The 55765-nt window shown below is 69.0% G+C and carries 52 protein-coding genes, 2 tRNA genes and 1 pseudogene (2 of these 55 cut by a window edge); 20 read left to right on the plus strand and 35 right to left on the minus strand.

The genetic code is table 11. The annotated features are described in order from the left end of the window. The 3 genes from BLW44_RS10945 to BLW44_RS10955 all read right to left on the minus strand — a co-directional run. Nucleotides 1-383 carry the 5' portion of a YceD family protein gene (locus tag BLW44_RS10945; RefSeq protein WP_060925837.1) on the minus strand. The gene continues 166 nt to the left of window position 1, outside the view, so only the first 383 of its 549 coding nucleotides appear in the window; its start codon is at nucleotides 381-383; its stop codon lies beyond the left edge, outside the window. An 83-nt stretch (nucleotides 384-466) separates the two neighbouring features. Beyond that, nucleotides 467-964, minus strand: coding sequence for a pantetheine-phosphate adenylyltransferase (coaD, locus tag BLW44_RS10950; protein ID WP_060925836.1), 498 nt, complete (start codon nucleotides 962-964; stop codon nucleotides 467-469). 30 nt (nucleotides 965-994) lie between these two features. Further along, on the minus strand, nucleotides 995-3169 hold the full coding sequence (locus BLW44_RS10955) for an ATP-dependent DNA helicase RecG (RefSeq protein ID WP_060925835.1): 2175 nt from the start codon (nucleotides 3167-3169) through the stop codon (nucleotides 995-997). A 61-nt stretch (nucleotides 3170-3230) separates the two neighbouring features. Between BLW44_RS10955 and rsmD the strand changes: the two genes are divergently transcribed. Further along, complete coding sequence (rsmD, locus tag BLW44_RS10960; RefSeq protein WP_060925834.1) at nucleotides 3231-3830, plus strand: 16S rRNA (guanine(966)-N(2))-methyltransferase RsmD; 600 nt, start codon at nucleotides 3231-3233, stop codon at nucleotides 3828-3830. Here rsmD and thiL read toward each other — a convergent pair. Next, a complete protein-coding gene (gene thiL / locus BLW44_RS10965) occupies nucleotides 3800-4795 on the minus strand; it encodes a thiamine-phosphate kinase (protein WP_060925833.1) in 996 nt (331 codons plus the stop codon). The two genes, rsmD and thiL, sit on opposite strands and share 31 nt — an antisense overlap. 23 nt (nucleotides 4796-4818) lie before the next feature. Here thiL and BLW44_RS10970 point away from each other — a divergent pair, with 23 nt between their 5' ends. Continuing rightward, nucleotides 4819-5319, plus strand: coding sequence for a DUF3515 family protein (locus BLW44_RS10970; RefSeq protein ID WP_060925832.1), 501 nt, complete (start codon nucleotides 4819-4821; stop codon nucleotides 5317-5319). Nucleotides 5320-5379: 60 nt separating this feature from the next. Further along, nucleotides 5380-5994 (plus strand): hypothetical protein, encoded by a 615-nt coding sequence (locus tag BLW44_RS10975; protein ID WP_060925831.1) that lies wholly within the window; start codon nucleotides 5380-5382, stop codon nucleotides 5992-5994. Between the two features lie 18 nt (nucleotides 5995-6012). On the opposite strand, the gene BLW44_RS10980 is transcribed toward BLW44_RS10975, so the two are convergent. The 6 genes from BLW44_RS10980 to leuC all read right to left on the minus strand — a co-directional run bounded on the left by BLW44_RS10980 (nucleotide 6013) and on the right by leuC (nucleotide 12398). Next, nucleotides 6013-7095: a D-alanine--D-alanine ligase family protein gene (locus BLW44_RS10980; RefSeq protein ID WP_060925830.1), complete on the minus strand. Its 1083-nt coding sequence runs from the start codon at nucleotides 7093-7095 to the stop codon at nucleotides 6013-6015. Continuing rightward, nucleotides 7001-8134: an NAD(P)H-dependent glycerol-3-phosphate dehydrogenase gene (locus BLW44_RS10985; RefSeq protein WP_060925829.1), complete on the minus strand. Its 1134-nt coding sequence runs from the start codon at nucleotides 8132-8134 to the stop codon at nucleotides 7001-7003. The genes BLW44_RS10980 and BLW44_RS10985 overlap by 95 nt, the downstream gene beginning before the upstream one ends. After that, complete coding sequence (locus BLW44_RS10990) at nucleotides 8124-8879, minus strand: lysophospholipid acyltransferase family protein (protein WP_060925828.1); 756 nt, start codon at nucleotides 8877-8879, stop codon at nucleotides 8124-8126. The genes BLW44_RS10985 and BLW44_RS10990 overlap by 11 nt, the downstream gene beginning before the upstream one ends. A 5-nt stretch (nucleotides 8880-8884) precedes the next feature. Continuing rightward, nucleotides 8885-10252 carry a UDP-N-acetylglucosamine 1-carboxyvinyltransferase gene (gene murA / locus BLW44_RS10995; RefSeq protein WP_060925827.1) on the minus strand — a complete coding sequence of 456 codons (1368 nt, stop codon included), beginning with the start codon at nucleotides 10250-10252 and terminating at the stop codon, nucleotides 8885-8887. 65 nt (nucleotides 10253-10317) lie between these two features. Further along, nucleotides 10318-10914, minus strand: a complete 597-nt coding sequence (gene leuD, locus BLW44_RS11000) for a 3-isopropylmalate dehydratase small subunit (RefSeq protein ID WP_060925826.1) — start codon at nucleotides 10912-10914, stop codon at nucleotides 10318-10320. After that, on the minus strand, nucleotides 10914-12398 hold the full coding sequence (gene leuC / locus BLW44_RS11005; RefSeq protein WP_060925825.1) for a 3-isopropylmalate dehydratase large subunit: 1485 nt from the start codon (nucleotides 12396-12398) through the stop codon (nucleotides 10914-10916). The genes leuD and leuC overlap by 1 nt, the downstream gene beginning before the upstream one ends. A 187-nt stretch (nucleotides 12399-12585) precedes the next feature. Here leuC and BLW44_RS11010 point away from each other — a divergent pair. After that, a pseudogene (locus BLW44_RS11010) lies at nucleotides 12586-13880 on the plus strand (O-acetylhomoserine aminocarboxypropyltransferase/cysteine synthase family protein). Then, nucleotides 13877-15190: an LLM class flavin-dependent oxidoreductase gene (locus tag BLW44_RS11015; protein WP_060925823.1), complete on the plus strand. Its 1314-nt coding sequence runs from the start codon at nucleotides 13877-13879 to the stop codon at nucleotides 15188-15190. The pseudogene BLW44_RS11010 and the gene BLW44_RS11015 overlap by 4 nt, the downstream one beginning before the upstream one ends. 19 nt (nucleotides 15191-15209) lie before the next feature. Here the strand turns inward: BLW44_RS11015 and BLW44_RS11020 are convergent, their stop codons facing one another. Further along, entirely contained in the window at nucleotides 15210-15707 is a 498-nt protein-coding gene (locus BLW44_RS11020; protein WP_060925822.1) for a DUF427 domain-containing protein, read from the minus strand. A 36-nt stretch (nucleotides 15708-15743) separates the two neighbouring features. Between BLW44_RS11020 and BLW44_RS11025 the strand changes: the two genes are divergently transcribed. Next, complete coding sequence (locus tag BLW44_RS11025) at nucleotides 15744-16337, plus strand: LON peptidase substrate-binding domain-containing protein (protein ID WP_060925821.1); 594 nt, start codon at nucleotides 15744-15746, stop codon at nucleotides 16335-16337. 28 nt (nucleotides 16338-16365) lie between these two features. Here the strand turns inward: BLW44_RS11025 and BLW44_RS11030 are convergent, their stop codons facing one another. Then, on the minus strand, nucleotides 16366-17370 hold the full coding sequence (locus tag BLW44_RS11030) for a TerC/Alx family metal homeostasis membrane protein (RefSeq protein ID WP_060925820.1): 1005 nt from the start codon (nucleotides 17368-17370) through the stop codon (nucleotides 16366-16368). A 280-nt stretch (nucleotides 17371-17650) separates the two neighbouring features. On the opposite strand from BLW44_RS11030, the gene BLW44_RS11035 reads away from it, so the two are divergent. The 5 genes from BLW44_RS11035 to BLW44_RS11055 all read left to right on the plus strand — a co-directional run bounded on the left by BLW44_RS11035 (nucleotide 17651) and on the right by BLW44_RS11055 (nucleotide 22542). Then, a complete protein-coding gene (locus BLW44_RS11035) occupies nucleotides 17651-18208 on the plus strand; it encodes an RNA polymerase sigma factor (protein ID WP_060925819.1) in 558 nt (185 codons plus the stop codon). Continuing rightward, nucleotides 18205-19314, plus strand: a complete 1110-nt coding sequence (locus BLW44_RS11040; RefSeq protein ID WP_060925818.1) for a DUF4349 domain-containing protein — start codon at nucleotides 18205-18207, stop codon at nucleotides 19312-19314. Before BLW44_RS11035 ends, BLW44_RS11040 begins: the two co-directional genes overlap by 4 nt. 111 nt (nucleotides 19315-19425) lie before the next feature. After that, entirely contained in the window at nucleotides 19426-19974 is a 549-nt protein-coding gene (locus tag BLW44_RS11045; protein ID WP_060925817.1) for an ArsR/SmtB family transcription factor, read from the plus strand. Continuing rightward, nucleotides 19971-21209, plus strand: a complete 1239-nt coding sequence (locus tag BLW44_RS11050; RefSeq protein WP_060925816.1) for an MFS transporter — start codon at nucleotides 19971-19973, stop codon at nucleotides 21207-21209. The genes BLW44_RS11045 and BLW44_RS11050 overlap by 4 nt, the downstream gene beginning before the upstream one ends. A 10-nt stretch (nucleotides 21210-21219) precedes the next feature. Beyond that, nucleotides 21220-22542: an acyltransferase family protein gene (locus BLW44_RS11055; RefSeq protein WP_082724451.1), complete on the plus strand. Its 1323-nt coding sequence runs from the start codon at nucleotides 21220-21222 to the stop codon at nucleotides 22540-22542. A gap of 70 nt (nucleotides 22543-22612) precedes the next feature. On the opposite strand, the gene BLW44_RS11060 is transcribed toward BLW44_RS11055, so the two are convergent. Next, nucleotides 22613-22685, minus strand: a tRNA-Glu gene (locus tag BLW44_RS11060). A 152-nt stretch (nucleotides 22686-22837) separates the two neighbouring features. On the opposite strand from BLW44_RS11060, the gene BLW44_RS11065 reads away from it, so the two are divergent. Further along, a complete protein-coding gene (locus BLW44_RS11065) occupies nucleotides 22838-23476 on the plus strand; it encodes an MBL fold metallo-hydrolase (protein ID WP_060925814.1) in 639 nt (212 codons plus the stop codon). Nucleotides 23477-23478: 2 nt separating this feature from the next. Continuing rightward, complete coding sequence (locus tag BLW44_RS11070; RefSeq protein WP_060925813.1) at nucleotides 23479-24363, plus strand: aminoglycoside phosphotransferase family protein; 885 nt, start codon at nucleotides 23479-23481, stop codon at nucleotides 24361-24363. Here the strand turns inward: BLW44_RS11070 and pepN are convergent. After that, nucleotides 24354-26837, minus strand: coding sequence for an aminopeptidase N (pepN, locus tag BLW44_RS11075; protein ID WP_060925812.1), 2484 nt, complete (start codon nucleotides 26835-26837; stop codon nucleotides 24354-24356). The two genes, BLW44_RS11070 and pepN, sit on opposite strands and share 10 nt — an antisense overlap. 93 nt (nucleotides 26838-26930) lie before the next feature. Between pepN and BLW44_RS11080 the strand changes: the two genes are divergently transcribed. Together BLW44_RS11080 and BLW44_RS11085 are read left to right on the plus strand one after the other, a co-directional pair. After that, a complete protein-coding gene (locus BLW44_RS11080) occupies nucleotides 26931-27377 on the plus strand; it encodes a MarR family winged helix-turn-helix transcriptional regulator (protein WP_060925811.1) in 447 nt (148 codons plus the stop codon). A gap of 36 nt (nucleotides 27378-27413) precedes the next feature. Further along, a complete protein-coding gene (locus BLW44_RS11085; RefSeq protein ID WP_060925810.1) occupies nucleotides 27414-28271 on the plus strand; it encodes a 3-hydroxyacyl-CoA dehydrogenase in 858 nt (285 codons plus the stop codon). A gap of 4 nt (nucleotides 28272-28275) precedes the next feature. Here BLW44_RS11085 and BLW44_RS11090 read toward each other — a convergent pair whose 3' ends face one another. Both BLW44_RS11090 and BLW44_RS11095 read right to left on the minus strand, forming a co-directional pair. Next, a complete protein-coding gene (locus BLW44_RS11090) occupies nucleotides 28276-29235 on the minus strand; it encodes a DNA topoisomerase IB (RefSeq protein WP_060925809.1) in 960 nt (319 codons plus the stop codon). Nucleotides 29236-29348: 113 nt separating this feature from the next. Next, complete coding sequence (locus tag BLW44_RS11095) at nucleotides 29349-30623, minus strand: MFS transporter (protein ID WP_060925808.1); 1275 nt, start codon at nucleotides 30621-30623, stop codon at nucleotides 29349-29351. 102 nt (nucleotides 30624-30725) lie between these two features. Between BLW44_RS11095 and BLW44_RS11100 the strand changes: the two genes are divergently transcribed. Beyond that, a complete protein-coding gene (locus tag BLW44_RS11100) occupies nucleotides 30726-31667 on the plus strand; it encodes a hypothetical protein (RefSeq protein WP_060925807.1) in 942 nt (313 codons plus the stop codon). 35 nt (nucleotides 31668-31702) lie between these two features. Here BLW44_RS11100 and BLW44_RS11105 read toward each other — a convergent pair whose 3' ends face one another. From BLW44_RS11105 to gltX, 3 genes are all read right to left on the minus strand, one after another. Further along, nucleotides 31703-32203: a GNAT family N-acetyltransferase gene (locus BLW44_RS11105; protein WP_060925806.1), complete on the minus strand. Its 501-nt coding sequence runs from the start codon at nucleotides 32201-32203 to the stop codon at nucleotides 31703-31705. Nucleotides 32204-32319: 116 nt separating this feature from the next. Then, a tRNA-Gln gene (locus BLW44_RS11110) sits at nucleotides 32320-32391 on the minus strand. Nucleotides 32392-32583: 192 nt separating this feature from the next. Next, on the minus strand, nucleotides 32584-34089 hold the full coding sequence (gltX, locus tag BLW44_RS11115) for a glutamate--tRNA ligase (RefSeq protein ID WP_060925805.1): 1506 nt from the start codon (nucleotides 34087-34089) through the stop codon (nucleotides 32584-32586). Between the two features lie 173 nt (nucleotides 34090-34262). On the opposite strand from gltX, the gene BLW44_RS11120 reads away from it, so the two are divergent. Continuing rightward, nucleotides 34263-35507 (plus strand): acyl-CoA dehydrogenase family protein, encoded by a 1245-nt coding sequence (locus tag BLW44_RS11120; RefSeq protein WP_074731763.1) that lies wholly within the window; start codon nucleotides 34263-34265, stop codon nucleotides 35505-35507. Here the strand turns inward: BLW44_RS11120 and BLW44_RS11125 are convergent. From BLW44_RS11125 to BLW44_RS11150, 6 genes are all read right to left on the minus strand, one after another. Next, nucleotides 35462-36259: a class I SAM-dependent methyltransferase gene (locus tag BLW44_RS11125; protein ID WP_060925804.1), complete on the minus strand. Its 798-nt coding sequence runs from the start codon at nucleotides 36257-36259 to the stop codon at nucleotides 35462-35464. The genes BLW44_RS11120 and BLW44_RS11125 overlap by 46 nt on opposite strands. Further along, the gene (locus BLW44_RS11130; protein WP_060925803.1) at nucleotides 36256-37512 is read right to left on the minus strand and encodes an MFS transporter; all 1257 of its coding nucleotides are present in this window, start codon (nucleotides 37510-37512) and stop codon (nucleotides 36256-36258) included. The genes BLW44_RS11125 and BLW44_RS11130 overlap by 4 nt, the downstream gene beginning before the upstream one ends. After that, entirely contained in the window at nucleotides 37509-38285 is a 777-nt protein-coding gene (locus BLW44_RS11135; RefSeq protein ID WP_060925802.1) for a fumarylacetoacetate hydrolase family protein, read from the minus strand. The genes BLW44_RS11130 and BLW44_RS11135 overlap by 4 nt, the downstream gene beginning before the upstream one ends. Nucleotides 38286-38392: 107 nt before the next feature. Then, nucleotides 38393-39493 carry a branched-chain amino acid aminotransferase gene (locus BLW44_RS11140; protein ID WP_060926029.1) on the minus strand — a complete coding sequence of 367 codons (1101 nt, stop codon included), beginning with the start codon at nucleotides 39491-39493 and terminating at the stop codon, nucleotides 38393-38395. Between the two features lie 81 nt (nucleotides 39494-39574). Next, nucleotides 39575-40618: a 3-isopropylmalate dehydrogenase gene (locus BLW44_RS11145; RefSeq protein WP_060925801.1), complete on the minus strand. Its 1044-nt coding sequence runs from the start codon at nucleotides 40616-40618 to the stop codon at nucleotides 39575-39577. Between the two features lie 74 nt (nucleotides 40619-40692). Continuing rightward, entirely contained in the window at nucleotides 40693-42228 is a 1536-nt protein-coding gene (locus BLW44_RS11150) for an MFS transporter (RefSeq protein ID WP_060925800.1), read from the minus strand. Between the two features lie 113 nt (nucleotides 42229-42341). On the opposite strand from BLW44_RS11150, the gene BLW44_RS11155 reads away from it, so the two are divergent. After that, nucleotides 42342-42887 carry a TetR/AcrR family transcriptional regulator gene (locus BLW44_RS11155; protein ID WP_060925799.1) on the plus strand — a complete coding sequence of 182 codons (546 nt, stop codon included), beginning with the start codon at nucleotides 42342-42344 and terminating at the stop codon, nucleotides 42885-42887. Nucleotides 42888-42971: 84 nt separating this feature from the next. Here the strand turns inward: BLW44_RS11155 and serA are convergent, their stop codons facing one another. From serA to BLW44_RS11170, 3 genes are all read right to left on the minus strand, one after another. Further along, complete coding sequence (gene serA / locus BLW44_RS11160) at nucleotides 42972-44576, minus strand: phosphoglycerate dehydrogenase (RefSeq protein WP_060925798.1); 1605 nt, start codon at nucleotides 44574-44576, stop codon at nucleotides 42972-42974. Nucleotides 44577-44701: 125 nt separating this feature from the next. After that, nucleotides 44702-45022: a hypothetical protein gene (locus BLW44_RS11165; protein WP_060925797.1), complete on the minus strand. Its 321-nt coding sequence runs from the start codon at nucleotides 45020-45022 to the stop codon at nucleotides 44702-44704. Nucleotides 45023-45033: 11 nt separating this feature from the next. Further along, on the minus strand, nucleotides 45034-45564 hold the full coding sequence (locus tag BLW44_RS11170) for a hypothetical protein (protein ID WP_074731765.1): 531 nt from the start codon (nucleotides 45562-45564) through the stop codon (nucleotides 45034-45036). Nucleotides 45565-45641: 77 nt separating this feature from the next. Here BLW44_RS11170 and BLW44_RS11175 point away from each other — a divergent pair, with 77 nt between their 5' ends. Next, a complete protein-coding gene (locus BLW44_RS11175) occupies nucleotides 45642-46562 on the plus strand; it encodes a hypothetical protein (RefSeq protein WP_060926027.1) in 921 nt (306 codons plus the stop codon). A 125-nt stretch (nucleotides 46563-46687) separates the two neighbouring features. Here the strand turns inward: BLW44_RS11175 and BLW44_RS11180 are convergent, their stop codons facing one another. The 7 genes from BLW44_RS11180 to BLW44_RS11210 all read right to left on the minus strand — a co-directional run bounded on the left by BLW44_RS11180 (nucleotide 46688) and on the right by BLW44_RS11210 (nucleotide 54441). After that, a complete protein-coding gene (locus tag BLW44_RS11180) occupies nucleotides 46688-47431 on the minus strand; it encodes a copper homeostasis protein CutC (protein ID WP_060925796.1) in 744 nt (247 codons plus the stop codon). Continuing rightward, the gene (locus BLW44_RS11185) at nucleotides 47428-48774 is read right to left on the minus strand and encodes an alpha-L-fucosidase (protein WP_245647342.1); all 1347 of its coding nucleotides are present in this window, start codon (nucleotides 48772-48774) and stop codon (nucleotides 47428-47430) included. Before BLW44_RS11185 ends, BLW44_RS11180 begins: the two co-directional genes overlap by 4 nt. Then, nucleotides 48774-50315, minus strand: coding sequence for a M81 family metallopeptidase (locus BLW44_RS11190; protein ID WP_305848749.1), 1542 nt, complete (start codon nucleotides 50313-50315; stop codon nucleotides 48774-48776). Before BLW44_RS11190 ends, BLW44_RS11185 begins: the two co-directional genes overlap by 1 nt. 62 nt (nucleotides 50316-50377) lie before the next feature. Continuing rightward, a complete protein-coding gene (locus BLW44_RS11195) occupies nucleotides 50378-51331 on the minus strand; it encodes an ROK family protein (protein WP_060925794.1) in 954 nt (317 codons plus the stop codon). Nucleotides 51332-51333: 2 nt separating this feature from the next. Then, nucleotides 51334-52245, minus strand: coding sequence for a carbohydrate ABC transporter permease (locus tag BLW44_RS11200; protein ID WP_060925793.1), 912 nt, complete (start codon nucleotides 52243-52245; stop codon nucleotides 51334-51336). Next, on the minus strand, nucleotides 52235-53140 hold the full coding sequence (locus tag BLW44_RS11205; RefSeq protein ID WP_060925792.1) for a carbohydrate ABC transporter permease: 906 nt from the start codon (nucleotides 53138-53140) through the stop codon (nucleotides 52235-52237). The genes BLW44_RS11200 and BLW44_RS11205 overlap by 11 nt, the downstream gene beginning before the upstream one ends. 44 nt (nucleotides 53141-53184) lie before the next feature. After that, complete coding sequence (locus tag BLW44_RS11210) at nucleotides 53185-54441, minus strand: ABC transporter substrate-binding protein (protein WP_060925791.1); 1257 nt, start codon at nucleotides 54439-54441, stop codon at nucleotides 53185-53187. Nucleotides 54442-54642: 201 nt separating this feature from the next. On the opposite strand from BLW44_RS11210, the gene BLW44_RS11215 reads away from it, so the two are divergent. Then, a protein-coding gene (locus BLW44_RS11215; RefSeq protein ID WP_060925790.1) for an ROK family transcriptional regulator crosses the window boundary here: on the plus strand, nucleotides 54643-55765 show its 5' portion. Its footprint extends 23 nt past the window's final position; 1123 of the gene's 1146 nt are visible here — the first part of the coding sequence; its start codon is at nucleotides 54643-54645; the stop codon falls past the right edge of the window.

Below are 55765 nucleotides of genomic sequence, written 5' to 3' on the forward strand. Positions count from 1 at the left end.
CACACCGGCTGAAATGGAAGCGACAATACGGCCGCATCCCTGACTAGAGTTTCAAGATCCACGTGGTCGTCTTGAACCTCGAAGTCAGTTTCTTCCTCACCAGGATACGCGAAAAGCTCCTGGAACTCGACTTCGACGGGCCGAGCGATGTCGATGAGGCATCGACCGCACACTCCGGAGTACTCGGCGTCGACGGTTCCGGACACGAGGATGCCCTCGTGGACCGACTCCAGACGGACGTCCAGGTCGAGCTCCGAGCCCGCCTCGTACGAGACGATCCCTTCTCCCCACGCGTCTTTCAGGGTCACCGAGAACTCGTGCTCGCGCATCTCGCCCGGCTTGCGGACGATGTCGCGGGCAGGAAGGACGAAAGGACCATTCATTCGGGAACGCACCCCGCAATGGTACCGGCTCTGCGGCGCAGGAGGCTGGTTCCGGGCTGAGCGCGACGCGCCGAGCGTGCCGGTCAGATCCCTCGGGCGCCGGTGTCGAGGAAGGCGGCGACGGCCGGCGGGACGAAGGGCGAGACATCGCCCCCGAGGCTCGCGACCTGACGCACCAGGGAGCTGGAGACCAGCGCGTGCGCGGGATCGGGCAGGAGGAAGACGGTCTCGATGTCCGCGAGGTGACGGTTGACGATCGCCATCGGCGATTCGTAGGCGACGTCGATCTGCGAACGGATGCCCTTGACCAGCACCCCGGCACCCACGTCCCGCGCATAGTCGACCAGGAGGCCCATGCTCCACGATCCGACGATGACGTTGCCGTCCATGCCCTCGTCGGCGATCGACTGCTCGATCAGCGACATGCGGGCCGCGATCGGCAGCATCGCCTCCTTGCCGGGATTGTGCACCACGAGCACGTGCAGCTCGTCGTACAGCTTGGCCGCACGACGGATCACGTCGAGGTGGCCCAGGGTCGGCGGGTCGAAGGAACCCGGGACGACGGCGATCCGGCTGCTCATGTCACCAGCCTAAGGCACACGCCGAGAGGGTCAGTTCTTCGCCAGGGCAGCGCGGTCATCATCGCTCACCCGTCGCTCGATGGCCGCCCTGAGGCCCGGGTTCGACTCGAGATCGGGATCGGCGGCGAGGATGCTCTCGGCGAGCTCGCGTGCCCTGACGATGAGACCGGAGTCCTTGACGACCCGGAGGAGCTTGAGCGACGAGCGCACGCCGGCCTGCGCGGCCCCCAGCACGTCGCCTTCGCCGCGCAGCTCGAGGTCGACCTCGGCCAGCGCGAAGCCGTCGAGCGTCGCAGCGACCGCCTCCACGCGTTCCCTTGCCACGGAACCGGCCTCGGCCTCGGTCACGAGAAGACAGAGACCAGGGACCCCACCTCGACCGACTCGCCCACGCAGCTGATGCAGCTGCGAGACGCCGAACCGGTCGGCGTCGAGCACGATCATCGTCGACGCGTTCGGGACGTCCACACCGACCTCGATCACCGTAGTGGCCAGCAGCAGATCGATCTCGCCGCGGGAGAACGCCTGCATGACCGCATCCTTCTCATCTGACGGCATCTTGCCGTGCAGGACGGCTCGACGCAGGCCGCCGAGCTTCGGATGCGTCGCGAGCGCCTCATCGAGCTGCACGACACCCCATCGGGGACCGGACGCCCCCTCCGGCTGCAGGAGCGTCGCCTCCCCCGCCTCAGCGGTCTTCTTGGTCGTGTCGATCGCCGCGCAGACCGCGAAGACCTGGCGCCCCTGCGCGATCTCCTCCGCTGCGCGCTCCCACACGCGGTTGAACCAACCGGGGTGCTCGGCGAGAGGGGCGACGAACGACTCGATCCCCGCGCGTCCCCGGGGCATCGTGCGGATGACCGAGGTGTCGAGGTCGCCGAACACCGTCATGGCGACTGTGCGTGGGATGGGTGTCGCCGTGAGCACGAGCGCATGCGGACTCGACCCCTTGGCCCGCAGCGCCTCGCGCTGCTCGACCCCGAATCGATGCTGCTCGTCGACCACCACGAGTCCGAGGTCTGCGAAGGTCGTCTTCTCGCCCAGGAGCGCGTGCGTGCCGACGACGATCAGCGCCTGACCCGATGCGACCCGCAGCGCGGCCTTGCGACGCTCGGCCGCTGGCATCTGCCCCGTCAGCAGCGTCGGCATGACGAGCGGCGCCAGCTGCGGGCCGAGCATCTTCGCGATCGAGCGCAGGTGCTGGCCCGCCAAGACCTCGGTCGGCGCGATCAGCGCCGCCTGTCCTCCGGACTCCGCCACCTGAAGCATCGCGCGCAGCGCGACCAGCGTCTTCCCCGAGCCGACCTCGCCTTGAACGAGCCGATTCATCGGCCACGCGCCGATCAGGTCCTTCGCGACCTGATCTCCGACCGTCTGCTGGTCGGGCGTGAGCTCGTAGGGCAGCGAGGCGTCGAATCGCTCGAGGAGTCCGCCCGGCTTCGCGGGGCGCGGCGTCGCCGCAAGTGCGCGCACGGCGTCGCGCTGCTGCAGGAGAGCGGTCTGCAGAGTCAGCGCCTCATGCATCCGGAGGGTGCGCACTGCGGGGTCGATGTCGTTGCGGGTCTTGGGCCGATGGATCTGATCGAGCGCCTCCCGCGCCGTCAGCAGCTCCTCGCGGGCCCGCACCTCCGCAGCCAGCGGCTCCGGCACCTCCCCGAGGTCGTCGAGCACGCGCGTGATGAACTTCGCGATCTGCCAGGTCTGCAGGGTCGACGTCGCCGGGTAGATCGGGATGAGCACGGCAGCGCGAGCATCCGCCCGCCGACGGGCCGCGTCCTCGTCATCGAACAGCTCGTACTCCGGATGCGCGAACTGCGTCATCCCGTTGAACTCGCCGACCTTGCCGGAGAAGACCCCCCGCCGACCGACCGCAAGGTCCTCGGAGCGCCACTTCGCCGCTCCGAGGTTCTTCGCGAAGAAGGTGAGCGACATCTTGCCGATGCCGTCGCCGATCACGACGTCCACCATCGCGCCGCGACGATTGCGCATCGCCCTGGCGCTGGAGGAGAGCACCTCGGCGACGATCGTCACGGTCTCGCCGAGGGGAAGTTCGCGGATGGGGGTGAGCTCGCCCGGATCGGCGTACCGGCGCGGGTAGTGCGAGACCAGATCGCCGACGCTCTTCATGCCGAACGCGCGATCGAGAGACTTCGCGGGGGTGGCGCCCAGCGCCTCCTCGAGCGGCGAATCCAGCGTGAGCGACATGCTCCGAGTCTAGAAGGCGGCGCCGACACGGCGAGCTGCGGCGCTGTCGTATCGTGAACGTGTGACGAGGATCATCGCAGGACAGGCGCGCGGCGCACGACTGGACGTGCCATCAGCCGGAACCCGGCCCACCAGCGACCGCGTGCGGGAGTCCCTCTTCGGAGCGCTCGAGTCCGCCGACGCGATCGTCGGCGGACGCGTGCTCGACCTGTACGCCGGCTCCGGCGCACTCGGACTCGAGACCCTGAGTCGTGGGGCGTCTGCGGCTGATCTCGTCGAGCAGGGTCGCGCGGCCGCAGACATCGTGCGCAGGAACGCGGCGACCGTCGCGAAGGCCGGCGCTCCCGCGGCGCGGGTGCATCAGAGTGCGGTACGGGCGTTCCTACAGCGGGCCACCGGTCCGTACGACCTCGTGTTCTCGGACCCGCCGTACGACCTCGACGATGCCGCGATGACCGCGGATCTCGTCGCGCTCGCGCCGCTCCTCGCACCGGACGCGCTCGTCGTGATCGAACGGGCGCGTCGCTCCACCCCTCCCGACCTCGCCGCGGCCGGCCTGGTGCTCGTCCGCGAGCGCAACTACGGCGACACCACGCTGTGGTGGGCGGAGCCCGAGGATAGGGATGACCTTCAGCCGGACGCCGAGTCCCAGTCGCGATAGGGATCCCACCCCGAGGCCTCGACCGGAGCGCCGTCGACGAGCAGAGCATCCTCTCCTCGTGCCACGACCTCGCCGATGGCGCGGAAGCCGGCGGGAGGGATGCCGGGCGGGAAGGTCGCGAGGAGCGCATGGTCCTCTCCCCCGCCCAGGGCGCGTTCGACGTTCTCCCCCAGAGCGCCGCCGTCGAGCGCGATCGTCACCTCGGATGCCGCGGCCAGTCGCCGCGCGTCGAGGGCGAGTCCGTCCGAGATGTCCATCATCGCGGTGGCCCCGGCGATCGCGGCGAACGGACCGAGGCCGATCGGCGGCGACGGCCGCAGCTGCGCGTCGAGTGCCGCCCTCTCGCCCGCGCCCAGCGCAGCCCGATCGATCGGAACAGGCGTGTCGCCGTCCCGGAACCGTCCGAACAGCACCGACAGCCCGAGCGCGGCGTGGCCGAGCTCGCCGGCCACGGCCACCACGTCTCCCACTCGCGCGCCGGACCGCGTCACCGCCTGACGGCCCTCGAGGTCGCCGAGTGCGGTCACGGCCACGGTCAGCACATCGGAGACGGTGAGGTCACCTCCGACGACGGCACACCCCGGCGCCAGTGCCGCGCAGGCCTCCCGGAAGCCGTCGGCCAGGCTCTCCACGAAGGACAGGCGCAGATCCCGCGGCACGGCGAGGGCGACGAGCAGTGCGGTGGGGCGAGCTCCCATCGCCGCGATGTCGGCGAGGTTGACCGCGGCGGACTTCCAGCCGAGGTCGAATCCCGACGACCACGCCATGCGGAAGTCCGGTCCGTGCACGAGGGTGTCGGTCGTCGCGACCACCGACCCCGACGGAGCGGCGATCACGGCGGCGTCGTCCCCCGGTCCGATCACGGTGTGCGCACCGCGCGCCGTGCGGTTCAGGATCGCTCGCAGGATCTCACCCTCGGAGAGGTCGCCGAGGCGCGGATCGTCGTCGCGAGGTCGGGAGTGCATGCAGTCAAAGGTAGCCTGGAAGCATGCCCCGCTTCCGCCTCCTCGCCGTCGCCGCGGGCGCTCTGACCCTCGCCGCAGCCCTCGCGGGCTGCTCGACGACCGTGCACCTCGAACCTGCCGACGACGCCAATGATCCCGCGTGCGCCGAGGTGTCCGTGCTGCTGCCCGACTCCGTCGTGGACCTCGACCGGGTCTGGACGGATGCCCAGGCGACCGGCGCCTGGGGCGACCCGACCGTCGTCCTGCGGTGCGGCGTCGAACCTCCGGCTCCCTCGACCGAGGTGTGCACCACGATCGGCGGGGTCGACTGGCTCGTCCTCGATCAGGAGGAGGAGCGCCAGCGGCTCGTGACGTACGGCCGCGAGCCCGCGATCGAGGTCGTCATCCGACGCGGTGAGGAGATCGACTTCCGCACGGTCGTCGAGAAGCTCTCGACCAGCATCCAGTCCGGACTGGCGCCCGCCACGGCGCACTGCACCGATCGAGTGCCGACGGCGACCGAGCCTCCGACCGAAGAGGGCTGAGAGAGCACGGACAGGGCTGTCGGCTCGACCCGCTTCGCGAAGCCCCTCTAGACTCGCGGCATGAACCGCACCCCCGCAGGCAGAGCGTCCATCGTCGCAGCGATCCTGGTCGGAGCGGGAGCGCTGCTCAGCAGCATCCTCGGCTACTTCTTCCTGCTGTGGGGAGTGCCGAACGTCCCGCGGCTGTTCATCCTGCAGGATCCGATCGGCTTCGCTCTGCGTCCGAACGCTCTCCCGCTCGCCGTCGTGGCGATGCTGCTGGCCCTCGTCGTCCTGATCGGACTCACCTGGCTCTTCGTCCGACTCGTCGTGCGAGGCGCGCTGCCGGGGCGCGGATCCGCCGTCTTCTTCGGCACCTGGGGTGCCGTGGTCGTCGCATCCTGCATCGCCGGGCTGGTGCGGGCGCCGCTGGCCGTCGCTGCGCTGGGCATCCCGGCAGAGCAGTCCGAGATCCTCATGATCCAGACGTTCCAGGCCGTGACCGCGAGCGCCTCGTGGGGACTCACCTGGGGATGGCTGACCGCCCTCGTCGCGACGCTGATCCACCGCTCGGCGCCGGCCGCGATCGGATACGGCGCCGCGAGCGGTGCATCTGCCGATTCGGCACCGGACGCGACGACGTACCCGCCGCAGCAGGCGTCAGCGGACACGACGTACCCGCCGCACGCCGGCTGACGATCGCCTGGCACTCGATCAGCGCCGAAGCCCCGCTTCGATCAGCTCCGAGATCAGGTCGCCGTAGCTGAGACCGGACGCGACCCAGCACTTCGGGAACATGGAGATCGGCGTGAAGCCCGGCATCGTGTTCAGCTCGTTGACGACGAGCTCCCCGCTCGGTGTGAGGAACATGTCGACCCTCGCGAGACCACGACCGTCGACCGCCTCGAACGCGCGGATGCCCGCATCCTGGATCGCCGCGACCTCGTGCTGCTCGAGCTCCGCAGGGCACACGACGTCCACGCCGTCGCCACCGAGGTACTTGCCCTCGAAGTCGTAGAAGCCGCGCGAGGTGAGCACGATCTCGCCGGGCAGGGACGCCCGGACGCCGTCGACGCCCTCGAGCACCGCGACCTCGATCTCCCGGCCGGAGACGCCGACCTCGATCAGCACCTTGTCGTCTTCGGCGAAGGCGATCGCGAGAGCCGCATCGAGCTCCTCGGGCTTCTCGACCTTCGACACCCCGACACTCGACCCCGCACGGGCCGGCTTGACGAACAGGGGCAGGCCGAGCTCGGCCGCGGAGGCGCGGACCGCCTCGGCATCCTGGCTCCACTGGCGAGCACGCACGGTGATCCACGGCGCGACCGCGATGCCCGCCGCCTGCAGGGCGATCTTCATGAAGTGCTTGTCCATGCAGAGGGCGGAATCGAGCACCCCGCCGCCGGCGTAGGGGACCTCGAGCGTGTCGAAGTACCCCTGGATCGTGCCGTCCTCGCCATGGGGTCCGTGCAGGATCGGCAGCACGATGTCGATCTCGCCGAGGCCGTCCGTCGTCCCGTCTGGACGCACGACGCGCAGCGTCCGGTCTCCACCCGGCTCCGGCCACAGCACCCTGGTGCCGTTGTCGGCGACCTCGGGCAGGTGGGCGGCGTCGAGCGGGAACTTCGCGGGATCGTCGTCCTCGAGGACGAATGCCCCCTCGCGCGTGATCCCGACGGGGATCACCGCATAGCGGTCGCGATCAATCGCGCCCAGGACCCCGCCCGCCGTTGCGGAACTGATCGAATGCTCGCTGGAGCGCCCTCCGAAGAGCACCACCACCGTCTGCTTGTCCATGGTTGGTCCTCTCACCCTGCGGGGTGTCGTCGTCCGTCGTCAGGTGGGGTGCGATGTCGCGCGGGTTCATCTTGCCGTCGAGCACCATCTTCACCTGCTCGACGATGGGCATGTGCACCTCGGACTCGCGCGCGAGCTGCAGGACGGGGGCCACGGACGCGAGGCCCTCGGCGGTCTGCTGCATCTGCTTGACGACGTCCTGGAAGCTGTACCCCTGACCGAGCAGGCGCCCGGCGGTGTTGTTGCGGCTGAGCGGTGACTGGCAGGTCGCGATCAGGTCGCCGAGTCCTGCGAGCCCCTGGAGGGTCTCGGGGTGCGCGCCGTTGGCCACGGCGAAGTCCGTCATCTCCACGAGCCCTCTGGTGATGATCGATGCCTTGGTGTTCTCGCCGTACCCGACGCCGTCGACGATGCCGATCGCCACGGCGATGAGGTTCTTCAGCACTCCGCCGAACTCCGTGCCGATCACATCGGTGTTCACGAACGTGCGGAAGTAGCTGTTGCGCGCAGCACGCGCCACCTCTTCGGCGGTCTCCCGGCTGCGTGAGGAGATGACGGCTGCCGTCGGCTGCTCGCGGGCGATCTCGAGCGCGAGGTTGGGCCCTGAGGCGACGGCGATCCGGTCGGGATCGCAGCGCAGCTCCTGCTCGATCACCTGACTCATGCGGAGGCCGCTGGTGCGCTCGACGCCCTTCATCAGGCTGACGATCTTGGCCTCGTTGTCGGCGAGCAGCGGACGCAGAGCCTTGAGGTTCTCGCGGAGCGACTGGCTCGGCACGGACAGGTAGACCTGGTCGACGTCGCGCAGCGCGATCGCCAGCTCGTGCGTCGCCGCCATCGTGCGCGGCAGGTTGATGCCCGGCAGATAGCGGGAGTTGCGCTTGGCTTCATCGATCTCGTGCGCGAGCTCGGCGCGGCGGGCCCACATGGTGACCTGGGCGCCGCCGTCGGCGAGGATCTTGCCGAAGGTCGTGCCCCAGCTGCCGGCACCGATGACCGCGACGCGAGGGCCCGCGGGTTCGTTGCGCTTAGGAGTCAAGGCGACCCGTCTCCTTCTGTCCGTGTGCGGACGGATTCCAGCGCTCCGCCGGAGCCTTCTCGTCGCGCAGGTCCTCGAGCAGAGCGGTGATCGCTTTCATCAGTCGGTCGGTGGCCTCATTCAGCGCCGACGCCTCGCCCGCGCGACCGCGGAGATCCGACACATCGACGGGATCTCCGATGACGACGTCCACTGGCTTGCGCAGCGGCCACAGGCTCAGGCCCTTCTGGTAGCGACCCATGATCTCCTGCGTGCCCCAGTGCGCCATCGGGATCAGCGGGATGCCGTCTGCCAACGCGAGGCGGACCGCGCCGGACTTGCCGCGCATCGGCCACATGTCCGGATCCCTGGTCAGCGTCCCTTCCGGGTACACGATCACGCCGCGCCCGTGCTTCACCAGCTCCGCCGACTGCATGAGGGTCTGCTTGGCTGCGGATGCCGACGAGGAGCGCGCGACGGGGACCATGCCGGTGCTGCGGAGGATCCACCCGAGCACGGGCACCCTGAACAGGCTCTCCTTGGCCATGAAGCGCGGCGCCCGGCCGATGCGCCACACCGCGAGGGCGACCACGAGCGGGTCGAACTCGGAGTAGTGGTTCGGTGCGAGCACGAAGGCACCTTCACGCGGCAGCTTCTCGCTGCCCCTGATGCGGAGCTTCGCGAGCAGCGAGATCAGCGGAACGGCGATCGCCGCGACCGGCCAGAACGCGCTGGGCCGCGTGGTCTCCGTCGAACGGGAACCCATCGCGCTCACCCGAGGACGTCGAAGTCGGCACCCACGGCGTCGAGCTTGGCGAGGAACTTCTCGTAGCCCCTGCTGAGGATGTCGACACCCGACACCTTCGACTCGCCCTCGGCGGTCAGCGCCGCGATCACGTGGCTGTAGCCACCGCGCAGGTCGGGCACGACGATGTCGGCGGCGTGCAGCGGGGTGGGACCGGTGATGACGGCAGCCTGCTCGAGATCGCGGCGTGGGACGCGGCGCGGTCCGTCCTGCAGACCGCGCGGGTGCACGACGATGTCTGCGCCCATCTTCACGAGCGCCTCGGTGAACCCCAGGCGGTTCTCGTAGACGGTCTCGTGGACCACGGACCGGCCGTTGGCCTGCGTCAGCGCCACGACGAGCGGCTGCTGCCAGTCGGTCATGAATCCGGGGTGCACGTCGGTCTCGACGACGACGGGCTTGAGCTCGCCGTCGCGGCGGAAGAGGATGCCGTCCTCCTGGATGTCGAACCAGCCGCCGGCCTTGCGGAAGATGTTGAGGAACGTGAGCATCTCCTGCTGCTTCGCTCCGCCGACGAAGATCTCGCCGTCGGTGGCCAGCGCGGCGGACGCCCAGGATGCGGCCTCGTTGCGGTCGAAGATCGAACGGTGGTCGTAGCCGCGCAGCTTCTCGACACCCTCGATGAGGATGACGCGGTTCGGCTCGTAGCTGATGATGGCGCCCATCTTCTGCAGCACCGCGATCAGATCCATGATCTCGGGCTCGATGGCCGCGTTGCGCAGCTCGGTGGTGCCCTCTGCGCGCACGGCCGTCAGCAGCACCTGCTCGGTCGCGCCCACGCTCGGGTACGGCAGGTGGATGTTGGCGCCGTGCAGACGAGCGCCGCCGGTGGAGAGGCGGATGCCGCTCGGCAGCTTCTCGACGATCGCCCCGAACTTGCGCAGCGCGTCGAGGTGGAAGTCGATGGGACGGTCGCCGATGCGGCAGCCGCCGAGGTCGGGAATGAAGGCCTGTCCCAGGCGATGCAGCAGCGGACCGCAGAACAGGATCGGGATGCGGGAGGCACCGGCGTGGGCGTCGATCTCCTCGAAGTGAGCGGACTCGACGTCGCTCGGGTCGAAGACGAGAGCGCCGGGCTCGTCGCCGTCCGACACGCGCACGCCGTGCACCTCGAGCAGCGACCGCACGACCGCGACATCACTGATGGCCGGCACGTCACGCAGGACGCTGACCGTCTCGCCGAGCAGCGAGGCCACCATCGCCTTGGTCGCGAGGTTCTTCGCGCCCTTGACGTCGACGCGCCCGCGCAGCGGGCGTCCGCCTCGAATGGCGAGGACGTCTCCGGTGAGAGGGGGAACTCCGTCCGGGAGAGCGTCGCGCACAGGTGTCGTCATTCGGAGCCTCACTTCATTCAACGGATCTCGGGGCGGGGTCGCCCTCGGCTCCCCCACCCCGTCGTTCACTGAACAGGAAGGGTACGGGGCCGCCACGACTCGCGACGGGCCTCGAACTGCGCGATCTTGTCTTCGTTGCGCAGCGTGAGCCCGATGTCATCGAGCCCTTCGAGGAGCCGCCATCTAGTGTAATCGTCGATCCCGATGTCGGCCTGGACGTCGCCGATCGAGGCGGTTCGCGCCTCGAGGTCGACCGTGATCGAAACCCCGGGATTCCGGTCGATCTCGGCCCAGATGCGCTCCAGATCCTCGTCCGACACCGTCGCGGCGAGCAGGCCCTGCTTGCCCGAGTTGCCCCGGAAGATGTCTGCGAAGCGGGGGCTGAGGACGACCGAGAAGCCGAAGTCGCGAAGTGCCCAGACCGCGTGCTCGCGGCTCGATCCGGTGCCGAAGTCCGGGCCGGCGACGAGGACGGACGCGCCCTGGAACGCCGGCTGGTTCAGCACGAAGTCGGGATCCTGCCGCCAGCCGTGGAACAGCGCATCCTCGAAACCGGTCTTCGTGACCCGCTTGAGGAACACGGCGGGGATGATCTGATCGGTGTCGACGTTCGAGCGCTTGAGGGGAGCTGCGATGCCGGTGTGGGTGCGGAACTTCTCCATCAGACGGCTCCGTTCGTCGCGGCGGCGGGGACGGTCGCAGAGACCGCCTCGACCAGGTCGCCGGGGCTGGACAGGGTGCCGCGGATCGCTGTCGCTGCGGCGACGAGCGGCGACACGAGGTGCGTGCGGCCGCCCTTGCCCTGTCGGCCTTCGAAGTTGCGGTTCGAGGTCGAGGCGCACCGCTCACCGGGGGCGAGCTGGTCGGGGTTCATACCCAGGCACATGGAGCATCCGGCGAAGCGCCATTCGGCGCCGAAGTCCTTGATGACCTGGTCCAGGCCCTCCGCCTCCGCCTCGAGCCTCACTCTGGCGGAGCCGGGCACCACCATGACGCGGACGCCGTCCGCCTTCTTCTTGCCCTTGATGATCGAGGCGAAGGCACGCAGGTCCTCGATGCGGCTGTTGGTGCAGGAGCCCATGAACACCGCGTCGACCGGAACCTCCTTCAAGGGGGTGCCGGGAGTGAGGTCCATGTACTCCAGCGCGCGCTCGGCCGCGATGCGCTCACTGGCGTCGGCGATGTCAGCCGGGTCGGGCACCGAGGCGGACAGCGAGCTGCCCTGGCCGGGGTTCGTCCCCCACGTCACGAAAGGCTCGAGTTCGTCGGCGTCGATGAAGACCTCCGCGTCGAACACGGCGCCCTCGTCGGTGGGGAGAGTGCGCCAGTAGGCGACCGCGTCGTCCCAGTCCTGCCCCTTCGGCGCGTGCGGGCGGCCCTTGAGGTACTCGAAGGTGGTCTCGTCCGGGGCGACCATGCCCGCGCGCGCACCGGCCTCGATCGACATGTTGCAGATCGTCATCCGGCCCTCCATCGACAGGGCGCGGATCGCGCTGCCGCGGAACTCCAGGACGTATCCCTGGCCGCCTCCGGTGGTGATCTTCGCGATCACCGCCAGGATGATGTCCTTCGCGGTGACCCCGGGGCGCAGCGTGCCCTCGACGGTGATCGCCATCGTCTTGAAGGGCTTCAGGGGCAGCGTCTGGGTGGCCATGACGTGCTCGACCTCGCTGGTGCCGATGCCGAATGCCATCGCCCCGAACGCGCCGTGAGTGGAAGTGTGCGAATCGCCGCAGACCACGGTGATGCCCGGCATCGTCAGACCGAGCTGCGGGCCCACCACGTGCACGATGCCCTGCTCGGCATCGCCGAGCGAATGCAGGCGCACCCCGAACTCCTCGGCGTTGCGCCGGAGGGTCTCGATCTGCGTCCGGCTGGTCAGGTCGGCGATCGGCTTGTCGATGTCCCAGGTCGGGGTGTTGTGATCTTCCGTCGCGATGGTCAGGTCGAGCCGGCGCAGCGGACGGCCCTCGGAACGCAGGCCGTCGAAGGCCTGCGGGCTGGTGACCTCATGCACGAGGTGCAGATCGATGTAGATCAGGTCCGGCTCGCCGTTCTCGCCCTTCACGACGAGATGGTCGTCCCAGACCTTCTCGGCGAGGGTGCGGGGCCGTGCGGGAACAGAGTCTGCTGTGAGGGTGTTCATTGCGTATCTCCTGAAGCTGGCGGTTCGGCCCACCGTGGACTCCGCGACGAGGAGGGGCTCAGAACGAGGTCTCGTCGCGGCCGCTAAGAAGGAGCACGATCCGCATGACGTCAGATTACCACCGCTTCAGCGGGCCGAGTCGCCGCGTGACACGCTGAGGTCGTCCGCATCCTCGAGAGGTTCCCGAATGACCGTCGACTCCCCCGGTTTCGCCACCACAGCGGTGCACGCCGCCCGGAATCAGGGCTCCGCGTCGTCGCGAGCGACCCCGATCTACCTCACGGCCGGCTTCGAGTTCGACGACTTCGACCACGCGGCCGAGCACTTCGGCACCGGAGCGGGGTTCGGCTACACCCGCACTGGCAACCCCACGGTGCGCGCGGTGGAGCGACAGCTCGCCGCACTCGAATCCGCTGCGGATGCCGTCCTCGTCGCGAGCGGTCAGGCCGCAGTCGTCACGGCGTTGCTGACCGTGGCGGGAGCGGGAGATCACATCGTCTCCTCCGCCCACATCTACGAGGGACACGCGGCCTCCTCCTCGACAACCTCGCGCGCCTCGGCATCGAGACGACGTTCATCGACGACATCGCCGACCCGGATGCCTGGCGGCAGGCGATCCGCCCTGACACCAGGGCGCTGTTCGGCGAGTCGATCGCCAACGCCCGCAACGACATCCTCGACATCGCCGCGGTGAGCGCGGTCGCCGACGAGTTCGCGCTTCCGCTCATCGTCGACAACACATTGGCGACGCCCTTCCTGCTGCGCCCGCTCGAGCATGGCGCCGCGATGGTCGTGCACTCCGCCTCGAAGTTCCTGGCGGGGCACGGCTCGGTGCTCGGCGGTGTGATCGCCGACGACGGACGATTCGACGCGGCCAGGGCAGGTCACAATGCGCCTCACCTCGTGCTCCCCGGCCGCGGCGGCGTGGCGAGCGTGGCGGCGAGACACGGCGGAGCAGCACGCATCGCCTACGCCCGGGAGTCCGTCGCGCCGCGCTTCGGCGCCTCCCCCTCGCCGCTCAATGCCTTCCTCATCGGCCAGGGCGCCGAGACGCTCGGCCTGCGCGTCGAGCGCCAGTCGCGCAATGCGCTCGAGGTCGCTCGGTGGCTCTCTGCGCAGGACGCGGTGGAGAGCGTCGACTACGTGGGCCTCGAGAGCCATCCCGACCATCGCCTCGCGGCGACCTACCTCCACGGCGGGTACGGCTCGATCTTCACCTTCACCCTCCGCGGGGGTCTCGACGCCGCCCGTGACTTCGTCGAGGGGGTCGAGGTCTTCACACACATGACGCACATCGGGGACGTCCGCTCGCTGGTGCTGCATCCGGGGACCACCAGCCACTCGCATCGCTCGCCGGAAGAGCGCGCTGTGCTCGGAATCAGCCCCGGCACACTGCGCCTGTCGATCGGGATCGAAGACGTCGCCGACCTCATCGGCGATCTCAGCCGTGTGCTGGAACGCGCACGGGAGGCCGTCGCATGAGCAGGCCGCAGCACTTCGGCTGGTTCCTCGCCCGAGGCTTCGGCCCGCAGGGCTGGGGCTATCCCTCACTGGACTGGGACTACGACTGGACCCGGCCCGAGATCTATCAGGAGGCCGCCCGCACTCTGGAGCAGGCCGGCTTCGACCTCGTCATCATCGAGGACGCCCCCTCCCTCGGATCCGCCGACACGATCGACCTGCGCGTGCGGCACGCCTTCGGGGGCCCGAAGCACGACCCGCTGCTGCTCGCGCCCTATCTCTTCCAGGCGACCCGTCACCTCGGGGTGGTGCCGACGGTCAACCCTGCGGCCTACCTCCCCTATACAGCGGCGCGACAGTTCTCCACGCTGCAGCATCTGAGCGGCCACCGGCTCGGGCTCAATGTGGTGACCGACACCGGAAGCGCGAGGCACTTCTCCGACTCTGCGCAGCTCGGGCACGACGCCGCCTACGACCGCGCAGAAGAGTGGCTCACCGGCATCCGCTCGCTCTGGCGCAGCTGGGAGGAGGGCACGCTCGTCCGCGACCCCGACACGGGCGTCTTCGCCGACGGGTCCAAGCTGCAACCCGTGCGGCACCGCGGCGCCCACTTCGCGTTCGACGGCCCCCTGAACGCCATCCCCTTCACAGACGGCGAACCTGCGATCGTCTCCCCTGGTGGCTCAGGACGCGGACTCGGCTTCGCGGGTGCGCACTCCGACGTCCAGCTCGCGCTCGCCCCTCTGGATGAGGCATCGGTACGTGCGTACCGAGCGAAGATCCAAGACGCCGCGATCGCCGCCGGTCGCTCCCCTGCCGATATCAAGATCCTCTTCGCCATCCAGCCCGTGATCACCTCATCGGCAGAGGAAGCGGATCGGATCGTCGCCGCATCCGCGCATCCCGACGACGCCGCCCTCGTGCAGATCGCCCGGAAGCAGTCCAGCGATCTGGAGACCGATCTGACCTCGCTCGATCTCGATCGGCCGCTCGACATCACGATCTTCGGCGATCATGTGTCGCGCGGCAGCATCCAGCGTCTGATCGGTGATCGCGGCGAGGACGTCCCTCTGCGCGCGCACCTCACAGCCCTCGCCCGAACCGGTCGCATCACCGACCGCTCCGGGTTCGTCGGCACGGCGGAGGAGTTGGCCGACCTGATCGAGGAGCTCGGGGACTGGGGCAACGACGGCGTGCTGCTGTGGGGCGACTTCCACCCCGTGACCCTGCACCGGACTCTCGACGAGCTCGTTCCCGTCCTGCGACGCCGCGGGATACTCCGCCGTGAGTACGACGAGGGCGGCCTGCAGGCCAATCTCCGCGCGTTCTGAACGAGGCGAGAATCGCGGGCTACCAGCCCATCGAACCGGGGACGCCCTTGAACGGCCCGGCGACCGACGACGTGACCCAGCCGCCGTAGAACCCGCCGGGCTGCGGAACGACGACCTCATCGCCGACAGTGCACTCGTCCATCGGCCCTGCGTACACCGCCACTCGGTCGGCCAGCATCTCGAATCCCAGTGACGGCTGGGGGTAGTTCCATGCCGCTCCGGCGGCGACGATCCCCCCGCCTCGTACGTCGAGGTACCGTGCGGCGCCCTTGAACTCGCAGAACGACGAACCTGGCGCATCCGAGAGCGCTCCGTCGACGAAGTCCGCGATCGGAAGGTAGTACACCGGAGGATGACTCGTCTCGAGCACCCGCACCGCGTCCGTGGTGTCAGCGACGATCTCTCCGCCGAGACGGATGGTGAGGCGTTCGGGCACCCGCTCGACCCTCGGCGGCCGTGGGTAGTCCCAGACGGATTCCTGGCCGGCAGCGGGAACTTCGGGGGCAGGTCTGCGCATCTGTTCACTGTACGTCGCGCGGTGTTGACTGGGGTCATGACCGCAACTCCGATGTTCCCGCTCGGTTCGGTGCTGTTCCCGTACACTCCACTGCTGCTGCGCGTCTTCGAGCCCCGCTACCTCACGATGATCGGGCGTCTCCTCGACGAGGACGACCCGGAGTTCGGCGTCGTGCTCATCGAGCGCGGTCACGAGGTCGGAGGCGGCGACCGGCGCAGTGGAGTCGGGGCGATGGCGCGTCTCGTGAGCGTGTCTCCCGACGCCGAGGTGCTGCACATCGTCGCGGTCGGCACGTCGCGCTTCACCATCGACGAGTGGGTCGACGATGCGCCCTATCCCCGCGCCGAGGCCACCCCGCTCCCCGATCTGACCTGGAACGAGGCGCTCAGCCCGCTGCGTACCGAGGCGGAGGCGATCGTCCGGCGCGTCCTCGCGCGTGCGGACTCCCCGTGGGACGCCGACACTGAGCTGTCCGACGATCCGCTCGCCGCTGCGTGGCAGCTCGCCGCGATCGCACCGCTCGGCGAGTACGACCGCTACACGCTCCTGCGGTCGACCAGCGTCGGCGCCCTGCTCGGCCAGGTCATCGACCTCACTCTCGAGGCCGAGTCCCTGTGGTCGGCAGGCTGATGTCAGTCGACTGAGAGCGCGCCGGCCTTCACTCGACCGTCGGACCGACCCGCTGTGCGCGCTTCTCCCGCGACGACGCGATCAGGCTCGCGATCGTCGCGACGCCCATCGACACGACGATGACGCCGAGCGACACCATGTTGTCGATGTCCGGCACCCACTCGACGTGCTGGCCGCCGTTGATGAACGGCAGCTCGTTCTCGTGCAGGGCGTGCAGGATCAGCTTCACACCGATGAAGCCGAGGATCACCGCGATGCCGTAGTGGAGGTAGCGGAGGCGATCGAGCAGGTCGCCGAGCAGGAAGTACAGCTGGCGGAGACCCATCAGCGCGAAGATGTTCGCGGCGAACACGAGGAATCCGTTGGTGGTGATCTCGAAGATCGCGGGGATCGAGTCGATCGCGAAGATCAGGTCGGTGACGCCGATCGTGATGAACACGATCACCATGGGCGTCCACATGCGCTTGCCGTCGACGGTCGTGCGGAGCTTCGACCCGTCGTACTCCTCGCTGATGTCGATGCGACGACGGAGAAGTCGCACCACGAAGTTCTCGCGCTGCACCTCTCCCTCGTGATCGCCGTCCGGCATCGCCTGGCGGATCGCCGTCCAGATGAGGAAGGCTCCGAAGATGTAGAAGATCGGGGAGAAGTGCTCGACGATCGTGACGCCGACGAGGATGAAGGCGCCGCGGAGGATCAGGGCGATGATGATGCCGACCATGAGCACCTGCTGCTGCAGCCGCCGGGGCACAGCGAACTGAGCCATGATCAGCACGAAGACGAACAGGTTGTCGATCGAGAGGCTGTACTCGAGCGCCCATCCTGTGATGAAGTCGCCCGCGTTGCGCCAGCCGGCCACGTTCCCCAGGAGGACCGCGAAGAGCAGGGCGAGCCCCACGTAGAACACGACCCAGAGCGTGGACTCCTTCGTGGACGGGATGTGCGGGCGGAGGCGGATGAGCAGCAGGTCGCCGATCAGGATGATCGTGAGGACGACCATCGAGGTGATCTCGAACCAGACAGGGATTTCCAAGGGTGCACTGCACCTTTCGGGAGGGGTCGGAAGAACGCCGAAAGTCTCTCCCACGCACTGAGTGCGCCGCACGACCGGAGCAGCGATGTCGATGCTCGTGATGACGGTGGATGCGCTTGCGGGATACTCCCTCTCGCGACACCGATTCTAGCGGAGCCGAGCCGCCGCGGTCGTCATCCGGCGAACGCCGACGACGGCGCAGGCTCAGACGACGCACTGATCTGAGACGATGGGGCATCCCTCGACACTTCCCAGGTGAGAGACACCGAACGGAATCAGGATGGCCGTGCAGACGAGTGATCAGAGATGGGCGGCTCAGGCCGCGGCCGGTGACCAGAGCGCCTTCAGGGAGCTCTACCGGGCGCACGTGCGCCCGGTCTACTGGATCGCCCACGGCATCCTCGGCTCGGCCGCGGATGCTGAGGACGTGACCCAGGAGACGTTCGTCACCGCGTGGCGGAAGCTGACCGGGTTCGAACTGCAGGGCGAGTCGATCCTGCCCTGGCTCGCGACGATCTGCCGTTTCCAGGCCGCGAATCGCCTGCGTCAGCGTCGGCGGGATCTGGCACACACGACGGATGCCGCAGAGGAGACCCTCGCCTCGACGATCAGCGTCGAGGAGCAGGTCATCACCGAGGCCCTGGCAGCGCGGATCGCTGAGGAGGTGGGCACGCTCAGCGAACTCGATCAGGAAATCTTCCGCCTGTGCGCCGCCGAGGGCTATGCCTATCAGGCGGCCGCCGACGAGCTCGGCGTGAGTCACGCGATCGTCCGGAACCGTCTCTCCCGAGTGCGCACCCGACTGCGCGGTGCCGTGAAGGAAGCGAGCGAGACATGAACGATCACAGCACGACAGACGACCTTCCCGAACTCTCCGACGCCGCGGTGTCGCGCATCGAGAGCGCGGTGTTCGCCGAGATCGACGCCGAGCGTCCACGCCCCGCGCCGGTCGCGGGGACCGCGCGCTCGCGCCGCCGCCGGTGGCTCACCGGGGCAGGGATCGCCGCGGCGTTCGTCGTCGGGGTGCTCGTGACACCGCCGATCCTCACCGCGGTCGACGGCGGCGGCGCGATGAGCACGGCCGAGAGCGGAGGCATGCCGGCGAATGGAGTCGCTCAGGACTCCGGTGGCGGGTCGGCGGACCAGAGCGCACCGGGGGCGATCACCGATTCCACGGAATCCGGAGCTGTCGCGGGCGACGTGGGCGACAGCGAGCGCGAGATCATCGCGACGGCAGCAGCCACCGTGCAGGTCGAGGACATCTCCGATGCCGCGTCCGAGATCGGCGCGCTCGCGGCCGCACATGACGGCTACGTCGAGAGCACCGAGATCGGCAAGGACCTCGCGGTCGACGACACGTCGGCACCCGCTCCCTCGAACTCCGGTTACGGCTGGATCAGCATCCGGGTGCCGTCGGCCGACCTCACCGAGGTCATCGACCGACTCTCCGACACGGGTGAGGTGCTCTCCTCGTCCGTGTCCCAGCAGGACGTCACGTCGACGGCGATCGATCTGCGCGCCAGGGTCGAGGCGACGAAGGCATCCGTCACGCGACTCACGGAGCTGATGTCGCAGACCGGCACCGTCGCGGAGCTCATCGAGGCGGAGGTCGCCCTCACCGATCGCCAGGCCCAGCTCGAGTCGTACGAGCAGCAGCTCGCGGCCCTCGAAGACCAGGTGGCGATGTCGAGCCTGCGGGTCGAGCTGACGCGTGCTGCGGCACCGAGCAGTGCCGACCCCGCGGGCTTCGGCGATGGACTGCTCGCGGGGTGGAACGGGCTCGTGGTGTCGCTGAACGCCGTGGTCATCGCGGTCGGATTCCTGCTGCCCTGGATCGTGCTGGCGGGGGTGGTCCTGCTCGTGGTGTGGACGATCCGTCGGTCACGGCGCATGCGCCGCGCGCGGTCGCAGCGTGTGACGACGGAGACCGCGGCGAACGACTGATCGGCCGACCAGCGACGTGCTGCCCATCAGGTGGTGGGCAGTACTTCGTTGTGTTTCCGGGGTATACAAGAAGTCTTGTGGGACTCGGCGCACGACCTTACGGTTGCTGCCATGGAAGACATCTCGGTGATCACGGCCATCAGCCACCCGCTGCGCCGACGCATCTACGACCACCTGCTGCTGTACGGGACGACGCAGGTCACGGCGCTCGCCCGCGCACTGGAGAGTCAGGTCGGCAGCGTCAGTCACCATCTGCGGATGCTGGAGCGCGCCGGCCTCGTCCAGCGCGAGGCGGATCCCGCCGGGGACCGCCGCACGAGCTGGTGGCGCATCGCCCGGCGCGGGCTCACCTGGTCGGTGGACGACTTCTCGGACTCCCCCGCTGACGCGATGCTGGCCAGAGAAGCGCAGCGCCAGGGCATCCGGATGCAGATCGAGCGGCTCCAGCGCTGGCAGCGGCGCCACGACGACCCCGCCTTCGCCGAGTACGACGCCTCGAACACCGAGACGATGGCCTGGGCGACCCCCGATGAGCTGCGCGACCTGTCCGCGCGGGTGCTCGCCGCACTGACGGACTGGCGCGACAGTGTCGATCTCGACGACGGGCAGGAGCGCACCCCGGTCTTCTTCTTCGCCCACGCGTTCCCGACTGCGCCATGAACATCACGCACGAATCTGTGCTGGTCGAGGAGCCTCCGCCCTTCCGACGTGACCGCCGTGTGCATGCCTGGATCGCGGTCAAGGCGGCATCGGACGCAGGCGATGCCGTGTGGACGATCGCGCTGGCCTGGACCGCGGTGCAGATCGCCACTCCCGCCGTCGCAGGACTCGTCGTCGCCGCCGGCACTGTGCCTCGCGCCGTGGTGCTGCTGTTCGGCGGCGTGATCGCCGACCGCTCGGACGCACGCCGAGTGATGATGCTCTTCACGATCCTCCGCGTCGGCGTTCTCGGGGCGGTCTCGCTCTGGGTGCTCGCGACGCCTCCCACCCTTGCGTTGCTCCTCTTCGCCGCGATCGCCTTCGGTGTCTGCGATGCGTTCTACGAGCCCTCCGCCGGCACGGTCGCCAGGCAGCTCGTCCGCACGAGCGACCTGCCCTCATACGGTGCGCTGGCGCAGACGGCGTCTCGCCTGGGCACCATGATGGGAGCCGCACTCGGCGGCGTCCTCGTCGCAGTCACCGGGATCGCCGGGAGCGCAGCCGTCAATGCCGTGACGTTCACCATCGTGTTCGCCTTCGTCGCGCTCTGGCTCCGACCGCGGTTCCTGCTCCGTCGCGCGGACCGTGAGTCCACCCTCCGCGGCATCGCACGCGGCTTCGGGCACCTGCGGACCCACCCCACGACGCGCACCCTGGTCCTCGCCCTGTCCGGCCTCAACCTCGCCGTCGGACCCGCCGTCGGCATCGGGCTCGTCCTGCGCGCTCAGGACGAGGGCTGGGGTGCGCCCGCCGTCGGACTGTTCGAGGCGCTGCTCGGGGCAGGAGCGGCGCTCGGCGCCGTGTCCGTGGCCCGATGGCGGCCCCGCCTCGAGGCGCGAGCGGGCTTCGGGGCCTTGGTCGTGCAGGGGGCGGGAATCGCCGCGCTCGGCTGGGGACCGGTGTGGACGGTGGCGGCTTCCGCGTTCGTCATCGGCGTCACCGCCGGCTACGCCTCCGTGCTTCTCAGTGCGATCTTCTCGGCGACGGTCGACACGGCGTTCCTCGGCCGGATGGGGTCGATCACGCGTCTCGGGGACGACTGCCTGATGCCCCTCGCGATGGCGGGGTTCGGGATGCTCGCCTCGGCGACCGCCGTGTGGGTGCCCTTCGCCGTCTTCGGTACCGCCATGATGGCGCTGATGATCGTGCCGCTGAGCAGTCCGGAGTTCCGGCGTCTGAGCCTGGCTCGCCGCTAGAGTCGTCGGCATGAGCAGCGCTGCCACCAGTTCCCCGTCCCGCGTGGTCCCGGTCGACCGCGACCTGACGCTCGATCTGGCGAGGGTGTCGTGCGTGATCCTCGTCGTCTTCGTGCACATCCTCTTCACGGGTGTCGGTCGCGCCGCAGACGGCTCGCTCCTGATCGAGCGCACCGTGGAGGCGCAGACGTGGTTCACCGCGGCATCCTGGATCGCCAACATCATGCCGCTCTTCTTCGTCGTCGGCGGGTACGCCGCCCGTGCAGGGTGGCGATCGGCCGTCGCGAGGGGCGACTCCGCAGACGACTTCGTGCGGGTCCGTCTCGTGCGGCTGGCTCGTCCGGCTCTCCCCCTCTTCGCCTTCCTCGCGATCGCTCTCGGCGCCACCCGCCTGATCGGCGTCGATCCTGCGCTCGTCGACACCGTGGCCATCGGGGTCGGCTCGCCGCTCTGGTTCCTCGCGGCCTACATGATCGTGCAGGCGCTGGCGCCCGCGATGATGCGCTGGCACGAGCGGTTCGGCGGGCGGGTCCTGCTGGTGCTGCTGGGCGGTGCGGTGGCGGTCGACTTCCTGCGGTTCACGGTCATCGGCGGGATGCTCGACATCCAGCCCGTCGTCGGCACGGGGTACGGACTCGGCCAGGAGCTCTTCGGCATCCCCAACATCGTCTTCGTGTGGCTGTTCGCTCAGCAGCTCGGGTTCTTCCTCTACGACGGCTGGTTCGCAACACGGCGCTGGTGGCAGCTCGGCCTGCTGATCGCCGCCGGCTACGCCGCGCTGTGGGGCCTGGTGTCGCTCGGCGGGTACTCCTGGAACATGCTCGGCAACCAATGGCCGCCGACGACCGCGATGGTGCTTCTCGCGGTGGTGCAGGCGGCGGGCCTCACGCTGCTGCACGCACCGCTCACCCGGCTGATGCGGAGCAGGATCGCGCAGGGCACCGTCTTCCTGATCGGGTCCCGCCTGATGACCGTCTACCTATGGCACCTCCCGGTCATCATGGTGCTCACGGGCATCCAGCTCGTCCTGCCGCTGCCGCTGCCCGCCCCGGGGAGCGCCGTGTGGTGGTGGACGCGACCGGTGTTCCTCGTCGTCGTCCTCGGCGTCGTCTGGCTGCTCTCGCTCTGGCTGGTCCGGTTCGAGAAGAGCCCGGCACTCGGGATCGCGCGTTTCTCCACGGGTGCCGCGACGACGGTCGCAGTCCTGCTCTTCGTCACGCCGGTCATCGCCATCACGGCGTACGGACTGGACTTCCCGCTCGCGGCGATCGCGCTGGCAGGCACGGCTGCCGCCGTCTGGCTGACCGGGTCCGTTCATCGAGCGCGCGTGTGACGCGGCGGGATCCCACCTGTCTCGGGAACGACGAAGGCCCCCGGAGAACCGGGGGCCTTCGCGTGTTGTGTGACCCCAGCGGGATTCGAACCCGCGTTACCGCCGTGAGAGGGCAGCGTACTAGGCCGCTATACGATGGGGCCGTCTGGGGGAACGTTTCCGTCCCGCGACAACTGTTCAAGTATGCCATGACGATTCTCACGTCGGCAAATCGAGCGGAGCAGTGCTCGATTCCCGGGCGTGGCGCGCCGCAGTGAGGTTTGCCAGCGGGGCCGCGAAGGAGTTGACTCGTGCCATGCGAGTCACGAAGTTCGAACATGCCGCTCTGCGCATCCAGCAGGGCGAGGACGTCCTGCTGGTCGACCCGGGGTCGTTCACCGCGCCCCTCGACGATCTGTCCGGCCTCGTCGCCGTGGTGCTCACCCACGAGCACCCCGACCATTGGACGCCGGAGCACCTGGATCGGATCCTGCGCGCGGCACCCGGAACGCCTGTCTACGGCCCGGCGGGAGTCGCTCGAGCCGCAGACGGGTACGAGATCTCCGTCGTCGCCCCCGGCGACGTCGTGACCGCTGGCGGATTCACCCTCCGCTTCTTCGGCGGCACCCACGAGGTCATCCACTCCTCGCTCCCGGTGATCGACAATGTGGGCCTCCTGGTGAACGACGAGTTCTACTACCCCGGCGACTCCTACGCGGTCCCCGAGGGCGTCGAGGTCGGCACGCTCGCCGCTCCGCTCGGGGCCCCCTGGCTCAAGATCGGCGAGGCCATGGACTACGTCCTCGCGGTGAAGCCCCGCCGCGCCTTCGGCACTCACGACATGACGCTCTCGGTCGCGGGCAAGACCATGCACCGGCAGCGACTCCAGTGGGCGACCGAGCAGGGCGGCGGCGAGTTCGTCGTGCTGGAGCCCGGCGAGTCGCTCGACGTCTGAGCGTGCCGGACTCCCCCGCCGCCGAGCATCGGGCCACTGCCGACGACATCCGGCGGATGCTGCAGGAGGCCGCGCCGGAGTGGGCCGGACTCCCCCTCGCGCGCTTCGCGGAGGGCTGGGACAACGCGCTGTGGCGCCTCGGACCGGACCTGCTCGTCCGACTGCCGCGCCGGGCGGTGGCAGTGCCCCTCATCGCGAACGAACAGCGCGCCCTCCCGGCGATAGAACCCGCGCTGGCGGCCATCGGCATACGCACCCCGGTCCCGGTGCTCGTGGGGCACCCGACCGCCGACTTCCCCTGGCCGTGGTCTGTGGTGCCCTGGATCGAGGGCTCGACCGCGCTCGGGCTCCCCCGCTCCGAGAACTCGCTCTGGGCCCCTCAGCTCGCCGAAGCGCTGCGCCGCGTGCACATCGACGCGCCGAGGGACGTCGCCGACAATCCCGTGCGAGGACGCGCGCTCCGCACGCGGGACGAGGCGATGCGAGACCGTCTGCAGACGCTCGCACAGCACTCGTCCCTCCACCAGGCCTGGTCGGCGGGACTCTCCGCCCCGCGAGCCGACGAACGCGTGTGGATCCACGGCGACCTCCACCCCGGCAACCTGCTGGTCGAGGACGGACGGCTCGCGGCGCTCATCGACTTCGGCGACGTCACGGCCGGCGACCCGGCGTACGACCTGGCCTCATCCTGGATGCTGTTCGATGCCGCGGGCCGCAAGGCGTTCCGCGCGGCGACCGACAAGCGCTACGACGACGCGACGTGGGTGCGCGCTCGCGCCTGGGCCGCGTACATCGCCTCGGTGCTGCTGACACAGAGCGACGACCGACCCGACTATCGAGCGGTCGGGGCGAGCACCGCTGAGGCGATCGAGGCGGATCAGTCCTGAGTTGCCTGCACGCGGAGATCGCGGGCGAGGTGATCGCGCTGCTCCACGACGATGCGGCGCAGGGCCGCCGGCGCCGACTCGTTCTCGGCGATCCAGGCATCGACGAGCGTGAGGTCCGACGACGCGGGGAAGAGGCCGACGACCAGACGCTGAGCCAGCTCGATACTCCGCGTCGTCCACGCATCCCGGATGCGTGCGAAGTACTCCCCGTCGAAGCCGTCGACGAGGTCGCGCCGGCCTCCGGCCCTGAACCCGCCGATCTCCGCATCCAGATGATCGTTGCTGAGAGAGGTGTCGTTCCACGCACGGTCCCACGCTTCCGCTCGCACGGAGGCCTCTGGGCGCGAGGCGAGGGCACGGCGTGCTGCAGTCCGGCCGCTCCCTGTGTCATCGCGCTCCTGCTCGGCGACGATATCGTCCGCTCCGGCATGCCCGGTCGTGACGAGAGCCGTGAGCAGCTGCCAGCGGAGGTCGGGATCGATCACGAGGCCCTCGGGCACCTGGCCGTCGAGCAGAGCACGCACGTCGTCCGCGCGCACGTCGTCGAACGCCGAGGCGGTGGCGAGAGCCCGGGCCCACGACAGCTGGGCGTCGCTGCCGGCATCCGCGGCCTGCAGCGCAGTCCATGCGGTCTCCACCCACGCCCGCTGCTCCTCCTGCCGTCGGGTCGCGCTCACGTAGTGACGGATCGAGAACAGCGCATTCGCGAGGATGCCGACCAGCAGCCCGATGTTCGTCTCACCCGGCGCGTGGGTGCGGACGATGGAGGTGTAGCGCGTCGCCGAGAGCTCGCCGTCGCGGGTCGCGTTCCACAGCGATGACCACACGACCGCTCGCGCCAGCGGATCCTCGATCGAGGACAGCGACTGCTCGACGGTCGTCAAGGACGCCTCATCCAGGCGCACCTTCGCATAGGTGAGGTCGTCGTCGTTGAGGAGCACGAGGTCGGCATCCGGCAGCTCCAGCGAGGTCCGCTCGTCGACGATGTCGAGCGCGATCTGGTCACGCCGGACGACCCGGTCGTCGACCCGGTCGTAGAGTCCGATGCGCAGCCGGTGCGGTCGCGGGTCGCTCTGCACGAGGACGCTGCGGCCCTCCTCGTCCTTCTCGAGTCGGATCGTCGACAACCCCGTCGTCTGCAGCCATGCCTCGGACCACTCGGACATGTCGCGGCCCGACACGGCGCTCAGCTCCACCAGGAAGTCGTCGAGCGTCGTGTTGCCGAACGCGTTCTGCGCGAAGTAGCGCCTCGCGCCCTCGAAGAAGGCCTCGTCACCGACGAAGGCGACGAGCTGCTTGAGCACCGCCGCGCCCTTCGCGTAGGTGATGCCGTCGAAGTTCAGCTTGGCGGCCTCGAGGTCGGTGATGTCGGCGACGATCGGATGCGTCGTGGGCAGCTGGTCCTGCTGATACGCCCACGCCTTGCGGTTGGCGGCGAACTTCACCCACGCGTCGTGGAAGCGCGTGGCCACTGCAGATGCGTGCGATCCCATGTAGTCGGCGAACGACTCCTTGAGCCACAGGTCGTCCCACCACTTCATGGTGACGAGGTCACCGAACCACATGTGCGCCATCTCGTGCAGGATCGTGTTCGCGCGCGCGGCACGCTGCGCGTCGGTGGCGGCGCCGCGCGACAGGTAGGCCTCGGTGAAGGTCACGAGACCGGGGTTCTCCATCGCTCCGAGGTTGTACTCCGGGACGAAGATCTGGTCGTACTTGCCCCACGGGTAGGGGTAGGCGAACGCGTCGGTGAAGAAATCCAGTCCCTGACGCGTGACCTCGAGGATCTCATCCGATTCGAGGTGCTGTGCGAGAGACTGCCGGACGAGCACGCCGAGGGCGATGTGCTGATCGTCGCGGCTCCACTCCCCCGCGACCCGCTGGTACGGGCCTGCAGCGACAGCGGTGATGTAGCTCGAGATCGGGAGCGTGGGCGCGAACTCGACGCGCTGGACGCCCACCCCGGCGTCGACCTTCGCCGCCGACTGGTTCGAGAGCACCTCCCACCCCGCTGGCGCATCGATCACGAACGTGTAGGACGCCTTCATGTCAGGCTGCTCGAAGCACGCCATGACCCGGCGCGAGTCGGCCGGTTCGTACTGCGTATACAGGTAGGTGCGCTCGTCGGCCGGGTCATGGAAGCGGTGCAGCCCCTCGCCGGATCGGCTGTACGAGCCGACGCCCTCGACGCGCACCACGTTCTCCGCTGCGAGTCCCTGAAGTACGATGCGGGCACCGTCGTAGACGACCTCCTGCTCGGCGCCGTTGACGATCACACGGTCGACGCTCTCTCCGATGAAGTCGAGCCAGGTCCCGTCCTGAGTGGACCCGAACTCCAGGGTCGTGACGGTCGGGAAGCCGCTGCGTGCCCGCTCGGGCGCACCCGTGAGATCGAGCTCGACGCGGATGCTGCGGACGGAGACGGCGGCGGATCGCGCGGCGGTCTCCTCCCGGGAGAGGTTGGCTGTGTCCATGCCTCCATCCTTCCATCTGTCGCCTCCGTCGCCGAGGCGACCTGCCCGCTCACCTTTGTTGCGTAACGCAACGTTCGGGCGTAGAGTTGCGCTATGCAACAGAGCGAACGGTCCGCCTCCCGGAGCGACGACGGCGCCCTCGTGCTGCGGTCGCTCCTCGCCATCACCCGCCGCGGCCTCGTGGACGCCCGCGCCGGTGACACGCAGCTCTCCTTCACCGACCAGTCGATCGTCATGGCGATCGCCGAGGAGCCGGGCATCCGCTCCACCGACATCGCGAGGATGTTCCGCTTGAACCGCTCCACGGTGTCGCGGCAGCTGTCCTCGCTCATCGGCCTTGGGCTCGTCCAGGAGCTGCCTGCGGCATCGGGTCGCGGCCGGCCCCTCGCACTGACCACGGAGGGCGATACGGCGTTCCGTACGACGCTGCGCACACTGCAGCAGGCGATCGACACGCACCTGTCGGAGTGGACGGACGCCGAGGTCGCGCGTTTCGCGCACGACCTCCACCGGTTCGATCGCGGCTCCGCAGAATCCTGACCACGGCCCACGAGGCCTCCAGAGGAAGAAGAGAAAATGAAGAACATCACTGTTCTCGGCACCGGCGTGCTCGGTTCGCAGATCGCGTTCCAGACCGCCTTCCACGGATTCGACGTCGTCGCCTACGACATCGACCAGCCGGCGCTCGACCGCGCGGCCGAGCGGTTCGAGCGTCTCGCCGCCCGGTATGTCGCCGACGGCGTCGCGAACGCGGCCGACGGCGGCGCGGAGGCGGCCATCGGGCGCATCCGCCTGACGACCGACCTCGCAGACGCGGCCCGCGACGCACAGCTCATCATCGAGGCGGTGCCCGAGAGCCTCGAGCTCAAGCAGGGCATCTATCGCACCCTCGCAGACGTCGCGCCCGCGACCACGATCTTCGCGACGAACTCGTCGACCCTGCTGCCGAGCGCCCTCGCCGATTCGACCGGGCGCCCCGACAGGTTCCTCGCTCTGCACTTCGCGAACGAGATCTGGTCGCACAACACCGCCGAGGTCATGGGGACTCCCGCCACCGACCCCGCCGTGTACGACACGGTGGTCGAGTTCGCCTCGCAGATCGGCATGGTGCCGATCCAGATCAAGAAGGAGAAGGCCGGCTACCTGCTCAACTCGCTGCTCGTGCCGTTCCTCGAAGCGGGTGCAGGGCTCCTCGTCGACGGGATCGCCGAGCCCGAGGCGATCGACGCCACCTGGCGGATCGGCACCGGGGCCCCTGCCGGCCCGTTCGAGATCTACGACATCGTCGGGCTGGAGACCGCGTACAACATCTCTCGCATGGGCGGCGAGCAGCAGCAGCGCTTCGCAGCTCTCCTCAAGGACGAGTACATCGACAAGGGCAAGCTCGGCGTCGCCACGGGCGAGGGCTTCTACACGTACCCGCGCGAGAGCTGATCCGTCATCCCTTGATGAGCTTGCGGATCGCCGTCTCCGGCGAGACCGAGAGATCCAGGAGACGCCCGCGGGCGTAGAGGCGGAACACCCGGGGGTCGATGTAGCTCCCCCGCGCGACCGCGAGGGTGTTGCCGAGCGCCGACGCCGTGGCCTGCACGGCGAGGCGCTCGGCACGGCGTCGCTCGGTCTGCGTCTCGAGCCGACCGATTCGCGCGAGTGCATCGGCCGCGAGGATCGTGCCGTGCAGGGTCCGGAAGTCCTTCGCCGTGAAGGATGCGCCGGCGACTGTGCGCAGGTAGTCGTTGACCTCGCTCGAGGTCAGACGCACGCGCCGCCTGCCCTTGCGGTAGGCGAGCAGAGGGGCGCGGGGCGACCCGACGGCGAACTCGGACAGCGCCTCCGCGAGCGGAGCGTCGGTGATCTCGATGGATGCCAGCTGCTTGCTCTTCGCTGGGAAGCTCAGGGCGACGGTGCTGCCGTCGACCCGCACATCCCGGCGACGGAGCGTGCTGAGCCCCCTGCTGCCGTGCTTCACGAGGTAGCGCTCCGACCCGATGCGCAGCGCCGCATCGTCGAGCAGTCGGAAGGAGACCGCCAGGGCCCGCTCCCTCGTGAGGCCTGGCTCGCCGATCGCGCGGGTCACCTTGGCGCGCGCGGCAGGCAGAGCGGCTGCCAGATCGAGGGCGCGCGCGAACTTCCGCTGGTCTCTGCCCGTGCGCCACAGCGGGTGGTACAGGTACTGCCGGCGCCCCGCATCGTCGGTGCCCACCGCCTGGATGTGCGCGAGCGGGTCGGCGGCGATCCATACGTCCTTCCACGCCGGCGGGATCGCCAGATCCCGGATGCGTTCACGATCCGCCTCCGAGACGGGACTGTTCCCTGCGTCGACGTAGCGGAATCCCGATCCTGATCGCAGCCGCCGGATCCCCGGCGTCTCCCCCGGGACGACTCGTGTGAGCGCCATCCTCGTCCTCTCCCTGCCTCGCGTGGTGAATCGTCGACAACGATGCCGTCGACGGTCGATCGCGTGAAGGGCATGGCTTTGCAGCCGTCCTCCTGCTAGATGGCGACGCGGTCTCAGCGCGGATCGACGAGCGGCGCCGGCGTGTCGATCACGCCGTTCGCCACGGGGCTGAGCACCCGCTCGAGGACGATCGCGATCACCCCGACCGCGACGCTGCCCGCCACCATCGCGGAGACGAACCAGATCGTCAGACCCTCGCCGAGCATCACGCCGGCCACGAGCGGCCCGGTGATCGCTCCACCCTGGAACGCCGCCGAGTTGACCGCGTTGTAGCGTCCTCGGGTCCGATCGCTCGCGAGATCGTTGTAGATCGCCGGAACCGTGGGCTGCAGCATGGTCTCGCCGAACGCGAACACGCCCATGTACGCGATCACCCCGATCGCCGCCGCGAGCGATGCCGGGAGGAGCCCGGTGAGACCGAGGATCACCCAGGACACCGCCCAGATGAGGGCCATCACCTGCATCACCCGCGTGCGTCTACGCCCCGCGATGAGACGAAGCACCGTGAACTGCAGCAGCACGATGACCGCGGTGTTGACCGCGAACGCGATGCCGACGACCTGCGTCGATACACCCGAGACCTGGCGTGCGAACGCGGGGAATCCCGCCTCCAGCTGCCCGTACCCGATGAAGACCGCGAGGAACGTGAGGAGGGTGAGCCAGCGCACCGCGGGCTGTCGGAGGATCGCTCGATATGACCCGCCCCCGTCGTCGGCGGGAGCGTCAGCGTCCGCCTGCGTGCGGACGTGACGCAGGGGGCCGAGCAGCAGAGCCATCGGGATCAGGCTCGTGGCCGCGTCGATCAGGAAGATCGTCGTGAACGTGCCAGGGTCGTGCACGTCGACGAAGAAACCCCCGATGATGCCTCCGACACCGATGCCGAGGTTGACCAGGGCGAAGTTCACGCCGAAGTACTGCTGACGCACCTCACCGTCAACGACGCTCGCGATGAGCGCGTTGAAGCCGGGCCACGACACCCCGAAGTTGACGCCGATGAGCATCACGGCCACCGCAGCCACAGCGGGGTGCGTGGCGAACGCGAGGAGGGTGCATCCCGCGATCATCGACAGCAGACCGATCAGCAGCACCCGCCGCGCGCCGTACCGGTCTATCAGCGTGCCGCCAGGGCCCGTGACGAGCAGCCCGGTGATCGCGATGAGGCTCATCAGAGCGCCGGAGAGCCCGAGGTCGAAGCCCCGCACCTCGTGCAGATAGATGATCGTGAAGGGCAGCGTCATTCCGCGACCGAAGGTCTGCACGACCACCGTCGACAGCAGCCAGCGCCCCTCTCGTGGGAGCGCTCGCCAGAAGGTGCGGATGCCGGTCATCCGTCGATTCTGGCGCAGACCGCCGACATCGGCATGGATCCGCGCCTCGCGCGGCCCGTGCCGGATTGTCCGGTGGGCCGATGGTCTGCCATCCTCTTGATTATGACGATGTCACTCGAGGAGTTCCGCGCGTCCCTGTCGAGCGCGGAGCGGCGCGGCGCGCTGGGATTGCCCCTGACCGACGTCGAGGCCCAGCAGGTCGCGGACGACTCCTCCTCCACGCAGAGCTGGTACTCCTACTGGCTCTCGACGCAGCCGACTCCGCCGCCGCCCGCCGGTCCGGACTACGACGCACCGCCGCCGCCGGCCGGTCCGGCCTACGACGCACCGCCGCCCGCATATGCGGCGTCGGAGCAGGCCCATCCGGCGGCTTCGGCCTCCGACGCTCAGGAGACCGCAGTGCTCCCCGAGGGCGTCAGCGCCCCCGCGACCGCCCCGGCGGATCCGGCATACGCTGCGACGGCGGCCTACCCCGGATACGAGGGGCAGCCGGGCGCGTTCGCCGCGTATCCCGACCCCGGCGCAGCAGTGGGTGGCGAGGCTCCTCGCAAGAAGCGTGTCGGTCTGTGGGTGACGCTCTCGATCGTGGGCGCTCTGCTGCTCATCGCTGCGATCGTCGTCGTGTTCGCCTTCGCCACGGCGCGACACTGGACGAAGACCGATGTCCCGGAGCAGCCGGAGACCTTCCACAGCGAGGAGTACGAGACCGGTCGCTACGACGTCACCATGGACAAGGTGAACCCGTGCACGGTCAATCAGGACTGGACAGACTGCACGAACCTCATGGTCGCGACATACACGGCGGCCTGCGCCGACGTGGAGCTGACCGAGACGGCGAGCCTGCTCTGCACCGACTACAGCGATGCGATCGCCGAGATGAAGGCGCAGGACGGCGACGGCTACTACGTGGCCACCCTCGGCACCTACGGCACTCTGCACCAGACACCGGAGATCGACACCAGGCAGGTCTCGAACGACGACTACAAGCCCGCCGTCACGCACGAGGCCGTGTGCTACCTGGAGTTCATCGGGGAGTGCGAGTAAGGGAGCGCATCGCCCCGTCGCACGAGCGCGAGACGTCAGCGGCCCGCCCGGGGCTGCCCGCCCTCGCCGCTCAGCGAGCGGGTCATCATGATCTCCACGCGCCCGTCCGGCAGCGTCACGCTCGTCCCGTCGGGGACGAAACCGAGCCTCGTGTACGCCGCGACGCCCCGAGCATTGCTGTCGATCACACCGAGGTGGACAGCGTCTGCTCCGCGCGCGACGACGAACTCGGCGCACGCCTCGACGAGCGCGTCCACCACACCCTGACCGCGGTGCGCGGGTGACACCCAGACGCCGTTGATCGACCACCGGCCGTCGATCTCATAGACGCCCCCGATGCCCACATCCGCGTCATCGATGCTCGCGATGAAGGCCCCGGGGTGCGACGCCCGACCACGCCAGACATCCTCTCCGAACGTGCTCTCCCGCTCCCAGCTCGAGCCGAACATCGCGGGCGACTCTGCAAGGGATGCGAGGCGAAGCTCGCGGTAGCGATTCCAGAGCGACGGGCGTCTAGACGTGATCGTGACCTGCATGCTCGCAGCCTGCCAGACTTCCAGCGATTCGAGTCGATGCCGGGCCGCGAAGCCTTCGCTGATCGTTCGACTCCAGAAACGACGAAACCCCCGCCTGAGCGGGGGTCTTCGTCTTGCTGGGGTACCTGGACTCGAACCAAGAACAACGGAACCAGAAACCGCCGTGTTGCCAATTACACCATACCCCAAGGGCGAAACCGGAGTCTCGCACCGAGAGTCAAGCCTACCTGAGCCGCGCCGCTAATGCCAAAACGCCGTGCCCCGGCCGGGCGAGTCGCTCTCCGATCCCCGGGAAGCGAGCTTGCGACGCAGCTCGACAAGCGTCCTGACACGCGAGAGGGAGGGCGTCCGATGGACGCCCTCCCTCTCGTTCAGTCACCTCACGCGGCGAGGAACTCCGAGAGCGCCCGGAGACGGCGCAGCGACTCGTCCTTGCCGAGCAGCTCCATCGACTCGAACAGCGGCGGCGAGACCCGGCGCCCGGTGATCGCGACGCGCGGCGGACCGTAGGCGATGCGCGGCTTGAGCTCCAGCTTCTCGACGAGCGCTTCGGCGAGGGCCTCCTGGATCTTCTCCGGGGTGAACTCCGTCACCGGCTCGAGCGCCGCAGCGCACGCATCCAGCACCTCGGCGGCGTTCGCCGGCAGTCCCTTGAGGGCGTCGGCGTCGTACGAGACGTCGTCGGTGAACAGGAAGCCGACCATGCCCGGCACCTCGCCCAGCAGCTGGACGCGCTCCTGCACCAGCGGCGCGACCCGAAACGCCAGCACGAGCTGCTCATGCGTGGGCTCGTCGAACAGACCGGCCGCAGCGAGGTACGGGATGGTCCGCTCGGCGAAGTCCTTCTCGGCGAGCCTGCGGATGTGGTCGCCGTTGATGGACTCGGCCTTCTTCTGATCGAAGCGGGCCGGGTTCGGGTTGACGTCGACGATGTCGAACGCCTCGGTGAACTCCTCGAGCGAGAAGACGTCGCGATCGTGGCCGATCGACCAGCCGAGCAGCGCCAGGTAGTTCAGCAGGCCCTCGTGGATGAAGCCTCGGTCGCGGTGCAGGAACAGGTCGGCCTGCGGGTCGCGCTTGGAGAGCTTCTTGTTGCCGGTCTCCCCCAGCACCAGCGGCATGTGCGCGAAACGCGGCACGAACGTCGTGACGCCCGCGTCGATCAATGCGGCGTACAGCGCGAGCTGACGCGCGGTCGACGGCATGAGGTCTTCACCGCGCAGTACGTGGGTGATGCCCATCAGAGCGTCGTCCACCGGGTTGACGAAAGTGTAGAGCGGGATGCCGTTCGGACGCACGACCACGAAGTCCGGGAAGGAACCGGCGGGGAAGGTGACCTCGCCGCGGATCAGGTCGACGTAGGTGAGGTCTTCGTCGGGCACTCGGAGTCGGAGCGCGGGCTGGCGGCCCTCCGCGCGGAAGGCCTCCTTCTGCTCGTCGCTGAGAGTGCGATCGAAGTTGTCGTAGCCGAGCTGCTTCGCACGGCCGTTCGCCTCGTTGCGGGCGTCGATCTCCTCGGCGTTCGAGTAGCTCTCGTAGAGAGCGCCGGTCGCGAGGAGCTTGTCGATCACGCCGCGGTAGATGTCGTGCCGCTCGGACTGGCGGTACGGGGCGTGCGGGCCACCGACCTCTACTCCCTCGTCCCAGTCGATCTTGAGCCAGGTGAGCGCGTCGACCAACTGGCGGAAGCTCTCCTCGCTGTCCCTGGCGGCGTCGGTGTCCTCGATGCGGAACACCATCTTCCCGCCCGTGTGGCGGGCGTAGGCCCAGTTGAAGAGCGCGGTGCGGACCATGCCGACATGCGGCAGCCCGGTCGGCGAGGGGCAGAAGCGGACGCGGACGTCGGCACCGGCGGCGGTCGTGGTGAGGGGGTGAGGAGTAGCCATAGCCCTTCGATTCTAGTTGTCGGGTGCTGCCGCGACCTGCCCGCTCCTCGGCGCTCATCCACCGGGCACCAGGGGTCACCGTGGGTAACAGTCACTCACCTTGGGAAACAACCGCGGCTCAACGGCATCCTGCTCCTATCGTTGCCGCATCGACCGAACAGAAGGGTGATGACATGACCATCACGGATGCAGGAACGACCGGCCTCACCGACCGCTGGCGAGAAGCAGCGCGACCTGAGACCAGCCTCGAGTGGCTCGACCGCGCGCAGGAGGTGGCGGACATCCTCGCCGTCGACGCCGTCGAGCGCGACCGCGCGAACAAGACACCGCACGCCGAGGTGCAGCTGCTGAAGGACTCCGGCCTGGTCACGCTGCTGGGTCCCCGCGCGTACGGCGGCGCCGGCGAGACGTGGGACACGGCGTACAAGGTCATCAGGACTGTCGCCCGCGGCGACGGATCGATCGGGCAGGTCCTGGGCTACCACTATCTCTGGGCGTGGGCCGCACGTCTCGTGGCGACGGAGGAGCAGATCGCGGCCGTCGAGGAGCTGTACACCTCGAATGCCTTCGTCTTCGGCGGGGCGGTCAATCCGCGCGATTCCGACCTCGTGATCCGGGAGGACGGGGATGAGCTCGTCTTCTCCGGACGCAAGTCGTTCTCCACCGGCGGCCAGATCTCGGATCTCACCGTGCTCGAAGGCGTCCTCGAGGGCACGGACACGCACATCTTCGCGATCGTCCCCACCGCACAGGACGGCATCGTGTTCGCGGACGACTGGGACAGCCTCGGCCAGCGCCTGACCGAGTCCGGCTCGGTGGAGATCCGCGACGTCCGTGTCCCGTGGGCCGCAGCAGCGGGCTTCGTCGACAGGGTCTTCCAGCCGCTCACCTACAACACCCTCAACGTGCCGGCGATCCAGCTCGTGTTCGCGAACTTCTATCTCGGCATCGCGCAGGGCGCGCTCGAGACGGCCTCCGCCTACACGCGCACCACCACACGCCCCTGGCCGTACGGCGGCGACGACAAGCAGCACGCGACCGACGAGTGGTACCTGCTGGCGGGGTATGGGGAGCTGGCCTCTCGGCTCTGGGCGGATGAAGCGCTTCTGGATGCCGTCGGCGCCGAGATCAGCGCGGTGCTGCATGCCCCGAGGGAAGAGCTGACCGCTCGCCGTCGCGGCGAGATCGCCGTGCGCGTCGCGGCGGGAAAGCTGCGTATCGTCGACGACGGGCTGACGGTCGCCACGAAGGTCTACGAGCTCACGGGTGCACGGGCGTCGGCGAGCTCGGTCGGCCTCGACATCTTCTGGCGCAACCTGCGCACGCACAGCCTGCACGATCCGATCGCGTACAAGAAGCGCGAGGTCGGCGACTACGTGCTGCGCAACGAGGTGCCGGAGCCGACCTGGTACACCTGAGCGACGGCGACCGCGGCGGAGTGCTGCAGCGGAAGCCGACCGTCCGTCGACCTCTCCGCACACACGAGATCGAACGCGGCGCGGAAGGATGAGCGGTCGGAGTCACCGAGCGAGCGGAACGTCTGTCCCGCCGCTCCGACCCCGCCTTCGGCCGACGCCCAGAGCTCGACGGGTCTCGCATGCCAGGTCCAGGTGACCTCCACGACTTGGGGTCGCGGCCAGCCGCCGTCGGCCAGCATCCGCCCGAATCCCTCCACCGAGCGCTCGAAGTCCCGTTCGGGCGGGAGCCGCTCCCCCGTCGCGGGGGCGACTCCCGCCCGTTCGGACACCTCGCGCCACAGCCAGCTGGGCGAGTCGGTCCAGATCGTCGCCGCCACCCGTTCTCTCGACACACGCAGCAGCTCGCGCGCCGCGCCTCGGGGATCGCTCACGTGATTGAGGACGAAGTTCGCCACGACCGCATCGAAGGCTCCCGCAGCGAACGGCAGCGACGGCAGTGAGCCGTCGTGGACGGGGATCAGTGGATGCTCCCGCTGCGCGATCTCCCGCATGGTCGGCTCCGGCTCGCATCCGCTCGTCTCCCAGCCGTCCTGGGCGAGCGCAGCGGTGAGCAGCCCTGTGCCCGACCCCACATCGAGCAGTGTCCGGTCTGCAGGTGCGCCGAGTGCGTCGCGCAGTGCATCCGCAGTGCCGACGCAGAGCGAGGCGTAGGAGTCCGCATAGGCACGCCCCGTACCCGCCCAGTCCTTCATCGCTTCGCGCGCCCGAGCGGCGAGAGCGCGACGATCGCCAGGACGATCACCGACGCGGCGATGCCCAGCCCCGCGTACTGGAAGTTCGAGAGCACGACTCCGGCGAGCACGGCACCGGCTGCTGCCGACAGACTCATCAGGGAGTCGCTGCGCCCCTGTCTGCGCGTGCGGACCTCGGGCGCACTCGATTCGGTGAGCAGTGCCGCGCCCGCGACCGTCGCCGCGCTCCAGCCGAGTCCGAGCAGGATGAGGGCGACCATGACGCCCCACTCCCGGTCGTTCGCGAAGACGGCGAAGGCGAGTGCACCGCCCAGCAGCACCTGCCCGAGCAGGACGACGCGCAGTCTGCCCCACCGGTCGGCCAGGATGCCGAAGAGCGGCGACAACGCGTACATGCCGCCGACGTGCAGGGCGATCGTGATGCCGACGAGCGCCGAGACATCGGCCGGGGTCGGCGCCATCCCGTGCGCGCCGTGCGCCATGTGCGCGAGGTGCACGGGGGTCATGGCCATGACCGATGCCATCACGACGTGCGATCCGGCGACCGCGAAGATCGCGTACCGTGCGATGACCGGTCGGTCGGCCATCGCCGCCCCGGTCGCCGCGACCGCTTCCTTGGCCAGCCGCTGCGCCGCCAGCAGCGGGTCGGGGCGCAGGGCGACGAGATACAGCACGAGGGCCGCGCACTGGGCGACGAAGGAGAATGCGTACGAGCCGGTCTGCGGCGGCATGCCGATCGCGGCTCCGACCAGCTCACCGGGCCCGAGGAGCAGTGGTCCTGCCACTCCGCCGATCGTGGTCGCCCAGACGACGATCGAGAGATCTCGTCCGCGGTGCTGCGCCGCCGCGAGATCGGTGGCGGCGAAACGGGACTGGAGGTTTCCGGCGTTCCCGGCGCCGATCATCAGGATCCCGACGAGCAGCAGCGGGAACACCCGGAGGGATGCCGCGAGGATCACCACCGCAATCCCCACCAGTGCGAAGAGGTTGCCGAGTGTGAGGGCGCGGCGACGGCCCACCCTCGCCGCCAGGCGGGCCAGCGGGATGGCGCAGAGCGCCGCGCCGAGAGTCACGGATGCGGTCGCGAGGCCCGACAGGGCATCGTTGCCCGAGATGTCGGCCGCCAGCAGCGCGCCGAGCGACACGGTCGCCCCGAAGGCGATGCCGCCGAGCACCTGGCCCAGCGAGAGCACCAACACGGTCCTGCGCTGCACCGCCGCCTGCTGAGCCGCCGTCAGGGCGACGACGCTCATGATGCGCGCACGGCGTCACGCACGCTGTTGCGCAGGATCCCCAGCCCGGTGATCTCGACCTCGACCGTATCGCCGGCGACGAACGTGCCGACGCCCGCAGGCGTGCCCGTGAGGATGACATCTCCGGGGAGCAGGGTGAACACCGCCGAGGCGTACTCGATGATCGACTCGACGGAGTGGATCATGTCCGTGAGCGGCGCCTGCTGACGCACCTCGCCGTTCACCCGCGCCTGGATCGTGGCCTCGGCTGGATCGAAATCGGTGCTGATGGTCGGGCCGAGCGGGCAGAAGGTGTCGAACCCCTTCGCGCGAGCCCACTGACCGTCCTTGCGCTGCAGATCGCGAGCGGTGACGTCGTTCGCGATCGTGTAGCCGAGCACGTGGTCGAGCGCATCCGCGGCCTTCACGTTCTTCGCCACCTTGCCGATCACCACCGCGAGCTCGCCCTCGTACTCGGTCTGCTCCGAGATCGTCGGGCGCACGATCGCGTCGCCGGGCCCGATCACCGCCGTGTTCGGCTTGAGGAACAGCAGCGGCTCCTCGGGCGCCGCTCCCCCCATCTCGGCGGCATGGTCGTGATAGTTCTTGCCGACGCAGACGATCTTGGACCGCGGGATCACCGGGGCGAGGATCACGGCGTCCGCGATCGGGACGCGATCACCCGTGGGCTCGTAGCCGGCGAAGAGCGGGTCGCCCGAGAGGACGACGAGGTCGGTGTCGTCGACGATCCCGAAGAGGATGGCGTCGTCATGGCTGAATCGGGCGATCTTCATGGCATCCAGCCTAGCCAGCGTCCCGGACGACGAGACCCCGCCGTGCGGAGCGCACGGCGGGGTCTCGGTGGTTCGGCTCTGACGCTCGACGAGCTCAGGCGTCGAGCTCAGGCGTCGAGGCGCAGCAGCCAGCCGTGCTTGCCTTCGCGGCGGCCGTACTGGATGTCCGTGAGCTCTTCACGCAGCGACAGCGCGAGCTCCCCCAACGGCTGCGGCTCGTCGAAGCCCTCTCCCACGAGCGCGCCGATCGGGGTGACGACGGCGGCGGTGCCGCAGGCGAAGACCTCGACGATGTCACCGGATGCCACGCCCTCGCGCCATTCGTCGATCGAGATCGGACGCTTCTCGACCGTGTAGCCGCGGTCTTCGGCAAGCTGCAGCAGCGAGTCCCGCGTGATGCCCTCGAGGATGCTGTCGGATTCCGGGGTGACCACGCGGCCGTCCTTGAAGACGAACACGACGTTCATGCCGCCGAGCTCCTCGACGTTGCGCTGCTCGTTGAGGAACACGACCTGGTCGCAGCCCCGGGCGCTGGCCTCGCTCTGAGCGAGGAGGCTCGAGGCGTAGTTGCCGCCGGTCTTCGCCTTGCCCGTGCCGCCCTTGCCGGCTCGGGCATAGTCCTCGGAGAGCCAGATGCGCACCGGCTTCACTCCCCCGGTGAAGTACGCGCCGGCCGGACTCGCGATGACGTAGTAGGCGACCTTCTGCGCGGCCCGGACGCCGAGGAAGGCCTCCTTCGCGAACATGAACGGGCGCAGGTACAGGCTCTGGTCGGCACCGGAGGGCACCCAGCGTGCGTCGACTGCGACGATCTCGCGCAGCGACTGGATGAAGTACTCCGTCGGCAGCTCCGGCAGCGCGAGACGGCGGGCGCTGGCCTGCAGGCGCGCGGCGTTGCGGTCGGGACGGAAGGTGTGGATCGAGCCGTCGGCGTGGCGGTAGGCCTTGATCCCCTCGAAGATCTCCTGGGCGTAGTGCAGCACGGAGGCTGCCGGGTCGAGCGGGATCGGTCCATAGGGCTGTACACGCGGACGGTGCCAGCCGCCCTTGGTCGACCAGCAGATGTCGACCATGTGGTCCGTGAAGACCACGCCGAAGCCGGGGTTCTCATGCACCTCGGCGACGCGAGCGTTCGTCGCGGCGTTCAGGTTCTTGGTCACGGCGAACTCCAGTGGAGCCACGGTGGTCTCGGCGTCGATGGTCGTCATCTCGTCATCCATTCCTCATGCGGCGCGCATCCTCGCGCCGTCTCAGCCTACGCCTGTCGCCCTGAGCAGAGCGGTGAGAGCTCAGAGCAGGGCGGTGATGGCGGAGCCGATCTCCGCCGTCGTACGCGCGCCCGCACGGGCGGCGATGTCGGACTCGACGGCGGCGCTCACGCGAGCGGCCTCCGCACCGAATCCGAGGTGGTCGAGCAGCAGGGCCACCGACAGGATCGCCGCGGTGGGATCGGCCTTCTGCTGACCGGCGATGTCCGGAGCCGAGCCGTGCACCGGCTCGAACATCGAGGGGAAGGTGCCGTCGGGGTTGATGTTGCCCGAGGCTGCGAGTCCGATGCCACCCGTCACCGCGCCGGCCAGGTCCGTGAGGATGTCGCCGAACAGGTTGTCGGTGACGATCACGTCGAAGCGCGACGGGTCGGTGACGAGGAAGATCGTGGCGGCATCGACGTGCAGGTAGTCGACGGCGACGTCAGGATGCTCGGCGGCGACCTCGTCGACGATGCGCTGCCAGATCGCCCCCGCGTGCACGAGCACGTTGGTCTTGTGCACCAGCGTCACCTTCTTGCCGCGCCGCTCCGCGAGATCGAAGGCGTAGCGTACGACGCGCTCCACTCCGAAAGCCGTGTTCACCGACGTCTCGTTCGCGACCTCGTGCGGGGTTCCCTTGCGGATGGCTCCGCCGTTGCCGACGTACGGTCCCTCTGTCCCTTCGCGCACCACGACGAAGTCGATGTCCCCGGGGTTCGCGAGCGGACCGGGAGCGCCGGCGAACAGCTTCGACGGGCGGAGGTTGACGTAGTGGTCGAGCGTGAAGCGGAGCTTCAGCAGCAGGCCGCGCTCGATGTTCGCGTCCTTCAGCCGCGGGTCCCCCGGTGTGCCGCCGACCGCGCCCAGCAGGATCGCGTCGTGCGCGGCGATCGCCTGCAGGTCGTCGTCGGTGAGCGTGTCGCCGGTCTCCAGGTACCGGGCGGCTCCCAGCGAGAAGCGGGTCTTGTCGAAGGTGACGTCCGCGTCCGCGGTGACCGCGTCGAGGACCTTCTCGGCTTCGGCGACGACCTCGGGACCGATCCCGTCACCGGGGATCAGGGCCAGCTTCACGACACGCGACATGACACTCCTTGCATCGGGATGGACCGGCCGCGCTCGCACGGATGCCGAGCGCGCCGGTCCTCCCAGCGTACTGGTCAGTGCGTGGGGGTCTTGCGCAGTGTGACGGCCGCGATCACGCCCGCGAGGACGACCAAAGCCGCACCGATCAGGGAGGTGACCAGCACACCGGATCCGAACGCCGCTGACGCCGCATGCCAGAGCACGTCGCCGATCTCGGTGGGAAGATCTTGAGCGGCCGTGTAGGCACCGGCGAGGGTCTCCTTCGCCGCGTGGGCGGCCTCCGCGGGGATGCCATCCGGCACCACGAGCGCCCCGCGATAGAACGCCGTGATGAGTCCGCCGAGCACTGCGGTGCCGAGGACGGCTCCGAGCTCGTAAGCCGTCTCGGACACGGCACTCGCCGCTCCCGCCTTCTCGGCCGGGGCACTGGAGAGGATGAGCTCGTTGGAGATCGTCTCCGCCGCCCCGATGCCGATGCCCAGCACGACGAACGCGACGATCAGCGGCGCGACGCCGTGATCGGAGGTCGTGAAGGCGACCAGCAGGTACCCGGCCACCGAGAACACCAGCGCGGCAGGGACCAGCACGTGCGGACGCACTCGCCGGGAGATCGGCACGACCGAGAGGCCCGCGACGATCATCGCCAGCATCCCGGGGACGAGCGCCACACCCGCGGTCATCGGCGACAGGCCGAGGACCAGCTGCAAGTGCTGCGAGACGAAGTAGAGGAAGCCGACGAGGGCGACGACGCTGAGGAGGTTGACGAGGATCGCTCCGGAGAAGGACCCTCGGCGGAACAGCGCCATGTCGAGCATCGGCACCTCCGCGACGAGCTGGCGGCGCACGAACAGCGTGCCCATCACGATGCCGAGCAGCGCCCACGCTCCCGCGCTGAGGCTCGGGCCGTCGACCGCGAGGGACTTGATCGCATAGACGACCGGGATCATCGCGGCCATCGACAGGACGATGCTGACGAGGTCGATGCGGCCGGGGTTCGGGTCCCGACTCTCCGGCACCAGCAGCGGTGCGGCGACGAGCAGCGGGATGAGCACCGGCACGGCGACGAGGAAGACGGCACCCCAGGCGAAGTGCTCGAGGAGGAAGCCGCCGACGATCGGACCGAGGGCGGATCCAGCCGAGAAGGCCGACGCCCACACGGCGATCGCCAGTCGACGCTGATCGCGGTTTCGGAAGATCGACCGCAGCAGCGAGAGGGTGGACGGCATGAGCATCGCACCGAAGAGCCCGAGCAGCGCCCTCGCCGCGATGAGGAGTGCGGCCGAGGGTGCGAAGGCGGCGAGGGCGGAGGCGGCGGCGAAGCCGGTCGCGCCGATCAGCAGCATCCGGCGACGGCCGAATCGGTCGCCGAGGGTTCCCATGGTGACGAGCAGCCCCGCGAGCACGAGCGGGTACACGTCGATGATCCACAGCTGCTCGGCCCCGGTGGGGGCCAGCGCGATGGAGATCTCGGGCAGCGCGAAGCTCAGCACCGTGTTGTCCACCGACACGAGCAGCACCGGCAGCATGAGGACGACGAGCGCCGCCCAGCCTCGGGGCCCGACGCGGGGCGCATCCGTCTCTGTCGTCGGAATCGACGCAGTACGGGTCATGGGAACACCTCTCAGAAGAATGGCGGCTCACATTACTAAACCGTCCAGCTGGTATAGTAACAGAGTCGTCACACGGCCGCGATACTGTGATGCGAGACGAACAGAGGACCCCGATGCCCCGACCTCCCCTGGCCCGAGAACGCGTTCTCGATGCCTTCGAGAACATCGTCATCAACGACGGCGAGAGAGCGGCGACACTGGATGCCACGGCAAAGGCCGCCGGTGTCTCCAAGGGCGGACTCCTCTATCATTTCGGATCCAAGGACGACCTGGCCGCCGGCATCCTGGAGCGCCTGGATGCGCTGACCACGATCGACCTCGAGCGCATGGCCGCAGACGATGACGGCCCCGTCGCCTATTACATCCGCACCTCGGTCATGGAGGACGATGCTCTGGATCGTGCCCTCATCGCCACTTCCCGGCTCGCGCAGGGCGGATCACTCGCCGCCGGTGAGGCGCTGCGCACAGTCCGGCACCGCTGGGAGGAGATGATCCGTCCCCACGTGCGCGACCGGGCCAGTCTCGATCTCGTCATGCTGCTCAGCGACGGGCTCTACTTCAACAACTCGCTCGACGTGAACGGGGAGCAGCGCCTCGTCCCGCACCGGCAGGAGCTGGCAGAGCTCATCGCGCTGGTGCTGCGCGCGACCGCCCCCTGACCTCGGCTCGGCGTCCGCCCCGAATGACGAAGCGGGAGGGACGACCCGATGGTCGCCCCTCCCGCTTTCCGGTTCGAGAGCCGGTCAGACCTCGGTGATCTCGATCTGGCGGAACAGGTCGGCGTCGATCGAACCGCGAAGGTCGTCGAGCAGCTCGTCCGGCACCGGGGAGTCGAGCGTCAGCACGCTGAGCGCCTGGTCACCGGCACCGAGACGCGAGATCTGCATGCCGGCGATGTTGATGCCGGCCTCGCCGAACTTCTGACCGTAGACCGCGACGATGCCGGGCCGATCGGTGTAGAGCATCACGACGTGGTGCTTCTCGATGGGCAGCTCGAGCGCGTGGTCGTTGATCGCGACGAGCTTCTCGGCCTGCTTCGGCCCCGTGAGAGTGCCGGAGACCGACAGCTGCGTACCGTCGGAGAGGGCGCCGGCCAGCGTGATCACGTTGCGGTACTCTTCGCTGACGTCGTCCTTGAGCAGACGGACGGCGATGCCTCGCTGGTCGGCGAGCAGCGGGGCGTTCACGTACGAGACCGTCTCGCTGACGATGTTCGTGAAGACGCCCTTGAGTGCGGCGAGCTTCAGCACGCTCACGTCGTAGTCGTTGAGCTCGCCGTGCACCTCGACGTCGAGGCTGGTGAGCGGCGACGTCGCGAGCGCGGCGAAGATCTGGCCGAGCTTCTCGACGAGCGAGATGCCCGGGCGCACGTACGGGTCGATGACGCCACCGGCGACGTTGACGGCATCCGGAACCAGGTCTCCTCCGAGAGCGAGGCGCACGGAGCGGGCGACGGACACACCGGCCTTCTCCTGCGCCTCCTCGGTGCTCGCACCGAGGTGCGGCGTCACGACGACGTTCGGGAGGTCGAGCAGCGGACGAGCGGTGCCGCCCTCGGCGGGGGGCTCGGTCGTGAACACGTCGAGCCCGGCGCCGGCGATCTCTCCGGCGACGAGAGCCGCATGAAGCGCCTCTTCGTCGATCAGGCCACCGCGCGCGACGTTGACGACGAAGGCGGTCGGCTTCATGGCCGCGAACTGCTCGGCACCGATCATGCCGGTCGTCTCCGGCGTCTTGGGCATGTGGATCGTGAGGAAGTCCGCCTCGGCCACGAGCTCGTCGAGCGAGAGCAGCTGCACACCGAGCTGCTGAGCGCGAGCAGAGGTGACGTAGGGGTCGTAGGCGACGACACGCATGTCGAAGGCGGCGAGGCGCGCTGCGACCAGGGCGCCGATGCGTCCGAGTCCGACGATCCCGACGGTCTTCTCGAAGAGCTCGGCACCGGTGAAGGAGCTGCGCTTCCACTGCCCGGCGGCGAGGGAGGCGTGCGCGGCGGGGATCCGACGAGCGAGGCTGAGGATGTGACCGACCGTGAGCTCGGCGGCCGAGACGATGTTGGAGGTCGGTGCGTTCACGACCATGACGCCGGCCGCGGTGGCCGCCTTGATGTCGACGTTGTCGAGCCCGACGCCCGCACGGGCGACGACCTTGAGCTTCGGCGCGTGCGTCAGCGCCTCCTCGTCGATGTGCGTCGCCGAGCGGATGAGCACCGCGTCGGCATCCGCGAGCGAGGCGAAGAGCGCCTCGCGGTCGGTGCCGTCGACGTGACGCACGTCGAAATCGGGACCGAGGGCCTCGATCGTGGCGGGAGAGAGAACTTCGGCGATGAGCACGACGGGCTTCGGCACAGGGATCCTTCGGGGCAGCGCGACAGGGGGCCGATGCGCCGCACACCGTGGGGGCGCGATCACCTCAACTGTACCCGAGCGCTCCCGCTGCTCCGCGCCGTGTGACGCCGCGGAGCGCGGAATCGCTAGGACGCCGCCGGGCTCAGGCTGTATGCGAGCAGACTCAGCCAGAACACCGCGACAACGCCGAGGCCCGTAAGGAGCACGAGTGCGAGCTCTCCTGCGGATCGTCGCCTTCCGATCAGATAGGCGAAGACGAACACGATCGCGGGGAAGACGACGCCGAAGATTAGCGTGGCCCAGCCAGCACCGCTCAGTCCGACCTGCCCCATGGTTATCAGGTGCGCCACGGCGTTCCAGATCGCGTAGGCGTAGAAGAGGCCCGCCAATCCGAGGACGACTCCGGTGAGCCATCGAGGCGACGCCGCCGAAGCTGACTGTGACATCTGCGCCTCACTCATAGTCCGATCGCCCCCACTGTAACGAAGGGCCAGGGCACGAGGAGCACGACCCCGAGGAGGAGCGCGGAGACCCGGATCCAGCCGGCCTTGCCGCGCGTAAGCACCCAACTCGCCAGAAACCACAGCAAAGGCGCCGCCACGGCAAGGACGAACCAGGGCAGGAACATCGCGTCGATGACGAAAAAATTCGCGAGCGGCTTCAGGCGCAGTCCGCCGACGACCCAGCCCACGCTGTACAGGAGGTAGATGCCCCCGACGACCCCGAGGATCAGCAGCATCGCGGTGCTCAGCCCCGGCGTCTCGGTGTCATCGGCATCGGCATCGGCATCGGCATCCGCATCGTCGCTCTCCTCCGGCACCGGTCGGCCGACAGCGCCGCTGCCCTTTCCCACCGCATTCCAGCCCTCGGGAAGCGTGGCGTCCGCAGGTGCCACGGACTTCCGTTCTGCGGGTGACGGAGCGGTCGGCGTCGGGCTGTCGCCGTCGTCACCGTCCCAGCTCAGGGCGTCGTCGGAGTCGGAGGTCATGTCCTCCAGCGTAGGACACGGCGTCCACTATGCTCGGGGGCATCTGGGCCCGCCGGGCCCTGCCGGGAAGGATCACCGTGGCCGAGCAGAACCAGAACGTCGAGCCGAGCGGTTCGCTCGACGAGCCCGCAGCGGGCTGGAAGCCCACCCCAGAGGCGAAGTCGAAAGCCACCACGTTCCGCTGGATCGCGGCAGTGCTGTGGGCGCTCGCCATCGCCGCCGAGGCCGTCGCCATCTTCTGGCTCCTGCGCCAGCGCGTGTACGTCGGGGAGGACGGCGAGCTCGTCCGCAACACCGACACCGGGCTGCTCGAGGATCGAGGAGTCGTTGCGGAGTTCCCGCAGTGGGCGTTCATCACGCTCCTCATCCTGCTCGTCGTCATCGCCGCGCTCGCGATCACGGGCTCGGTGCTGTGGAAGAAGGCGAATCGTCTCGACCCCGCCCGCAGGTCCGAGACGGTGCGCTTCTTCGTGCAGAACCAGCTGGGCGCGATCATCGCGATCGTCGCATTCCTGCCGCTCATCATCCTGATCTTCCTGAACAAGGACATGAGCAAGGGGCAGAAGACCACTGCCGGGATCGTCGGCATCGTCCTCGCGCTGCTGGCGGCCGTGATCGGCGTCGACTTCAACCCGCCCTCGGTCGAGAAGTACACCGCCGACCAGTCGGCCGTCATCCAGCTGCTCGGCGCCGACGAGGTCGTCTGGGTCGACGGCGGCGCCGTCTACCACGTGTGCGACGAGGTCTCCGACATCCAGACCGGCAGCGAGAAGCGCACCGGGACGACGGCTCAGGCCGTGGAGGCGGGTAAGAGCCGCCTGACCCTGAAGTTCGCCTCGGAGCTGCGCACCTGCGGCCTCGCGGTTCCCGAGAACGCCGAGGAGATCGAGGAGGCGCTGCGCTCGATCCAGGGCGGCGCCACCGACACCCTCCTTCCCGCTCCGGTGTGGGCCGATGGTGACGCGCCGATCGAGGTCGAGGACGCACCGGCCGAGTGACGTTCCGCACGTCCAGATGACGCGGGCGCCCCACCGGGGGCGCCCGCGTTCGTCATGCGGGGGCGGTCGGAGCCGGTGCCGGAGTGGATGGGGCAGTGCCGGGATGGATGGGGCGGTGCCGGGACTCAGCGGACCGATCGATACCGGTCGAGTGCGACGGCGGCGAGTGCCACGATCCCCGGGTCGGTGACGTCCCAGCCGGGCTCTCCTCCCCCGGGACCTGTGGACGACGGATCCCCCGACGGCCGACGCGCGGACAGGTGCACGGCATCCACGCCCGCGGCGAGCAGGGCCGGGATGTCGTCGGGCCGCACACCACCGCCGGCCATGACCTGCAGGCGCCCGTCGGCCGCGGCGACCATGCGTGCGAGAGTCGCAGCACCGTCCACGCTCCGCGCGGCGCCGCCGCTCGTGAGCACCCGACGCACGCCGCACTCGACCAGGTCGTCGATCAGCGCGCTCGGTTCCGGCACGGTGTCGATCGCGCGGTGGAACACGACGTCGGCGTCGCCCGCAGCGCTCCGCCAGACATCGAGGGCACGGCGATCAACCGTGCCGTCTGCGGTCAGCGCGCCGACCACGACCGAGCCGACGCCCCGCCGCACCGCGTCGGCGACGTCGGCCGCGACGACGGCGACCTCGTCCTCGTCGTAGACGAATCCTCCGGGACGCGGTCTGATGAGCACTGCGACAGCGGCAGGATGCTCTGCCACGGCGCATACCGCGTCGACCGTCGCACCGGACGGGGTGAGTCCACCCGTGGCGGACAGCGCCTGACAGAGCTCGACCCGATCCGCGCCGGCGCGGAGCGCGAGGAGCACACCCGCGGCATCCTGCACGGCGATCTCGAGCGCTGTCCGGTCTGTCACGGCGTCACGGTGAGGGTCGCGACAGCCGCAGAGCCGAGTGCATCCGGAATGCGCACGGTGACAGTGCCGTCAACGGTGCGCATCGCCTCTGCGTCAGACCCGTCGGACCAGCGGGCCCGCCCGTGCTCCAGTTCAGCGGGCAGGGTGATCCGGCCGAGGCTCGGATCCAGCGCATGCACGTGCACGTCACCGCCCGACTGCGTGTAGCGACGGGGTTCGCCGTGCGCCTCGCCGTGGCGCAGCCACGGGCGAGTGCCGTAGATCGTCGTGCCGTGCGCGTGGAGCCAGGCGCCCAGTTCCCGCATCGTGTTCCGCTGCAACTCGGGGATCCGCCCGGAGGCGTCCGGGCCGACGTTGATCAGCAGATTGCCGTTCTTGGAGACGACATCGACGAGCATCCGGATCAGGTCGGGGCCGGACAGGGTCTGCGAGGCATCCTCGGCGCTGTTGTAGCCGAACGAGTACCCGAGCCCGCGCGTCGACTCCCACGGGTGCGCCTGCGACTCGTCCACGTTCGTGTACTCCCTGGTGAGGAAGCCGTGGTACGGCACTCCCCAGCGGTCGTTCACCACACCGTCCGGCACCGCGTCGAAGTAGCGGGCGAGCAGCGCGGCGACGCCGAACTCCTCGGCGCCCTTGCCGCCGTCCGGCCAGTCGATGTCGTTCCAGAGGAGGTCGGGCGAGAAGCGCTCGACGAGCTCCTCGAGCTGCGCGGCCGAGTAGCGGGCGAAATGGGCATCGTTGCGACGGTGCCGGAACAGGTCCGTGTCCGACTCGATCGGGGGGAAGTCGCTGACATGCCAGTCCAGCGCACCCGAGTAGTAGACGCCGAACCGTGCGCCCGCTCGGCGGGTCGCGTCGTGGAACTCCGAGATCAGGTCACGTCGAGGGCCGCGCGCGGCGGCGTTGAACCGGGTCGTCGCCGTGTCCCAGAGGCAGAACCCCTCGTGGTGCTTCGTCGTCGGCACCACATACCGGGCGCCCGCATCCACCAGCTCGCCGACGAATGCGTCGGCATCGAACGCGTCGGCCGTCCATCGGTCTGCGAGGTCCTCGTAGGAGGTTCCGGGGCCGTACAGGCGCTGATGCCGCTCCCAGGTGGGGCTCCCGGCGATGCGCACCGTGTTGCCGTACCACTCCGCGTACTGATGCCAGGCGTAGGCGTCCTCGGTGGGGATGTGAACGCCCTTCCCGTGCTGCACAGCCCAGGCCGGCACCGAGTACAGGCCCCAGTGCACGAAGAACCCGAGCTTGGCATCGCGGTACCACTCTGGCACCCCGTTGCCCGGGTATTCAGGGGTCGCCGTACCCAGATCAGGCCCGGTGCGAGTCTCGAAGTTCATCATGAGAGGCTCTCCTCCTCGCCGCGTCGCACGACGACGGCGGTCAGCTCTGGCGTGCCCGAGGAATCGAACGGGTACACGCCGGGTCGCAGTCGACGGTGTCCGAGACGCAGCAGGTCCTGATCGACGCCGCCAGGGGTGAGTGCCAGCGTCCAGTCGGCTGCGAGGTCGTAGAGCTCGGGTTCGAGGTAGCCGATCTTGACGACGACGATGTCCGCGGTCGTCGGCTCCAGTCCCAGCATCCGGAAGTCCTGCAGGTGGTGGAACGGCTTTCGGCGTTCGGTGATGACGGCATGCAATCCGCCGACCGCGAGGACGACCTGGGTGCCGGCATCCGGGTCTCCGTGGGTGATCGAGAACACGGTCCCCGAGATCCGGACGGGACCGTGCGGACCGTCGTCGACTCCCGCTCCCGCCGAGACGGTGACGGATGCCCCGACGCCGGCGGCGACCGCTGCGGCGACCGCCGCCGGGTCGAAGATCGAGGCGACGAGCGTCGTGCGCTCGGATCCGGTCAGCTCTGCGCGCTCGAGCAGATGCGCGAGGGTCCAGGTGACGTCCCCGGCACCGCCCGCGGTGGGATTGTCTCCGGAGTCCGAGATCAGGTACGGATGCCGCGCATCAGGAGCCAGCGCACGCTCGACCGCCTCATCGAGCGACCCCGTCCGGGCGACGAAGACGAACTCCTCGCGCGCCTCCCAGAACCTCCGAGCGACGCGCTCCGCCTCGCGGGCGATGAGCTCGCGGTCATCGCCCGTGACCACGACGTACGCCTGGCAGCGCGGCTCGTCCGCCCATGCGTATCCGATCCACACCGAGGCATCGACGACGCCGGGAAGCGCCTCGATCCTCGGCAGCTCGGCGTAGATCCCTCGAGCGGGCTCGAGGCGGGTGCTGGTCTTCTCGCCCGGAAGCAGCACGGGCACCCCGACCCACGCGGTGTAGGGACGCCGGCGCAGGACATCACCTCCGTGCTCGCCGCGCAGACGGGCGAGCAGGTTCCACACCGCCCGCTCCTTCGTGTTCAGCCAGTCCTCGTGCGGCGCCATCCGATAGCAGGTGAGCAGGTCGACGGCGTCCCGCAGCGTCTCGGAGACGTTGCCGTGCAGATCCATCGACGTGGACACCAGCGTGTCCGGCCCCAGCGCCTCGCGCACCGCGACGGCGAGGTCTCCTTCGGCATCCTCCATCCCGACCACGCTCATCGCGCCGTGGATGTCGAAGAAGAAGCCGTCGAACGGACCGTGGAGGCGGATGCCGTCGACGATCGCCTGCTTCATACGGCGATAGGTCTCGGGGTCCACCGCACCGCCGGGAAGCGAGCGGCCATGCGTGAGCGGGACCCAGTCCGCGGCCTCTGCGAGCTCTCGCCCGTCGTCGAGGAATGGATAGTATGCGCGCAGTTCCGCTCCGCTGCGGATCGTGAACGCCTCGTCGCCGGAGATGTGCGGCGAGAAGGTGCTCGACTCGATCGAGATGCCCCCGATGCCGATGCGGGGTCTCTGCACACCGCCATCCGCGACCGGAGGCAGTGCCCCCATCCAGATCTCGCTGGCCTCGGGGACTGCGGTCACTTCGTGCTCCTCTGTCATGGTGTCGGTCCTCACCGGTACGCCCCCACCGGCTCGAGAGAACGGCGCACCGCCTCGATCGCGCCGAGGGCGACGGCGTCGGCGCCCTGCGTCGCCGGTGTGATGAGCAGGGGGAGCCCAGATACCGGGGCATCGGTCACGAGGGTCCGCATGATCGCCGGTTCCAGGAGGTCCCAGGCGTGCGCCACTCCCCCGCCGACGATCGCCCGCGGCAGGTCCAGCAGCGTCGCGGCGCTGGCGCACGCGAGAGCAAGCGCTCGGCCCGCGGCGTCGAAGACCGCGACGGCATCCGCATCGCCGCCCCGTGCCAGCAGCGCGATCTCGCGCGCCCCGAGTCCTGCGGTGCCGGTGCGGGCCTCGTAGCGGAGGCCGATCGAGGTTCCGGATGCGAGCGTCTCGAGATGCCCGCGCTGACCGCACGTACACACCAGCTCGCTGTACCCCGGGGTGTGGCCGATCTCCCCCGCCGCCCCGTTCGGACCGTGCCTCAGTGCACCGCCGATCATGACGGCGCCCCCGACCCCGGTGCCGAGCATGACGCCGAGCACGTCCTGCTCGACACTCTCGGTGCCGGCGACCTCGCCGAGCAGGAAGGCGTTGACGTCATTCTCGACGCTGACCGGCACGCCCAGTCGGGCATGCAGCTCGTCGCCGAGCGGGAAGCCCGCCCAGTCGACGAAGGTGGCGGAAGCGGCTCTCACCGTGCCCGTCTCGTGGTCGATCACGCCGGCCGCCCCGACGCCGACCGCGACGAACGGCACTCCGGCGCGAAGGGCGAGGTCCCGTGCGAGGTCGGCGGCGGCATCCGCCATCGCCCACCCGCCGACGCCGGCAGGAGCCGGGACGCTTCCGCGGACGAGCCCGTCCGCCGCGTCTACGACGAGTCCCGATATCTTGGTCCCGCCGATGTCGATGCCGACGATGCCGTCCGCGGGCAGGGTCGCCCTCTGCTGTGTCTCCCCCATCGTCAACGTCCGCCGAGTCCAGCCATCGCGATGCCCTTGACCAGGTGCTTCTGCAGGATGATCACGAGCAGCGTGGTGGGGATCATCGAGATGATCGCCGCCGCCATCTGCAGGTCCCAGCGCGTGCCGGTCAGTCCGGCGAAGCTGGCGAGTCCCACCGGGAGCGTGCCGTGCGCGTCGTAGTCGACGGTGACGATGAGCGGCCACAGATAGCTGTTCCAGAACGTCAGGAACGTGAACACGGCGAGCACGGCCACAGCCGATTTCGACAGCGGGAGGATGATCTGCAGGAACGAGCGGATGGGACCGGCCCCGTCGACGCGGGCGGCCTCTTCGAGCTCGTACGGGATGCCGCGGAAGAACTGCCGCATCAGGAACGTCCCGAACGCACCGAAGGCGAAAGGCAGCACGAGAGCCTGGTACGTGTCGACCCAGTTGAACCACTGCATGACCTGGAACATCGGGATCACGAGGACCTCTGCGGGGACCATCAGCGTCGCGAGGAAGAGGATGAAGACGGCGTCGCGGCCCTTCCAGCGCAGGCGGCCGAAGGCGTAGCCGGCAGTCGTGGACACGACCAGCACGACGAGGGTGCCGAGGATCGCGACGAGGAACGAGTTGGCGATGTACGTGACGAAGGGCCCGTAGGAGAACACGTCGACGAAGTTGCTCCAGCGGAGCTCCGAGCCGATGAGCGTCGGCGGCATCGAGAACATCTCGGTGTTGGGCTTCAGCGCCGAGAAGAACGCGTAGATGATCGGCGAGACGAACACGAGGGCTGCGAGGTAGATGCAGACGTGTGCGATGACGAGCCGGACGCGGGCGGCCGGAGTGGTCGCCGCACCGCGCGCACGTCGCAGCTCACGCGGGGTGCGCAGCGCCGACGTCGGGGTGGTGAGGGTCTCAGTGCTCATAGTGCACCCACTTCTTCTGTGCGGCGAACTGCAGTCCGGTGATGGCGATGATGATCGCGAAGAGGATCCAGGCCGCGGCGGCGGCGAGCCCGAGGTCGCCGAAGGTGAAGCCCTGCTCCCAGATGAACATGACGAGCGGCTTCGTGGAGTTGCCGGGGCCGCCGCCGGTCAGCAGCTGCGGCTGCACGAACACCTGCAGCGAGGTGATCATCGTCATGATCGTCGCGAAGAAGATCGACGGCGAGATCATCGGGATGATGATGCTCCACACGCGACGGAGTCCCTGTGCGCCGTCGATGCTCGCGGCCTCCAGCACGCTCTCCGGGAGCTGCTCGAGGGCGGCGGAGAAGATCAGCATGTTGTAGCCGAGCCCCTGCCAGACGCTCATCGCGACGACCATGACCATGGCCCACGATGGATCGGCGAGGAAGTTCGGGAGCTGGATGCCGAACCACGTCTCGGAGAGCCCGTTGAAGAGCCCCTGCGGCTGCAGCATCATCTTCCACACGAGCACGTTCGCGACCATCGGCGTCACGACCGGGATGAAGAACAGCACCCGGAGCGCACCGCGACCGCGGATACGCGGCCCGAGGCCGAGGGCGAGCACGAGCGAGAGAGCGACGCTCAGCGGCACGTAGAGCAGGGTGTACAGCGCCGAGTTGCGCAGCGCCGGCCAGAAGTCCGGGCTGCTGGTGAACAGCTTGACGTAGTTGTCCACGCCGTTGAAGCTGCGCTCGCCGAAGGTCGGCCAGTCGAAGACGCTCATCACGATCGAGAGCCCGACGGGCACGATCGTGAACAGGGCGAGCCCCACCAGGGCTGGGCTTGCAAATCCCAGCGCCTGGCGGGCCTCGACCTTGGCGAGCGATCCGCGACGTCTCGTCGTGATCGTCATCTCAGTTTCTTTCCTTGATTACTGCTGCAGAGACCGCGGACGGCTCATTCGCCGAACTGCGACTGGGCGTTCGACAGGAGCTCTTCCATCGTCATCTGGCCGTTGTAGACGCTGACGAGGTTCGGCTGGATGTAGCTGTCGAGCTTCTGCCAGTTCTTCGTCATGTACAGCGGCACGGTGTCGCCGAAGGCGGCCTCGAAGACGGACTGCACCTGGTCGCGGTACTCCTCGTCGATCGACTCGAAGTAGAGCGGCTGCGACGAGACGCGGGCCGGGTACGAGCGTCCGGACGAAGCGATGTAGTCCTGAGCGTCCTCGCCGAGGAGCGACCCCATCACCTTGAGAGCGGCTTCCGGGTTCTCGCAGTTCGCCGAGATGCCGTAGCCGGAGCCCAGGATCGGGCCGGGGTTGCCATCGACGCCTGCGGGCAGCGGAGCCATCCCGGCTGCGAAGCCGGACTCGTTCTTCAGGTAGGTGACGGCGTTCCAGGTGCCGTCGACGGCCATGGCGGCGTTGCCGCCGGAGTACTGGTTCTCGCCCCAGCCCGTGTCCGAGGCGGATGCCACGGGGGCTGCGACCTTCTTCTCGTCGACCAGACCCGCGTACCAGGACGCTGCATCGACGAACGCCTCGTCATCGATGTGCAGCGTGCCGTCCTCGGAGGCCGGCTGCGTCGCCGAGTAGGCGATGGGCATCGACATCCACTGATAGCCGCCCATGCCCATCGCGAATCCGTACTTGCCGTCCTTCGTGGCGTCGGCGGCGATCGCGTCGAAGTCGTCGAACGTCCAGCCGATCTCCGGGGTCGCGGCCCCGGCGGAGGTCAGCATGTCCTGGTTGTAGTAGACGAGCATGGTGGCGACGTCGAACGGAACGCCGTAGACCTTGCCCTCGAAGCTCAGGATGCCGTCGGCGCTCGGGTTGAACTCCGACCAGTCGATCCCGGCGGTCTCGAGGTCCTTCTCACTCAGCTCGCGGAAGCCCTGCGTGTAGCCGCCGAGCTGGGCGCCGCTCATGCCGGTGACGCACGCCATGTTGCCGCTGGCCATGTTCGTGGTGAGCTTGGTGAAGAAGTCGCTCCACGGCGACGTCTGCAGCTTGATCTTGATGTCGGGGTTCTGCTCCTGGGCGAACGCGACCTGCGCCTCCAGCGCGTCGACGTCGGACTCGCTGCCGGCCCACATGTCGACGACGATCGTGTCGCCGTCGGCCGAACCGCCGGCGTCTCCACTTGCACAGCCGGTCATCGCCACAGCGACGCCGGCGACAGCGACGGCTGCCCCCACACGCAACTTCTTCATTGAATGCCTCCTCGGGAAGGATCAGGTTAGTTCGAGAATCGAAGGAACCTAGTAGGATTTCGTATGAAGCGAGGCTGTCACACTTCGTAGCGCCCCGCAAGCCGAACATCCGATGTTTATCGGAGCTTGATAATTCGTCATCTGTCGGAAACGCACGATCGCCCCGCTACGCTGACCTTGCTTCGATCACGAAGGAGCCTCATGCCCGACACCTCGCCCCTCGCCGTCGAGGACCTGCACTCCCGGCGCATCCTCGATCTCGTCGCGCGCGGCGAAGCCCGCTCCCGCAGCGAGCTCGCCGGACTCCTCGGCGTGGCCGCCTCGACGGTCGGACTCCGGGTGCAGGCGCTGCTGGATGCCGGAGTGCTGCAGGAAGCCGGCGACGGCACCTCACGCGGCGGACGGCGCCCGCGCGTCCTGCAGATCGCGGGCGACGGCATCGTGCTGTCGCTCGATCTCGGCGGTCGACACGCACGGATCGGGCGGCACTCGCTCAGCGGTGCACTGCAGGGCACCGAGTCGATCGCGATCGATCTCACCGAGGGCCCTGAGGCGACGCTGGACCGCGTCGCGGTGGTCTTCGACCGCCTCGGCATCGACGCACGCATCCACGCGATCGGCGTCAGCCTTCCCGGCCCGGTCGACATCGCGACCGGCTCCGTGGATCAGCCCTCGCGGATGCCCGGGTGGCCGGGATTCCGGGTCGGGGAGCACCTCGCTGCCCGCTTCGGTGCGCCGGTCGCCGTCGACAACGACGCCAACCTCGCGGCCCTCGGCGAACATCGTGCGCAGTTCGGACACACTCAGCACAGCATCACCGTGAAGGCGGGCACCGCCATCGGCAGCGGTGTGGTCGTCGACGGGCGGATCCATCGCGGCGCCACGAGCGCCGCCGGCGACATCACGCACACCCGGATCGACGGCAGCGGAGACATCCCCTGCTCGTGCGGGAACACCGGATGCCTCGAGACCGTCGCGAGCGGCGCGAGTCTGGTCAGGCAGATGCGCGAGCGCGGCAACGACGCGGTGCGCACCACCTCCGATGTGCTGACGCTGGCCAGGGACGCCGATCCCCTCGCGACCAGCCTGGTGCGCACCGCGGGCACGCACCTCGGTCAGGCGCTGTCCGGGGTGGTCAACTTCTTCAACCCGCACGCCGTGTTCCTCACCGGGAGCATGAGCGCGTCCGAGCCGTTCATCGCCGCCGTGCGCAGCCGCGTGTATGAGGCCTGCCACCCGCTGGCGACCCAGCGACTGCGCATCGAAGCGGCGATCACCGGGGCGGACGCGATCCTGCACGGCGCGGCCAGACTCGCCCTCGAGG

The sequence above is a fragment of the Microbacterium hydrocarbonoxydans genome, assembly GCF_900105205.1.
GTDB classification, from domain to species: domain Bacteria; phylum Actinomycetota; class Actinomycetes; order Actinomycetales; family Microbacteriaceae; genus Microbacterium; species Microbacterium hydrocarbonoxydans.

Coding starts and splice junctions, on each gene's coding strand:
- BLW44_RS11105 (WP_060925806.1), bottom strand. CDS start 32,203: ATGCAGGTCACGATCACGTCTAGACGCCCGTCGCTCTGGAATCGCTAC.
- BLW44_RS11080 (WP_060925811.1), top strand. CDS start 26,931: ATGCAACAGAGCGAACGGTCCGCCTCCCGGAGCGACGACGGCGCCCTC.
- BLW44_RS11120 (WP_074731763.1), top strand. CDS start 34,263: ATGACCATCACGGATGCAGGAACGACCGGCCTCACCGACCGCTGGCGA.
- BLW44_RS10990 (WP_060925828.1), bottom strand. CDS start 8,879: ATGGGTTCCCGTTCGACGGAGACCACGCGGCCCAGCGCGTTCTGGCCG.
- BLW44_RS11050 (WP_060925816.1), top strand. CDS start 19,971: ATGAACATCACGCACGAATCTGTGCTGGTCGAGGAGCCTCCGCCCTTC.
- BLW44_RS11095 (WP_060925808.1), bottom strand. CDS start 30,623: ATGACCGGCATCCGCACCTTCTGGCGAGCGCTCCCACGAGAGGGGCGC.
- BLW44_RS11045 (WP_060925817.1), top strand. CDS start 19,426: ATGGAAGACATCTCGGTGATCACGGCCATCAGCCACCCGCTGCGCCGA.
- BLW44_RS11140 (WP_060926029.1), bottom strand. CDS start 39,493: ATGACGACCATCGACGCCGAGACCACCGTGGCTCCACTGGAGTTCGCC.
- pepN (WP_060925812.1), bottom strand. CDS start 26,837: ATGGACACAGCCAACCTCTCCCGGGAGGAGACCGCCGCGCGATCCGCC.
- BLW44_RS11125 (WP_060925804.1), bottom strand. CDS start 36,259: ATGAAGGACTGGGCGGGTACGGGGCGTGCCTATGCGGACTCCTACGCC.
- BLW44_RS11090 (WP_060925809.1), bottom strand. CDS start 29,235: ATGGCGCTCACACGAGTCGTCCCGGGGGAGACGCCGGGGATCCGGCGG.
- BLW44_RS10980 (WP_060925830.1), bottom strand. CDS start 7,095: ATGGACAAGCAGACGGTGGTGGTGCTCTTCGGAGGGCGCTCCAGCGAG.
- coaD (WP_060925836.1), bottom strand. CDS start 964: ATGAGCAGCCGGATCGCCGTCGTCCCGGGTTCCTTCGACCCGCCGACC.
- BLW44_RS11020 (WP_060925822.1), bottom strand. CDS start 15,707: ATGCGCAGACCTGCCCCCGAAGTTCCCGCTGCCGGCCAGGAATCCGTC.
- BLW44_RS11200 (WP_060925793.1), bottom strand. CDS start 52,245: ATGAGCACTGAGACCCTCACCACCCCGACGTCGGCGCTGCGCACCCCG.
- BLW44_RS11210 (WP_060925791.1), bottom strand. CDS start 54,441: ATGAAGAAGTTGCGTGTGGGGGCAGCCGTCGCTGTCGCCGGCGTCGCT.
- BLW44_RS11135 (WP_060925802.1), bottom strand. CDS start 38,285: ATGAAGATCGCCCGATTCAGCCATGACGACGCCATCCTCTTCGGGATC.
- BLW44_RS11035 (WP_060925819.1), top strand. CDS start 17,651: ATGGCCGTGCAGACGAGTGATCAGAGATGGGCGGCTCAGGCCGCGGCC.
- BLW44_RS11150 (WP_060925800.1), bottom strand. CDS start 42,228: ATGACCCGTACTGCGTCGATTCCGACGACAGAGACGGATGCGCCCCGC.
- BLW44_RS11185 (WP_245647342.1), bottom strand. CDS start 48,774: ATGAACTTCGAGACTCGCACCGGGCCTGATCTGGGTACGGCGACCCCT.
- thiL (WP_060925833.1), bottom strand. CDS start 4,795: ATGCACTCCCGACCTCGCGACGACGATCCGCGCCTCGGCGACCTCTCC.
- leuD (WP_060925826.1), bottom strand. CDS start 10,914: ATGGAGAAGTTCCGCACCCACACCGGCATCGCAGCTCCCCTCAAGCGC.
- BLW44_RS11015 (WP_060925823.1), top strand. CDS start 13,877: ATGAGCAGGCCGCAGCACTTCGGCTGGTTCCTCGCCCGAGGCTTCGGC.
- leuC (WP_060925825.1), bottom strand. CDS start 12,398: ATGAACACCCTCACAGCAGACTCTGTTCCCGCACGGCCCCGCACCCTC.
- BLW44_RS11130 (WP_060925803.1), bottom strand. CDS start 37,512: ATGAGCGTCGTCGCCCTGACGGCGGCTCAGCAGGCGGCGGTGCAGCGC.
- BLW44_RS10955 (WP_060925835.1), bottom strand. CDS start 3,169: ATGTCGCTCACGCTGGATTCGCCGCTCGAGGAGGCGCTGGGCGCCACC.
- BLW44_RS11145 (WP_060925801.1), bottom strand. CDS start 40,618: ATGTCGCGTGTCGTGAAGCTGGCCCTGATCCCCGGTGACGGGATCGGT.
- murA (WP_060925827.1), bottom strand. CDS start 10,252: ATGACGACACCTGTGCGCGACGCTCTCCCGGACGGAGTTCCCCCTCTC.
- BLW44_RS11055 (WP_082724451.1), top strand. CDS start 21,220: ATGAGCAGCGCTGCCACCAGTTCCCCGTCCCGCGTGGTCCCGGTCGAC.
- BLW44_RS10975 (WP_060925831.1), top strand. CDS start 5,380: ATGAACCGCACCCCCGCAGGCAGAGCGTCCATCGTCGCAGCGATCCTG.
- BLW44_RS11155 (WP_060925799.1), top strand. CDS start 42,342: ATGCCCCGACCTCCCCTGGCCCGAGAACGCGTTCTCGATGCCTTCGAG.
- BLW44_RS11100 (WP_060925807.1), top strand. CDS start 30,726: ATGACGATGTCACTCGAGGAGTTCCGCGCGTCCCTGTCGAGCGCGGAG.
- BLW44_RS11195 (WP_060925794.1), bottom strand. CDS start 51,331: ATGGGGGAGACACAGCAGAGGGCGACCCTGCCCGCGGACGGCATCGTC.
- BLW44_RS11165 (WP_060925797.1), bottom strand. CDS start 45,022: ATGTCACAGTCAGCTTCGGCGGCGTCGCCTCGATGGCTCACCGGAGTC.
- BLW44_RS10970 (WP_060925832.1), top strand. CDS start 4,819: ATGCCCCGCTTCCGCCTCCTCGCCGTCGCCGCGGGCGCTCTGACCCTC.
- BLW44_RS11190 (WP_305848749.1), bottom strand. CDS start 50,315: ATGGGGGCACTGCCTCCGGTCGCGGATGGCGGTGTGCAGAGACCCCGC.
- gltX (WP_060925805.1), bottom strand. CDS start 34,089: ATGGCTACTCCTCACCCCCTCACCACGACCGCCGCCGGTGCCGACGTC.
- BLW44_RS11085 (WP_060925810.1), top strand. CDS start 27,414: ATGAAGAACATCACTGTTCTCGGCACCGGCGTGCTCGGTTCGCAGATC.
- BLW44_RS11065 (WP_060925814.1), top strand. CDS start 22,838: ATGCGAGTCACGAAGTTCGAACATGCCGCTCTGCGCATCCAGCAGGGC.
- BLW44_RS11040 (WP_060925818.1), top strand. CDS start 18,205: ATGAACGATCACAGCACGACAGACGACCTTCCCGAACTCTCCGACGCC.
- BLW44_RS11025 (WP_060925821.1), top strand. CDS start 15,744: ATGACCGCAACTCCGATGTTCCCGCTCGGTTCGGTGCTGTTCCCGTAC.
- BLW44_RS11170 (WP_074731765.1), bottom strand. CDS start 45,564: ATGACCTCCGACTCCGACGACGCCCTGAGCTGGGACGGTGACGACGGC.
- BLW44_RS11205 (WP_060925792.1), bottom strand. CDS start 53,140: ATGACGATCACGACGAGACGTCGCGGATCGCTCGCCAAGGTCGAGGCC.